Origin of the sequence: Trichococcus alkaliphilus, assembly GCF_003008695.1 — a bacterium.
Taxonomy (GTDB): Bacteria; Bacillota; Bacilli; order Lactobacillales; family Aerococcaceae; genus Trichococcus; species Trichococcus alkaliphilus.
The window spans coordinates 1-57,671 of the sequence record NZ_PXZT01000016.1 but is presented as its reverse complement, the minus strand read 5'-3'; the positions used below and the strand labels follow the sequence as shown (position 1 = coordinate 57,671).

The following is a 57,671-nucleotide window of genomic DNA, read 5'->3' as shown; positions in this document are numbered from 1 at the left end:
CAAACCTTCCGCCAAATAGATCGTGATCTTTTCATCCAAATAAGCCGGTGTCGGATAAAAAACCGTCAATTCGGACCAATGCTCCGCACGGTAATCCGTCTCTTCCTCGAGCTCACGGATTGCTGCCAGCAAAGGTTCCGCATCGGATGTCTCCAATTTGCCTGCCGGGATTTCGACAACTGTCCGATCCAAAGGTTTCCGAAACTGTCTGACCATGACCATTTTCCCGTCCGAAGTGAATGGTATCATCGCTACAGCGCCCGGATGCCTGATCATCTCTCTGACTGAAGTTTTCCCGTTCGGCAGCAGCACTTCTTCCCTAACCAAATGCAGCAAGACACCGTCGAATATTTTTTCACTTTTCAATGTTTTTTCTTCAAATTCCATTTTATGTTCCTCCCAATCTTCTATCCTGATCATGTATTATCATAACCTATCTTTTCGGCTATTTACAAGAGCCGCGACAGAATCGGCCCAAACGGGAGTTGGCGATGAAAATCATCCTTTCGGCCGATAGGTGTCCCTAATGCTTTTATGCTAGAATAATAGCATAAGCACAGACAAAGTGAACAGCATGTTATCAAAGGAGGAAAAATTTATGTGGAGCAACATCAAAGATATATTGAAATACACGTTTTCCAGCGTCATCAGCCTGATTGCATTAGTGGTATTCTTTTTCATCTTCGAGTTCGATTTCTGGACTTCGATCGGCTTGACCATCGGCTTGGGCGCCTTCTTATACTACGTCCAATCCGGCGGAAGGATGCAATGGTCACCTAAGTCAAAAAAACAAAGAGGCGCACTGGGAAAAGTCAGCACCGAAAAAGAAGCTTTCTACCATTCAAAAGGGATGACCAAGGAACAGATTGCCTATTTTCGCAACACTATGGATCAAGCTAAAAATACGATCCAAGACATCGAATCGAATCTGCAGCAGCGCTCAAAATTAAAAGCTATCGCGGCACGCAACGATACGGTGGACATACTGAAGGATTTCTTCAAAAATATCGTCAATCAGCCTAACCGACTGCACGAAGTCGATAAATTCCTATACACCAATCTCCCCAACCTGAAAGAGCTGACGGAAAAATACATCGCAATCGATGGCCACGTTTCCAAGACGAAAGAAACCTACACAGCCTTGGATAACTGCTCCAAAACAATCGATGATATGTGTCGTCTGATCGCTGAAGACTACGTGCGCTTCATGTCCAATGATATCGAGGATATGGATATCGAGTTGGAACTTGCAAAGCAAGTTTTGAAAAGGGATAATGAAGGAAAGAGCAACGAAAATGCTTTAGACGAAGAGCTATAGGGGGAATACTGATGGACCAATTTGATGCTACCGGACAAAATAAACAAACTGACAGCAAGGATGTCAATCAAGAATTGGACGATTTACTGGCTAATCCTTTTTCGGATCCGTTTGCTCAACCGGCAGTGGTGGCTGATAAAACCACAGTCGCCAACGAGGTGATCAACCCGGATCGGCTGATCGACCGGTTGCCGGAAGAAAGACAAAAACAAGCATTGGCATTAGCCGGCCAAATCGATGAAAACAACATGCAAGCCATCATCAGTTATGGCGCTGCGGCTCAAAAACAATTGGGGGAATTCTCCCATTCGATGCTGGACCATGTTCAGAACCAGGACACCGGCGAAATCGGCGATTCCCTGAACGATCTGATGTATCGCCTCAACGAAGCCAAACCGGAAGACTTGCGGGCAGAAGACAACAATGTCTTCCGCAAAATCTTCGGCAAGGTAAAACAATCCGCCTATGAAATGACGGCAAAATACCAGAAGATCGGCGCCCAAATCGATAAGATCGCGATCAAATTGGATAAAGAAAAGAATGGCCTGCTCAACGACAACGTCACGCTGGAACAGCTTTACCAAAAAAACAAGGATTATTTTGAGGCCTTGAACATCTACATCGCTGCCGGTGAAGTGAAGATGGAGGACCTTCAGAAAAATGCGATCCCGAAAGCGATCCAGACCGCTGAGGTTTCCCAAAGCCAAATGGATGTGCAGATCGTCAACGATCTGAAACAGTTCCTTGACCGTCTCGAAAAACGCACCCATGATTTGCGCTTGACCAGACAGATGACGATCCAACAGGCGCCTCAGATCCGCTTGATCCAAAACACGAACCAGGCATTGGCTGAAAAAATCCAATCCTCGATCCACACCGCCATTCCCTTATGGAAAAACCAAGTGGCCATCGCCCTTACCCTTCTGCGCCAGAAGGATGCAGTAACGGCGCAAAGGCAAGTATCTCAGACCACGAATGATCTGATGCGCAAGAATTCGGAAATGTTGAAAATATCAGCCATCGAAACCGCTAAAGAAAATGAACGGGGTGTGATCGATATCGAAACGCTCAAACAGACGCAACAGGATCTGATCGAAACATTGGAAGAGACACTGAAGATTCAGCAAGAAGGCCGAATCAAACGCAGAGAAGCCGAAAAGGAATTATCTCTGATGGAGAACGATCTCAAAGTTAAACTATTGAATATCCACCAACAAGAACAGCAACTCCATTAATAGCACAGGGCTGCCTCATTTCGGGGCAGCCTTTGATTTTGCCCACTTATCCGATTATTGTTCGTTCCAAAAGAACGCGCTTTTCGCGAATGAGAATGATGATTTTTTTCCGTCGTTTTCAGAAAACCTCTCATCTCGAGGGCATATTATTTGTAATGTGACTCATTTTATATATAATAAGAGTATAGTTAATTGGAAATAACTATATTGTTACCGCACTTGTAATCAGAAAGAGGAGGAAAAGAAATGGGCTTAATTTGGTCTTTAATTGTTGGTGGTATCCTAGGCGCATTAGCAGGATCGTTCATGGGTAAAGATATTCCTGGTGGTATTATCGGAAATATCGTTGCTGGTTTCATCGGTTCATGGTTAGGAACAACTTTATTTGGAGCATGGGGTCCTGAAATCGGAGGATTCTATATCGTTCCTGCATTGGTCGGAGCGGTCATTCTGATTTTCATCGTATCCTTTGCAATGAGAAGCATGAAAAAGTAACCTCTCCATACCGAACATAAGCAGACATCTGTCTGCTTTCTTATAAAAGCGTTGTTTTGTGATCCTGAATAGGATTGCCGAAACAACGCTTTTTTTTGCATGTAAAAAGCGCCGCAGAGAAACTCTGGGCGCTTTGAATTCGCTAATGTTAAAAAGAATAGGATTATAATTTTACAACGTTAGCTGCTTGAGGACCACGGTTGCCGTCAACGATTTCGAATTCAACCTCTTGGCCTTCTTCTAAAGATTTGAAACCTTCGCCTTGGATAGCTGAGAAATGTACGAATACATCGTCTTTTCCGTCAACTTCGATAAATCCAAAACCTTTTTCGCCATTAAACCATTTTACTTTGCCTTGTTCCATAATCGTGTAATACCTCCAAAAATTTCATTTGTAAAATGCTAATACAAATATTTGATATCATATTAGTACAAGTTACTAATATAATTATAACGAATATCTTATCCAAATTCAAGAGAAAGTTATGCGCTTTCTTTGGAAAATTAATCAACAACTGATAAAACCTGCCCTTTCAGCCTGAAATCAACAGAAGCACGCAAGAATGACGTCAGAAACCGTCCTCTTGCGTGCTCTTAACTTATTGTTTACATAATTTTAACGATTTTATTCAAGGCGGGATGGGTTATGCTTCTTCCTGCACGAGTGCTTCCGGATATTCAGATCTGACAATATCTGCACAGCGTTCGCATAAGGATGTTGCATCCTCGATTGATCCGACCTCTTCTTTGATGGCACGGCATCTTTCGCAAGTTTCCCCATGTGCGTGTTCCACCAGGATCGCAAGATTATCGAACTGCATCGCTTCAGCTGGAGCAGCCGTCAATTCTTTGATGTCAAGCTGGGAAACGATGAATAATTGTTCCAGGTTTGCATCAAGGGACGAGAACAATGCTTTTGTATCTTCATCAACAAACAAGGACAGATGCGCTTCGAAAGATTTTCCGATCGTCTTTTCATTACGCGCAACTTCCAATGCTTTCAAAGCCGCATCGCGGATGTCCAAGAATTTTTCCCATTGGCCTAAAATCTCTGCTTGGTCTTCACGGACGCTGCTTTCCGGCAATTCAGCCAGTTGGGCGTATTGTTCCTCTTCCTTCAGGTAACTCCAGATTTCTTCTGTTGTGTGCGGGATGATCGGCGTCAAAAGTTTAGCCAATTTAACCAATACTTCGTAAAATACGGTCTGCATAGCGCGTCTCTCTAGGTTATCCTCTTTTTCGATATAGACAACATCTTTCGCAAAATCAAGATAGAATGCCGACAAATCAACTGTACAGAAGTTCATGATCGTTTGGTAGATGGTCGAGAACTCGTACTCCTTATAGGCTGTCACACAGGTTTCGACGACTTGATCCAAGCGCGCCATCATGTATTGATCGACACTGCGCAGCTCATCGTATGCCACTGTATGTTCTTTCGGTTGGAAATCTTCCGTATTCCCGATCAGGAAACGCATGGTATTGCGGATCTTGCGGTACGTTTCGGAAACTTGTTTCAGGATGTCATCGCTGATTCTGACGTCGGATTCGTAGTCGACACTGGACACCCATAGACGGACGATGTCTGCGCCCATGTTCTTGACGACTTTTTCCGGCAGGACAGTATTGCCCAATGATTTGCTCATTTTGCGGCCTTCTCCATCCAAAACAAAACCTTGGGAAAGGACTGTTTTGTATGGTGCTACTCCGTTGATCGCAACACTGGTCGTAATGCTTGAATTGAACCAACCGCGGTATTGATCGGAGCCTTCCAAATACATATCAGCAGGGAAAGTCAAATCTTCCCTTGCACGAAGAACCGCTTCATGCGAAGAACCTGAATCGAACCATACGTCCATGATGTCCATTTCCTTCGTAAATGTACCGTTCGGGCTACCAGGATGCGTGAACCCTTCAGGCAGTAGGTCTTTCGCTTCTCTTTCGAACCAGACGTTCGATCCGAATTCGCCGATCAATTTTGCAGCATGGTCGATCGTTTCCGGTGTGATGACAGGTTCTCCATTTTCCGCATAGAAGATCGGCAACGGAACGCCCCACACACGTTGACGGGAAATGACCCAATCGCCACGGTCGCGGATCATGTTGAACAAGCGGACTTTTCCGGATGGATGCAGCCACTCAACATTTTCGATTTCGTCCAGGATGTCTTGACGGAATTTATCGATGGAAGCGAACCATTGCGGTGTTGCGCGATAGATGACCGGTTTCTTTGTGCGCCAGTCATGCGGATAGCTGTGGACGAAGAAATCCAATTTCAGCAAAGCGCCTTTTTCAGCCAACAATTCGGTGATCATTTTATTGGCTTTGTCGTAGAACACGCCTTCGAAACCTGGCGCTTCAGCCGTGTAGCAACCTTTGTTGTCGATCGGTGATAATACTTCCAGACCATATTTTTTGCTGACCAGGTAGTCATCTTCACCGTGTCCAGGAGCGGTATGGACTAAACCGGTACCTGCTTCAAGCGTTACGTGCTCGCCTACCATGATCAGTGATTCGCGATCATAGAACGGATGCTGGACAGTCATGTACTCCAACTCCGAGCCTTTCAGTTCTTGCAGGATTTCCACAGATTTCCATCCGATGGCTTCCTTGACTGTGCCTAGCAATTCTTTTGCGACAACAAATTTTCTTCCGTCAGCGGAAACAACCACATATTCGAAATCAGCATTAGCGGAAATGCCTAAGTTTGCCGGCAAAGTCCACGGCGTAGTCGTCCAGATGACGAGTGCAGTATCATTATCCAACAAGCCTTTGCCGTCTTTGACCTGGAAAGCCACGTAGATGGAAGCAGACTTCACATCTTTATATTCGATTTCGGCTTCCGCCAGCGAAGATTCACTTGAAGGCGACCAATAGATCGGCTTCAGGCCTTTATAGATGTAACCTTTTTCAGCCATTTTTCCGAACACACGGATTTCGGCTTCTTCATATTTCGGCAACAAAGTCACGTATGGATTTTCCCAGTCGCCTGCGATGCCCAACCGTTTGAAGACGGTTCTTTGTCCGTCGATCTGATTCCAAGCATAATCTTCACACAATTTACGGAAATCGGCCAAGCTCATCGCTTTGCGGTTCACGCCTGTGTTCGTTAAGGCTTGTTCAATCGGCAGACCATGCGTATCCCAACCGGGGACAAAAGGGGATCGGAAGCCGGACATGGATTTCGAGCGGACGATGATGTCCTTGCTGATCTTGTTCAAGGCATGGCCCATGTGGACAGCGCCGTTGGCATATGGAGGGCCATCGTGTAGGACAAATGTCGGTTTATCCGCATTTTTTTCTTGTCGTTTGGCATAAATATCTTTATCTTCCCAATCCTTTTGCCATTCCAATTCACGGACAGGCAGGTTGGCTTTCATAGGAAAAGCCGTTTTCCCTAGGTGCAGCGTTTCTTTCATTTTCATTGTCGGAAGCTCCCTTATCATTAATTTTTTCTACAAAAAAAGACCCGTCTCCAAAAGGGACGAAGTCTTCGTGGTACCACCCAAATTTAAAGCGACAACGGCCGGAACAGGCTGTCATGCTTCCTCATTCAAACCGTTAACGCTGTTCAGGCGACCTTTTTTACTTATGTTTGTTCAAAAAGATTCTCATGGAGGATCCTTAAAATAGAGGGACTTATTGGCCTTTCACCATTCGCCAATTCGCTGGAAGTTTCTTTTTTTTGGGTGTTCCATTCTTCAATATCTAGATTTTACTTGTTTTCTTCCGGAATTTCAATAGCTTCCACAGCAGCTTCCGCAAGTTTCTCTTCAGCTCTGGCTTCTTCGGCCAATCTTCCGCCGATTTCGAATTCAGCCGCATCTTCAGAGTTGGCGACCAATTCGTCGATGATGCGTGTGCGGTTGGATAACACTTCATTCAAAGTAGGAGTCGAAACTTGACCTTCCGGCGAAGCGTTCAACAAGTTATTCCATTCATCATTCATGATGAGGTTCAACTGGGATTCAACCAAAAGTTGCAGCTTCTGTTTGAAGTTGCGGCTTTCCTTGCGGACACCGTCAGTCTCTTCATTGATTTTTGTTGCTTTACCGGCAGCTTCATGCAATAAGCGGTCCGCGCTCTTTTCGGCCTCGAATAAAATGATTTCAGCTTCTTTGCGCGCATTTTCTTTCAGTCTGTCGGCAGCATCCTGCGCCACTACGATCGACTTATTCAAAGCATCCTGCAGGTTGCTGAAATACTGAAGTTTTTCTTCGGCAAATTTCAGTTGCTTTTGCAGGTCTTTGTTTTGCTTGATGACTTCTTCAAATTCTTTTGTGACATTATCCAAAAAGTCATTGACTTGTTCTTTATCGTACCCTTTTATTTTGACAGGGAATTCCTTGTGTTGAATATCTAATGGAGTCAAGCTCATCTTATACACACCTTTCGTTCTTGTCATTCTTATTTGTACAATACGCCGAATTCGACGCGCCATTTGTCTTTCTTGGACTTTCCTTCTATAGCCTTAATCTGGATCCGTCCATAACCACGGATGGAAACGATGTCCAACAGGCCCAATTCGAAGTCGGGACGTTCAAATGCGGCCCAGTTCAACTTCACTTTTCCACTGGTCACCAATTCTTTTGCGCGTTGTCTCGATATGTTGTAGATGGCAGCAATCACTGTGTCCAACCGCAGCGAGCTGACAGTGTCATGCACAATCGTCCAATCATCAATAGGTATGATCAAATCAGTATAGGACCGGCTCTCTAGGCGAACACTGACCTTGCCTATCTTAGTGACCTGCGAATGCACATAGCTTGCTATATTCGACGCCAACAGAAACTGCCAGCGTGTGCCATCAGACAGGATATCGCCGAAAAGTTCCCTTTTCATGCCGGTTCCGATCAGCGTCCCCAGTATTTTCCCATGGGTCAGACTGGCGAATTTCGATGGGTACACTACTTCAGTAAGCTCCATTTCAAAATCGCTTTGCGTCGGACTGAAATACTCAGGGCAAATGATTGCCCGCTTGCGTTCAGCCGCTTCGTAGCCCCCATAGAATTGGACATGGATTTCACCTTTTTTCCCGACCATCATCTCAAGGATGTATTGTTGTCTCGGATCCAAGAAATCCGTCAAATACGGTGAATAGGTTTCCTCCGCTTGCGTAATCCAAGATTGGGCACTGTCAATGAATGGCTGCTCTTCCTTGCGGAAATGTTGATAAACTTCTTGCATACGAATCCCTCACTTTTTCGTTTGATGAAAAAATGTCCGTCAATTCAGCAATCTGATCAGGAACAGGATAACGACCTGCGCTCCATACTCCACCAAATTCAGGAACAGGATGCCCGCCACTACACTGAAGCTCATCATGCCTACAGATGGGATCAATCTTCTGAATATATCCAGGTAAGGCTCCACAATGCTGGAGATAAAATAGCCGAATTTGGAACTTCTTGCACCCGGCAACCAACTCATCAATGCGTATACCAGCAGGACTGTTGAATAGGCCGATATGCCCCAACGGATAATCTGTAAAAGCCAAATCAATATTTGTGTCATTTTGTTTCCTTTCTAGTAGAACGAACGCTCTTCCTCCAGTGTTTCGTCCAGTGCGCCTTCGACTCCGACTGAAGCGGGGGTGCATAAAAAGATTTCATCGCCAACGCGTTGGATTTCTCCCCCGATCGCATATACCGTTCCTGTCAGAAAATCCACGATCCGTTTTGCTTGTTCCGCGTCTATCCTTTTGAAATTAAGGAGGACTGCTTGATTCTTCAGCAGATTATCGGCAATCTTCTCCACTTCGGAATAGACTCTCGGCTCCACGACATGGATGCTGGCTTTTTCGGTCATTGCTTGTTGATTCATAGGAATTACCTTTGCTTTCGTCGATCTTTTTTGGGTGCTCCGATAAGACGGAGCCCCTTCTTCATTGCGCTCGGACCTGCGGACTGGAACGACAGTCGATGGTTCATCGACTTCCTCAAATCCGTCTTCCTCGTCTTCAATGACAAAGTACTTTCGGAATAAATCTTTCAGACCCATAAGACCCCTCACTTCTTCTTCGTCTATGCTTCTGTTTCAGCAAAGAACGCCGATCCGACACGTACGAAGGTCGCACCTTCGGCAATCGCTACCGGATAATCTTGGCTCATGCCCATGCTCGTCTCCGTACATGGAGCATAAGGCAAGTTCAACGCCGCTACTTGCTCTTGCATTATTTTCAGATCTTTAAAGCATTGACGCAACTCCACGTCTGTCGCATCAATGGGTGCCATCGTCATCAATCCGACAACGATGATATTCGGAAAACTTTCCAGACTCTGGATGAAAGGCACTGCTTCGGATGCGGAAAGCCCATGTTTTGAACTTTCACCTGTAACGTTGACCTGCACGAAGCAAGAAACAGGCTTCTCCGCCCGCTCATTGATTTCTTTTGCCAATGACGGACGATCCAGTGCGTGGAAGTAGGCGATGCGATTGATCACCTGCTTCACTTTCCTAGTCTGTAAGGTGCCGATGTAATGCCAGCTGATATCTTCTTGCGGAAGAGCTTCTTGCTTTTCGAGCAGACCTTCGAGGCGATTTTCTGCAAAGTGGCGGTAGCCCAAGCGGTACAATTCCTCCACTTGCTCTGCAGGTTTCGTCTTCGTGACGGCTATGACCGTCACATCTTCGCGTTTGCGTCCGGCTTTCAAGCAGGCTGCTTCCACAGTTGACTCCACTTTCCGGCAATTTTGCTCAATATTCATTCTTACCTGCGTCTCTTGCGGAAGAAAGGTGGTGTATCCAATGAATCCTCTCCACCGTTTTTATCTTCTTTATTTTCGTGATAACGTGGATAATTATTTTCTGTTTGTTTGACAGGGTATTCTTCTGGCTCAGGTTGGACCGGAAGGGGCGCCTGTTCTCTTACGTTTGTGTCTCTGCGGATATCCCAGTCGCCGAACAGGTCTTTGGCTGGTTTTTCTTCTGCTCTTTCAGTCGGAAGTTGTTTCTCCGGGTACGAAACAGGTGCGTTCCCTACTTCTTTACGCCCCTTAAAAGCACTGCCTCCGCGATTAGCGGTTTTTTTTTCATCTTTTTTTTTGTCGTCGATCCCTGTAGCGATTACTGTAACGATAACTTCGTCGCCCAAGTTTTCATTGATTGAAGTACCGAAGATGATGTTCACTTCGGATGATGAAGCTTGTGCTACGATATCACTTGCATCTTGTGCTTCGAACAACGTCAAGTCTGAACCACCCGTGATGTTCAACAAGATCTGCTCTGCACCATCGATGGAAACTTCCAACAATGGGGAAGAAATAGCTTTTTTAGTTGCTTCTGCAGTACGGTTTTCGCCTGAAGCGATACCGATACCCATCAAAGCAGAACCTTGATCTTTCATGACGGTCTTCACATCAGCAAAGTCCAAGTTGACATATCCTGGAGCAGTGATCAAGTCTGAGATCCCTTGAACGCCTTGACGCAATACATTATCGGCTTCACGGAAGGCTTCCAGCATAGGCGTCTTTTTGTCGACGATTTCCAACAGACGGTTATTTGAGATGATGACCAACGTATCAACGTTTGCTTTTAAATCAGCGATACCTTCTGCAGCATAACGGCCTCTTTTAGGCCCTTCAAAAGTGAACGGACGTGTCACAACACCGACAGTCAACGCGCCAAGATCTTTAGCGATTCTGGCTACGATAGGGGCTGCACCAGTACCGGTACCGCCGCCCATTCCGCATGTGACAAAGATCATGTCTGCTCCAGCCAAGGCTTCAGAGATTTGTTGTTCGCTCTCTTCTGCAGCTTTGCGGCCTACTTCAGGAACTGAGCCTGCGCCCAATCCTTTCGTCAATTTAGGCCCGAGTTGGATTCTTGTTTCCGCACTTGACGCATTCAAGGCTTGTGTGTCCGTATTGGCCACGATGAATTCAACACCTTTAACGCCTTCTTCGATCATACGGTTAACGGCATTGCTTCCTGCCCCACCGACACCGATAACTTTAATTTTTGCTCCATCACTCATGCTTGAATCGAATTCCAATTCCATTTCATTTCCTCCTATTTCATACCATTCTTTTTATGTTCAGCGTGATTATTCAAACAGATTATTGAACCAACGTTTTAATTTCCCGACTAAGCTTTCTTCGTAATGATCCTCATCGGCATAAGTCTCATTTTCATAGACAGGTTCTTCGATGACTGTCGGTTGTTTCGCAGCTTTCGATTGCAAAGGGATCACTTTGCCTGTCGCCTGTACTTTTCCTTTGGCAACACGGTAAATGTCATCCAGACCCGCAACATACTTGATCAGGCCGATGCTCGTTGCATAGATCGGATTGCGCATCCCCATCTGCTCCGGAATATACAGCTTGACGTTGATTTCGAAGATTTCTTTTGCCAAATCGACGACGCCCGGCAATGCCGCTGCACCCCCTGTCAGAACGATACCGCCGGGTAGGTCGCGGGCTTCCACTTTATCCAAGGCACGTTTGATGTTTTCGAAGATCTGCACAAGGCGCGCTTCGATGATTTCGGCCAGATATTTCTCATCCACTTTCACTGGTTCTTCTTTCCCGATCGTTTCGACAGGGAAAAATTCTTCAGCGGACGTGTCTTCGGAAATGGCATAACCATATTCGCGTTTTACGCGCTCCGCATTTTCCAATGTCGTGTTCAAGATGATGGAGATGTCCTTGGTCACAAGATCGCCGCCCTCGGGATCAACAAATGAAAATTTCAATTGATCGTCGTGCATGACAGAGGCGCTTGTTTGGCCGCCACCCATGTCGATAAGGATGGTCCCGAAATCCCGCTCGCCCTTATTCATGGCTACGCTTGAGATGGCCAATGGCTGTACAACCATATCTTCGATTTGAAGACCTGCTTTTTCTACACAACGTTTGATGTTATGGATGATTGTTTTCGGACCAGTGATCATGCTTGCGTACAATTCAAGACGTACGCCGATCATGCCTCTAGGGTCCCTGATGCCGTCGAACCCATCTACGATGAACTCTTCAGGGATAACGGAAATGATTTCTCTTTCTGGTGGAACGGAACGGACTTTTGCGGCAGCAAAGACGTTTTGCACATCCTTGTCTGTGATTTCCTTGTTTTCGCTTGCGACTGCATACATCCCGTGGCAAGGTTCGATACTGATTTGATTGCTTGGTATGCCTACGATGACGTTTGATATCTGAATATTCGCTTTTCTTTCAGCTTGACTGACTGCACTGCGGATTGACTCGACCGTTTCATCGATATCAACGATGACGCCACGGCTAAGACCTTTGGAAATTTCATTACCGACTCCAATAATGTTCATTTGATCTTTCACATATTCTGCGACTACAACTTTTATTGAAGTGGTTCCAATATCTAGACTGACGTATATTCCTGAATTCTTCATGGTTTTATTGAAACCTCCGTTTGACATAATGGCTTGTGTAAACATCCGCATTGTTCCGAAAAAAATTGTCGGTTACTGATACGTGATGCCAGAAAGCTATACCTTATCATTTTATCATAATAATTCTTCATTTACGAAGATTTTTACAAATAATTCTATCAGAAGGAAGTCTGACAAAAGTTCTTCAATCCCTCAACAATGATCGGAATCATTGTTCAAGGATTGACTGCAAGTCAATCCTAATCTCTTTCAGCTCATTCGGCTGGAGTGGCGGAATCTGCCGAAGCGGACGCTTCCTCTTCCGTTGTTTGCGCAAATGGCGTAAAGTAGACACCCACCTCAAGATCGATGGTCCCTTTCGTCTCGCCCAATTGGCTCGCGATGTCAGGGTAGTATAAGATCTTTTCGGCAAAGGATGGCAAGATCGCCTTCACTTCATTCCCATCGTTCATATAGACCGTGATTGCATATGGATTTTCTTCCGTTCCGGTATATTTGATTTCAGAGATGCTGTTCTGGACACTGTCCGTCAATTGCATGTATTGTTCGAGCAGGTCCTCCAGATTCTGGTTCATTTCAAAGCTTGTGATGATCGGGTTATTCCCGATCGGAACCTTCAATTCAGTGTCTGCCACGGTGCCGTTTTCCAGAACATTATAATAGCTGCCACCCGAATAAACATAGGCAATGGTTTCGTGTTCCGTCACATGGATCGTGACATCGTTCATGCCGCGCAACGTCACTTCCGCTGTTTTGACTTGGGGCAAAGTATTAGTGATGTAAGCATCGATCTTTTCGTCATTCCAGACGACTCCCAAGGCGGTCAGTTTCCCGGTGATGTGGCTGGCATCGATGATGCTTTGTTCCGGAACATCTTCGGCCCCTTCCACATAGATGTCCTTGACTTTACCGTAAGGGGAAATCAGAAAACTGCTGCCGATGGCCCCAACCAAGAAAATGCTGTACCAGCCAAGGTACCCTTGTCGTTTGCCGATTTTCGCGGTTTCGGAAAGGTTTTCCCTTGGTTTCAACTTTGCTTTTTTCTCTTCCAACAAACGATGCATGCGGCCGTTTATTGTGACCTTCTGCTTTATCTTCGTCTTTTTTTGCCTTTCCGATTCAGCAGTCGCGCGCTGCCAGGGAGTCCCTTCCGACGAACTCTTACTGTTCAGCTTCTGCCGGATTTTTCCGAAAACCATCTGGCCTCCCTCCCTTTCTCACTTTTTCAAAGCCAGGATGACATCGATGATCCGGTCTGATGCATCCGTTATGCCCATCTGTTTGGCTTGGAAAGCCATTTCTTTGCGTCCCGTTTCATCGGTCATCAGCTTGTCGATGGCCTCAAACAAGGATTGTGCCTGCAGATCCTTCTCGAGAATCATTTCTGCTGCCCCGTTCTTCACTAGGCTTTCCGCATTTTTTTGCTGATGGTTGTTCGTGACATACGGACTCGGGATCAGGATACTCGGCAAGCCCAAAGCCATCACTTCCGTCAATGTGGTCGCACCGCTGCGCGATACAATCAAGTCGGTACGCTTGAACAATTTCGGCATGTCGTGGATGTACGGCACAACACGGACGTTATCCAAACGGTCCGTCAGCGCACTGATTTCTTGCTCCACCGCATTGAAGTGGACATCGCCTGTAGCCAACAGCACTTGATACGGCTTATTTTTGAAGAGCGGATAGGCGGCTACGAAAGATTCATTCAGTTTCCTGGCTCCGCGGCTGCCGCCAAAAATCAAAACGGTCGGCACTTCATCCTTCAATCCGTATTCCTTCAGGTCGGCACTTTCCTTCAAGGAAGCTACTTCCTGCGCTCGGGGATTCCCGGTGAAAACAATCTTCTCTGGATAGGCGGAGAAATCACTGCGGGCATCCTCAAAACAAATGCAGATGCGGTCCACAACTCTGCTCAAAAATTTATTGGTGACGCCTGCGACTGAATTTTGCTCATGGATAATAGTCGGCACACCCAGTTTGGAGGCGGCATACAGGACGGGGGCGCAAACATAGCCACCCGTCCCGATCACGACATCCGGCTGGAATGCCTTGATGATTTTTTTCGAGTCCGAAATGCTCTTGATCATCAGATAGACCGTCTTCAGGTTCTGAAGCGATAAACTCCGGCGCAGCCCTTGGATTTTGACGGATTTGAAGGCCACACCAGCCTTCGGTACGATTGTGCTTTCCAAACCGCGGTCCGTTCCCACGTAAAGGAATTCGCTGTCCGGATACTTTTCTTTGATTCGGTTCATCAGGGCCAACGCCGGGTAGATATGCCCGCCTGTTCCCCCACCGGATAATACTATTTTCATAAGCACATAGGTTCTCTAGAAAGAACCTTCCTCCTCACTCGTGGCTTTGACCAAGGAATGGACAGCATCCGTGAATGTTTTGCCGCGCACTTCAAAATTTTTGTACTGATCCCAACTCGCGCAGGCCGGTGACAACAGGATCGTGTCTCCTTCTTCGCTGTATTGGTAACTGATCGGAACCGCACTGGCGACATGATCCGTCACGACGATTTCTTTGATGCCGGCTTGCTCGCCTGCATCCTTCAATTTTTCGGCAGTTTCCCCGAAGACGATCAACGTCTTCACATTTCCAAGAAAGGGAACGAGCTCTTCAAAGGTATTCCCACGGTCCAATCCACCCGCCAACAGGATGATCGGCGTCCGGAAGCTGCTCAGAGCTGTTTTGGTTGCGAGAATATTCGTTGCTTTCGAGTCATTGTAGAATTTTCTTCCGTTGAGCTCGGCTACGAATTGGATCCGGTGCTCGACGCCATAAAAGAGATGGAAGGCTGATACGATAGCCTCATTCCCTACACCGGAAAGTTTCGCTACAGCGATCGCAGCCAGTGCATTTTCGATGTTGTGTTCGCCAGGAACCCTCAAATCGGAAATAGCCATCACTTTTTCGCCCTTGAAATACAGCGAACCATCTGATGCATAGGCGCCATCTTCCAGAACCTGCGTGCGTGAAAAAGGAACAATTTGCGCTTTTGAAAGCTGCGACATTTTACGCAATTCCTCTTGATCCCAATTCAAAACAAGATAATCATCCGCGGTTTGATTCTCGGTTATGCGCCACTTCGCTTTGACGTATTCCTTGCGGTCCCCATGATAATCCAGATGGGCTTCCGTGATGTTCGTGATGACGGCGATGGCAGGCCGCATCGCTTCGATACCCATCAATTGGAAGCTGGACAACTCCATCACGACATCGTCATCCTCTGTCGCCACACGCGCCACTGCAGATGCTGGCACGCCGATGTTGCCGGCTTTATAGGCTTTCCCTATTTTTCTGCCCGCATTCAACAGGTCCGTGATCATCGTCGTGGTCGTTGTCTTTCCGTTCGTGCCTGTCACACCGATCAGTCGGCCTTCGAGGATTTCCGCCGCCAACTCGACCTCTGTCAATACGGGGATTCCCAATTCAAGGGCACGTTTGACCATCGGATTGTTGTACGGAATGCCCGGGTTCTTGACCATGAACGAGAAAGATTCATCCAACAGCTCGATCGGATGAGATCCAGCGATCACTTTGATGCCGGATGAAATCAACTCCTTTGCATCCGGATTGTCGTTCAATTCCTTTGCATCATTGACTGTGACCATTGCGCCGAGTTCCAGGAGCAGTTTGGCCGCATTCATCCCGCTGAGCGCCAAGCCCAACACCAATACTTTTTTGTTTTCGAATCGATTATTTGTTTTCATGTCTTTTTCTCCTTTCGCTTAGACAAGCAGCCACAAGGCTAAGATTGCAGAAACCAGACCGACAGCCCAGAAAGTCAGGACGACGCGCCATTCGCTCCATCCGCTCATTTCGAAATGATGATGGATCGGCGACATCTTGAAGATGCGTTTGCCGCGCAATTTGAAGGACCCTACCTGCAGCATGACACTGGCTGTTTCGATGACGAAAACAAGGCCGATCAGCAACAAGGACCATTCCAGATGCAACGCCAGCGAAACGACAGCGAGTCCTGCACCCAATGCCAACGAGCCGACGTCGCCCATAAAGATCTTAGCTGGTTTTTTATTGAAAAAGAAGAAACCGATCAGGCCGCCCACGATCGCAATACAAAACAGCAATACTTCCAATTGTCCTTGGCGGTATGCCAATATGCCGTACGCGGTATAGGCGATGCCTGCTGTTCCGGCAACCAATCCGTCCAATCCATCGGTCAGATTCACCGCGTTTGAAAAACCTGTGATCCAGATGATCGTAAATACAGCGAACACCAACCAGTTGTGGATCTGTCCAAAGAATGGGATCGTGACCAAAGGATCCGAACCCGACAAGAAGAATAGTGCGACGAAGACGAAGGACCCCACCAATTGCGAAATGAACTTCTGCTTGGAAGTCAGCCCTTCGTTTTGTTTTTTGAATATTTTCAGGAAATCATCCAAAAAGCCGATTGCTGCAAAAAACAAGAGCACGAACAGCAACATAGCCAGTTTTACGGTGAGGACATCCTTCCAGATCGCTGTCCCGATAACGGTAAGGATCGCAGCGATGATGAAGACGACCCCTCCCATCGTCGGTGTGCCGCTTTTGACTTGATGCCATTTTGGGCCTTCTTCCCTTGTGATCTGTCCGAATTGTTTCACTTTAAAATAGCCGATGAAAATTGGCATCATGCTGATTGTAATGGCAAAGCTGATCGATAAAGGCAACAGCATTTCTGTCCAATGCATATGATTTCCTCCTAATAGGTGTTTAACATTTTTTGATTGATTGATTTTATGAGTGTTGCTTCTGAACGCTTACTCCAGAATAATCTGGACTTCCGTGGCCGCGTTCAGGATGGAGCCCGTCTCCAGACTCTGGAACACGACATAGCCTTCGCCTTCAAAAGTGAAGTTTATGCCTGCGATTTCTGATACTTTCAGCACATCGTCTTTTGACCAGCCGTAAACATCAGGCATCGTCATCGCACCTTCCGTCATGAGGATCGCCTTCTGGTTTGTGATTGTTTGTGTTCCGGCGTATGGGTATTGCTGGACGATCCGGCTGCCGCTGCCGATGATCGCTGTATCATTATAGCCGACAGCAGTCAGTGCCGCCAAAGCCTCATCCTTGGATAAAGTTGTCACTTCAGGCATCGAGGCCTGATTAACATCCCCGGTCACTTCCGTATTCAGATTGTCATACTCGATTGCCCTTGTCATGAATGGATTGAATATTTCAGACAGATACTTGGAACCATTCAGACTGTCCAAGTTGGCGGGCCGTTTCATGGTCAAATACAGGATATAGCTGGGATCATCCGCCGGCGCGAATCCGACTACCGAGTAAAGATAATTTGAATAGCCAGTGTAATATGCGCCTGTTGTGGAATTCACCACTTCCGCCGTACCCGTTTTGGCAGCGATCTCTGTCCCTTCGATCTTGTAAGCCTGTCCGGATCCATTCTCGTTGTAGACGACTTCTTTCAGGTAGGTCAGGACCGTCTGGGCGGTTTCCGCCGTGACCGGGGATCCGACTTCTTCCGGTTCGTTAACGGTGACCTCGCCCGTATTCGGATCTTCTGTGCGATCCAGATAGTTCAGCTTCATCATGGTGCCATCATTTGCGATTGCCGTAAATGCTTGCATCAATTGGAAAGGCGTAACGGTTACCCCTTGTCCGAATGCCGTATTCGCCTTTTCCAGCGGATACGTATAGCTGTAATTCCCAGTTGCTTCATTTTCCAGTCCTGAATCGGTTGATTGGCCGATTCCGAAAGCTTTCATATAGGACTCCCAAACGTCGTAGCCCATCGTTTGCACCAGTTTCACGAAGGCCACGTTGCTTGAACGGGCCAATCCCTCGAGATAGGTGATATTTCCCCAACCGTCTTTATTGTAGTCACGGATGGTTCCGCCTTCCACTTCCACACTGCCGGAAGTATATGTCGCAAACGGGCTGAATACTCCCTCGTTCACGGCTGCCGCCAAGGTCAAAATTTTGAAAGTGGAACCCGGTTCGTAGGTATCCTCCACCAACAGATTCTGCCATTGCGAATCGATGCCATCTTTGGTCGTGGCGTTGAAGGTGGGCCGTTGGGAAGCCGCAAGGATCGCACCTGTGTCCGGATCGACCAACATAGCTGTCATCGATTCCGGTTCGGCCTCTGCATAAACTTGCGACATCAAGCTTTCGAGATAGATCTGCAGGCGACTGTCGAGTGTCAGATAAAGATTATCGCCTTCCACAGGCTCTTTCTCCTGAATCTGCGTTCCTGGAATCAGGTAGCCATTGGAATCTTCTTGATAGGTGACTTCACCATCGCTGCCATCCAGCTCATTATCATACAGGGATTCTATCCCCATCATGCCGACCAATTTCTTTTCTTCGTTTGTGTCTGCTTCTTCTTCGCTGGCTGAACTTTGCGCAAAGCCGACAAGATGGGAAGCAAAAATCCCGTTCGGATAAAGCCTGGAAGGTGTTTCCTCGAACGTGATACCCGGAAGTTCTTCCGCTTCAATGCTGGATTTCGTCGCATAATTCAGGTTCGTTCCTGCGCTTCCGAATTCGACCTGCTTCAAGTCCTCTTGGTTCAGGATGGTCAGAATCTCTTCTTTGCTCATGCTGATGTATTGTGCCAGTGCTTCCGCTGTTTTTTCCTTGTCGACGATATGATTTGGATTTTCTGTATCTTCACTCCATTCATCGGTCAAAACGGCCACCAACGAATAAGAAGTAGCATCCAAGGCAATGGGATTACCACCTATGTCATAGATGGTACCTCTTTTTGCGGCAAGGATACTACTTCTGGTATATAAGTTATTAACATGCTCGCTTAGATTCTCGCCATTTACCTTCTTGGTGATCATGATCATAGAAAAACGAAAAATAAATACAAGAAATAGTAAACCTGTCAAACCAACCATGATACGAGTCATTTTTTTTCGGTTTTTCTGAGGATTAGCTGTTTTTTTCATCGCGTAACATTCCTAACGTTTGCTTCATTCATTTCCAGACCAAGTTCTTTTGCTATCTCGATGATGCGGTCGTATCTTGAAAGTTCTTGGACTTCCTGCTCCAAGTTTTGATTTTCTAAACCGATCGCAACGCTATCATTTTGTAAGTCCTGCAACGCTCTGTTCTGATTGGAGAGGGTCACTTGTGTAGCCAACGATAACAGCAATACTACCAATGCACTTAACAGAATGATGGTGATGGCAAATTTTTCAACTTTTACATATTTATCTCTAACGGCCTTGTAGCCTTTCGGTTCAGGCTGGCCTTTTTTAGTTTCCGTCAGTTGTTTCGGCAGCGTCGGTTCTGCTATCGCCGCCCTATATTCAGGTAATGCCACTTAATCCTCTCCTCCCCCGCAATAAATTGTGCAGCTCAGGCACAATTTATTGGTTCCGACTGATGATCTTTAGTTACAGAGCTGCTGTGCTCCTGTTATTTCTTGACTCTTTCGATGACACGCAATTTTGCGCTTTGAGAACGCGAATTTTCACTTAATTCCGCCTCGTTGGGCATAATTGGTTTTCGGCTGATCAACTTGTAGTCCGCTTCATATTCCTCGGGAAGAATAGGCAACAGCGGCAAGGTTTCTTCTTTCGAGCTGGCTTCTTTGAATAGAACTTTAACGATTCGGTCCTCCAAGGATTGGAAGGAAATGACGCTCATGCGCCCTCCGACGTTCAGCATTTTCAAGCCATCTTCTATCGAATCTTCAATAGCGGATAATTCGTCATTGACGGCGATGCGCAAAGCTTGGAAAATGCGCTTAGCCGGATGTCCACCTTTTCTTCTGGCAGGTGCAGGGATGCAGTCTTTGATGATTTCGACCAATTCGCCAGTCGTCTCGATCGGTTGGGTTTCCCTGATTTTTTCGATTTTGCGGGCAATCTGTTTTGAAAATTTTTCTTCGCCATAACGATAAAAAATCTTCACTAATTCACCAAAAGGCCACTCATTCACAATGACGCGGGCCGTCAATTCCTGTTCTTGGTCCATGCGCATGTCGAGTGGTGCATCATAGCGGTAACTGAACCCTCTTTCTGCTTGATCCAATTGTGGGGAAGACACTCCCAAATCGTACAGGATGCCGTCTACGCCAAATACATCACGGTCTTCCAGTTCTTCTTTGATATTCCGAAAATTGGCCTTGATGAGTGTCACCATGCCTTTTTCGATATAAGTCGCCAATGTTGCTTCAGCATTTTCGATAGCGATACGGTCTTGGTCAAAGGCATACAGATGCCCATTTTCATTTAATTTTGATAAAATCACGCTGCTGTGTCCGGCACCACCTAAAGTGCAATCGACATAGATGCCATCTGGTTTGATGTTCAAACCATCGATGGACTCTTTTAACAACACGCTATAATGTTCAAATTTTTCCATTTTTACACCTACAATCCAAAGTCGATCATCGTTTCAGCAATATCTTCGAAGTTTTCGGCAGCCTCATCAGCAAATTCTTCCCACTTCTCGTTGCTCCATATTTCAATACGGTCGGCTACTCCGACAATACGACATTCTTTTTCAATTTTCGCATAATCCAATAATGTTTGAGGGATATTGATGCGTCCTTGTTTATCCAACTCAGCTTCAATAGCGGCTGAATAGAAGAAACGGGTAAAAGCACGCGCATCTTTTTTGGCAAGGGGCAGCTGTTTCAATTTCTCTTGGAGCAGCTCCCATTGGCTTAACGGATAGCCGAACAAACAGCCGTCCAATCCACGGGTGATGATGAACTTATCGCCTAATTCCTCACGAAATTTTGCGGGCATGATCAATCTGCCTTTAGCATCTATATTGTGTTTGAATTCGCCCATCAACATAAAGACACTCGCCCCCACCTTCAAATATGTTTTCAGTCTACCACATCCCCCCACTTTCTACCACATTTTCCCGAACAATTCATAAAAAAAACAAATTGATTTCGACAAATAATCGAAATCAATTTGTTTTCAGTTATCATCTATCATTTTGCGTGGCGCAAGGATGGGACATCACAAGCGCCCCGCGGATAATGCATAGTCAGGACCAATCGTTTTCGACAAATTTATCGAAAGTGGGGATTTTTCCCACAAAAAATCATTTTGTTTGCGGGACCGAGATTTTGCTTTTATCGGACTTATTCAACTGGATGGCAGTTTCGTAAGCACTCCTCAATTCCGAACCGATGTAGCTGAGGTCCTTCTGGCGTATATGATCCTGGCTTGCAGCCTTCAAAGAAGGCAGGTCACCTTCCAGAATGCCGCTGATCAACCTTCGGAAATCGTCATTCGTTTTGCCTTTGTAGACGTGCTCGCCATCGATCAGATCATCTTCATAGATCGGTATATCCCGGATCAGAATCTCCTGTCCCATGGCAAGAGCCTCCAGAAGGACGATTCCTTCCGTTTCTTCGTAGGTTGGGAAGAAAAACAGATCAGCACCGCAGTATGCGTTCCGGAGCTCATCAGGAGCCACATAACCGGCAAATTGCAGATTGGGCAATTTTGTCTCCACCGCTTCACGGATTTCCCGCGGAACTTGATGGAGGTTCAAGTACCCGAACCAGATGAATTGGTAAGCAGGCATCGCTTTGGCTAAGGCGACAAAATCAAGGATCCCTTTCCGTTTGATGTAAAGTCCGACAGACATGACGACCTTGTCTGTCGCTTTATACCCATATTCCTGGCGGAAGGATGCACCCATTTCCGCAGTCGCTTGGTAAAACGACAAATCGATTCCGTTCGAAATCGGTATGATCGGTTGTTGCAACCCCGCCCGTTGCAGCAATTGTTTGGAATAAGGGGTTGGCGTCAAAACCACATCCCCATGGCTGTAGCAGTGCAGAATCCACTTACTGAAAAGCGGTGCAGCCGCATTGGAGAAGATAAAAGAATTCTGGAAGTCCTCCTTTGTGGAGTGGGCATGATAAACGATCGGTTTCCCCTGCTTTTTGACTTTATGCAGCAGACGATAAGATTGCCCGAAGTAGGTATTGATGTGCATCAGATCAAAATCATCTCTGTAATCTGTCGTAAAAGATATCCCTTCCAGTGTGAGAGCTTTTTTCTGGTGCTCGATGGCTCTGCCTAAACCGGATTTCCCGATGTATTTCATGCCTTCAGAATACAATAATACTTTCATGTTTACGTGCCACCTCATTCTTCAATTTTCGGACTATCCCCTTACAAGGAAATAAATGCGCAACAGCACCAGCATGTAATAAGAAAGCAGTGCCATCAAAAACAGTATTTTTATGAAATAACGATAGAACCGCTTCGGCTGATGGATTTTTTTGCGTTTGTCGAAATACAGCGTCTGCAGAAGACCGATGACGCAAGCCGCCAGCAGAAAGTGCGGCAAGAGTGAATAAGTCAAACTGTAGACACTCAGCAGATGGATGCCTACGAACAAAAACGGCAACACAACATCCGCAACCGTCACTTGGATAATTTGTTTGTACCTGAGATATGGCCTAAAAAATTTATTGATCAGAATGATTTCTAAAATCGGAAAAACATACAACAGAATTTCAAAATAGTGGAAGTTTTGCATCCCAACGCTCCTTAACAAAAATATGGCGTATATGCCCGCATACATACATTTTACATCATTCCGGAAAATTATGCCTCCTTGAAAAATGAGAACAAAAAAAGCCAGCAGAAAATTCATTCTGCTGACTGGAATTGCGGATGGCATTTCAGGATTAGCTTTGTTTTTCGATAACTACTTCTCCGTCATAGTGACCGCATGATGCACAAACGTGGTGGCTCTTTTTCAATTCGCCACAGTTAGGGCATGCGTTCAAGCCTGGAATTGATAACTTGAAGTGCGTACGTCTTTTTGCTTTTCTTGCTTTAGATGTTCTTCTTTTAGGTACTGCCATTTCCTTACACCTCCCTGTACTAATCGCTGTATTTAGTTAAAAATCAGCGTCAAAAATTTCACTCTGTTTTTTCTTCGTCTTCTAACAGGGCCTTCAGACCAGCTAATCGCGGATCGATCTGGTCGTTTTTTTCCTCTTGTCTCTTTCTTGCGAAAGATTCTTCGGAAACAACTTCCCATTCAGCGCCACTAGGCATGTCCTCGGACTCCATCTCTTCCGGCGTGAACACTTGTAGAGGCAGATTCAGCAGAATGTTGTCCTCGATAGCGGAGACCAGATTCACTTCATCACCTTCAAGCGGCAACACGACTTCCGCAGGATTGTCCTGCTCGAGGTAGAGCGATTCACTCTCAGTGTACACTTCTTCGATTGCTAATTGCAAGGGTACCTCAACTAATTCCAACGACCTTGACGAAGGCAGGGTAATCGTTAAATCGATTCGGAAATTGGCAAGCACAGAATGATTTTCGTATAATAAGAAACCTTCCGCCTTAATCGGCGACACTGCTTTGATTTCATTATTTCTTTGCATCAATGAACTTTCCCGGTCTATCATCCGAGAGAAATAGTACGGTTCACCACGATGTTCTTGTAATTCTTTTAATGGCCACTTCATTTCCATCACCCCTAAAATAACAAATTGAATTATACTAGTGAAAAAAAACTTTGTCAATGTATTTTCCTTTACATCAAAAAAGGAAAACGTTTTTTTTACGCTTTTAATTCTTTGGCCAACGCGATTGTTTTGTCCAAAAGCACCTTTTCCGCGTCGACGATCGGATAGCGTTGTTCCTCATCTTCGCTGTTCATCAAGGAAACTTCCGTGCAACCCAACAACACAATGTCCGCACCGCAATTTTTGAAGTCTTCCAAAATTTCGTAATACAAAGGGAAAAATAAATGCGATCTCTCTTTGATATAATAATAAATCATTTTATTGATCTTGTCTTGTAATTCTCTGTCCGGCAATACCACTTGGTAACCTTTCTCAACAAGCCGATTTTCGTAGATGCGGCTCTGATGCGTTCCCTCTGTGGCAAATAATCCGACTTTTTTTGCGCCCTCATAGTGTTCCGCAATATAGTCGACCGTAAGATCGATCATATTCAGAATCGGAATATCCGTTTCTTTTTGAATATCATCGAAGAAATAGTGGATAGTATTGCAGGGCATGATGATGAATTCCGGCTGAAGAAGATTCAACATATGAACATCTTCTATCACTGCTTCCACCGGATTCGGTTTGGTCGGATCCAAAATATATTCCGTACGATCGGGAATATCAGCGTGATTCATCAGAATGTAATTGAAATAATCCTGGTCGTTTTCGGGGAAATGACGCTTGTTCATTTCAACGAGAAAATTAGTCGTCGCCAGCGTTCCCATTCCTCCAAGAATACCAAAAAATTTTTTCATACTTTCTCATCCCTCATTTCCCGTTTGTTTCTTTTTTCAGCTCATTCCTCTGGCGGATGCTCTCTGAATTTTTTGTAATAATTGAATTTGGAAGCCAGCACATAGAATTTCCTTTTCGGGCTGACTTCAAAAGGCGCATCCAAAGGGTGCACTACTTTCCCATCTTTGTACAGCTCTTTTACTTTTTTCCGCAACACATCGGACTTGACATACTTCAGCAAAAGATTTTTTGGTGTCATAGTGAACAAGGCTTCATTCGTGTTGATCGTGACCCCAAGTTTTTTCTTGGCTATGTAATCTTCAATATAGTATTTCGCAACATTATTCCCGCTGGCGGTAACATAATAGTTGCTGACGCCCAGACGCCCGTTCAATTCAAAGAAAACATAGTCATCTTTGCGCTCATCGTACTTCACGTCAAAATTAGAGAAACCATAAAACTCGGTTTCCGCAATCAGTTTTTGAACGGAAGCAACAATCTTCTGCTCTTCCCTTGCCCAAATCGTCAGGTGATTTCCGATGGCGGATGGCGTATGGTCTTCCAAGAGGATATGGCCGAAGGAAATCAGCTTGATTTCCTTGTCCCTTGGCGAGGTGTAGACCGTCACGACACCAAGATAGGTGTCATCGCCGGGCACGTACTCCTGCAGGATCAGGTTGTCTGTGTAGCCGTTGTCGCGCACTAAATGATAGATTCGTTCAAGATCCTTTTCATCCCGTCCGATGAAGACTTTTTCTTTGCCTTCAAAATGCAGGCCCTGGTACAGGATGGCGTTCGAAGGCTTGATGATGATCGGAAATTCAAACGGCAATTCCAATGAAAATGCATCCATGACTACAGTCTTCGGATAAGGAACACCTACCTTTTCACAGATGGCGTAAAAACTTTCCTTATTGGTCGCCCGCAGGAATACATCTTCATCCACATACGGAATGATCCAATCATCACTGAAGCGGTCCTTCGTTCGGATCAACAGTTCTGCATAGCGATCGTCTGCCCCAAAGATGATTTTTTTCATATTCGGATAATCACGGCCGATTTGTTGAATGGTCTCAAAAAAATGATCCAGGTCATCGATTCCCGGTTGGATGTAATGCTTGATGATGCGGGAATTGCCGATAGGGCCTATGATCATCGGGCTGATGAGGTTCGTTTTAACTTGATACGCTTCATAGAAAGCTCTCGCCAAACTATAGGCTCCTCTGTTTCCCCCTACGATTACGGGAACGAAACTGACGGAGTTGGCTTCTTCGCTCATTTGATTGTCCTCCTTAGTGCCTAGAACCGAACATTAAAGGCTCTAGCATCTATTAACCTATCCATTATATTTCTTTGGTTGTGGCCAGTCAAACGCTTCTTGCGATTTTTCATTAAAGTTTTCATTAATTTTTTAAAAAAACTCAGTCCTGATTCCTCGACTCGTTGCGGATGTAAATGGGCGACCGGGTGAAATTTTGTTCCTCCAAAACCGTAAGGCCTCCCAAACGATAGATGCGGTCGCTCCTGATTTCCAGTTGCAAGTCCGCTGTATATGGCTCACGCAATTTCGTGATGATAGGGGTCTCCGTGTTTTTTTTCAAGGTGTTCAGATAGCGTCTTCCGGCCTCCGTAAATCCGAGCAACCGGATAGTATCTTCTTTTTCCTGGAATGTAGTCGCTTCTGCTTTGGTTATCCCCAACAAAATATAGGAGCAGACCCGTTGCAGCCGGGCCCACGTCCAACGCTTGTTCTTCATGCGCCGAATGAAGGCCATAAAATCAGCTGCATCCTCAGCCTCTTTTTTCAGCCTGTATTCGATGCCTTCTTCCACTTGATAGATGTTCCGGAGTTCCGCATGCGAAAGCAGCATGAGCTGATATTGCAGCATCGCCCAGTATGGAGCCCAATCAAGTAGAGGACGCCTCTCAAGCGCTTCTAACGTCGCTTGCGGCACAAACCTGCCCATGTCCTTCTTTTCGGTTTCTTTTCCGTGGTGGAGTGACCATTCGCGAATGGCGGTCCCACTTGCAAATTCTTGTCCGAAAGCATGACTGTCGTTGTGTCCGGCACCGCGCCTAAGCACGATGGCCGTTTCCATCGGTTCGGGGAATTGTTCATTTTCTTTGACATACGCCAATCCGAGCTGATTATTGGGCGTTGAAAAGGAAATAGCAGAACCTTGTGGGCGCAAGACTTCGGCAATGGCCGTTTCCAGTTGCGCAGCATAGGTTCTGCCATCATTTCGGTAAGTTTGAAAAATCCGATTGATTTCCGATTCGTGTTCGCGCAAGAAGCGGCTGTGCGAAACGAAATCTTCCGCCGCTCCTTCTTCAGCACCGAACGCAAAGGCATCGCACTGCATCGCCTGCAATAAGCGGATGCCTGCTCTTGCGAACAGATCCGCGGACTGCACACTCCCCAAAACCGGCATTTCCACGACGATGTCGGCACCGTTCCGCAACGCGATTTCCGCGCGCGTCCATTTATCCAACAAAGCGGGCGCGCCCCTTTGGACAAAATTGCCGCTCATTGCGACAACCATGACATCGCTCTGGGTCATCCGCCTGGCTTCCGACAGTTGGTAGCGGTGACCGTTATGGAAAGGATTGTATTCTGCGATTACACCACAAGCTTTCATCGAAGCGCCCCCTTTGGTTTCATTGTATGGTTGCTTAAGCTTTTTTGCAGGCAAAAAACCAGCGCGGACTGTCATCGCGCACATCAGCTTCACCAAATTCGGCTGTAGCCGTCACATCGGTGAATCCGGCTTCTTCAAGGAGCCGCTTGTAGACTTCCAGCGGATACGTGCGTTCGCGATGGTATTCCGAATGGCGTTCAAACAATTCCGGATTACTCTGGGATCCCACGAAGAAAGTCAAATCATGCTCGACACTGTTCGCAGCATCGCCGGCAAAACTTTCCCAGAGGAAGGCTCCCGCTTCATCCTGATAGATGTATTGATATCCCGGAAAAACGTCATTCACTTGATGCATCGAGTGGACGTCGAACAAAAAAACACCGCCAGGTCCGAGATTCCGGATGACACTTTGAAAGACTTCCGCCACTTCAGCTTCATCAGACATGTAGCAAAGCGAATCGGAGAAGCACGTCACGACGTCAAAATCCCCCATCGGCTCCAGTGAACGCATGTCCCCCACTGCCAACGAAAGCGTAACGCCTTCTTCCTGCATCCGGTTGTATGCAAGCGAAAGCATTTCGTCGGAGAGATCGACCCCTGTTACCCGATGGCCTTTTTTCGCCAATTCCACTGCAATCTTCCCTGTCCCGCATGCCAATTCCATGATGTCCAGACCGGATTTCCCGGCTGTGTATTTTTCAACATAAAGAAGCCAGCTGTCGTAGACAGACTGGTCCATTATTTCATCATAGTAATGGGCAAAGATGTCGTAACTCATTGCTCAGTGACCATCCCCGAGATGTCGACCATAGGCGCATCACTCCATAATTTTTCGATGTTGTAATAGCCGCGTTCCTCATGGTTGAATACATGCACGATGACGTCGTTCAAATCGATCAATGTCCATTTCCCTGAATCTTTGCCTTCGACATTTTTGACTTCGCCTTTGTTTTTGTGCACGTTCTCCACGATTGCTTCCACGATTGCAGCGACTTGCTTTTCATTACGGCCGTTCATGACGACAAAGTAATCTCCGATCGATGTCAAACCGCGTACATCCAATGCCATGATATCCTGAGCCAATTTGTCATCTGCTGCTTTAACCACTAATTCCAATAATTCTTCACTTGTTAATTTCATTATGATTTCCCCACTTTTCTTTGGATCCAACTGTTGTAGACATAGATTGTGCCGGGATAAATCGGCAGTTCTTTCTTCACCAGATGGATGATTGTTTTTTCTATTTTAAAATAAGCTGCCTCATCCAGGCTGTCCTCAGCCAGTCTTCTGGCTTCGTCAACGCCCTTGAATGCGCGCCCCGATTCGATGTAATCGGCGATGAAGAGGACTTTCCCGATTAGGGTCATCGTCTCGCCACCGATTGTATGCTGGCGGATCGCGTCAAGGATAGCCTCATCCTTAATTCCGAATACCGTTTCGGCATAATAAGCGCCGACAGGTCCATGCATGATTTCGCTGCCGTAACCGGTCATTTCGCTTTCCATCCCTTCGGACAGGACGATTTCCTTCATGCTTTCCACAGCATGTTCTTTCGCGTAGTCGTGCAACAGTGCGGCCAACGAACAAGCTTCCACGGATGCGCCGTATTTTTCCGCCAATTGGATGGAGCAGGCTTCAACCCGCAGCACATGCTGGAAACGCGATGGCTTCATCTGTTTTTCCACTTCAGCCAAAATGGCTTCCCGTGTCCAATCCGTATAGATTCCTGTATATGCAAGCTCAGTCTTCGTCATCGAGGTAGAGTCCTTCTTTCAAAATGTAATCTTTGACGTCCTCTTTCACCAAATAACGGATCGAGCGGCCGGTTTTGACCATCTTGCGGATTTCCGTCGAACTGATGTCGATCAACGGCGCATCAACCCAAATGATCGGGTAGATGCTTTCCCTTCCGTATCCTGGCCTGGCGACGCCGACGAACTGCACAAGTTGCACCAATTCATCGATGCGTTCCCACTTCGGCAAGTATTCCACCATGTCCCCGCCGATGATGAAATAATAATCGGTGTCCGGATGCATGGAAGTCAATAATTTCATCGTATCGATCGTGAAGCTCTTACCGCCCCGCTCCAACTCGATCGTTTCGATATCGAACAGCGGATTGCCCGCAATGGACAACCGCACCATCGACTCGCGATGCTTCGCCGGGATCGATTCTTTTTCGTCGACATGAGGGGGCTCGGCATCGGGCATGAAATAGATCTTATCCAAGCCGAGTTGTTCCCCAACCTGCTGCGCGACGATCAGGTGGCCTAAATGGGGCGGACTGAAAGTCCCACCCATAATGCCGATGCGTTTCCGGTCCTGGAAAGCAATCTGCGTCTCGACCTCGGTTTCTTCGATGATCATATAATCCGTTTGTCCGATCAAATTTAAAGTTGTGATCAATTTTTTCTCACCTCAATAAAATAGGGATTGGCCTGCCTTTAGATTTTTTCAACGACTGTCGAATAACGACGGTTCTTTTCTTTGGTTGATGGTTTGAACAACACAAGCGTGCGCCCGATCTGTTGGACAACTTTCGCTTGCAGTTTTTCTTCGATCACTGCAGCGACATCTTCCGTTTCCTCATCCGTGTTCTGCAGAAGAGCTATCTTCAGCAATTCCCTTTTTTCCAACGCTTCCCCGATTTGGTAAAGCATCTCTTCGTTCAATCCACCTTTACCCACTTGGAAGAGCGGATTCATATGGTGCGCTTCTTTTTTCAAATATTGTTTTTGTTTGCCTCTTAATTCCATTTGACACCTCAGTCTATTTTATTAAATGATCGGTTTGCGCATTACTGTGTCCACGCCTTGCGGGACCCATGCTGCGACTTTGCCTGGTTTGCGGACAGTTATCCATCCCAAACCGGAAAATACGATATCGGAAGGTACTTTGACATTGAATTCACGTCTGACCAACGGCGGGAAATTTTCCGCGTCTTCCGCAGACGGCGGCTGAAGAAGGGTCCCCAGGTGTTTCGCATAGAATTCATCCGCTTTTTCCAATTTGGTGCGGTGGATTTTCAAGTCATTCGAGAAATAGCAAGTGAAGGATGATTTTTCCCCACTGATGAAATCAAAACGCGATGCGCCGCCCAAGAACAGCGTCTGTTCCGGGTTCAATTGATAAGTGATCGGTTTGATTTCGTGTTGCGGCGCTACGAGCTTCAATTCTTTCGGGCTCAGCACATGCGCCATTTGGTGGTGATGGATGATCCCCGGCGTATCGATGAGGAAATGCCCATCGTCCAAAGGAATACGGATCTGATCCAACGTCGTGCCAGGGAATTGGGAAGTCGTGATGACATCTTCCTTGTTGCCTGTAGCCGCACGGATGATCTGGTTCATGACAGTGGATTTACCTACGTTCGTAACGCCCACGACATAAACATCTTTGCCATCCCGATGTTCTTCGATGGTTTCCAACAGATCATCGATGGACGTCGCTTTCTTGCCGCTTACCAGCATGACATCGACCGGGCGCAAGCCTACTGACTGCACCTGCTCCGTCAACCATTGCTTCACACGGGACAGTTTGACCGACTTCGGCAAAACATCCACTTTATTTCCGACAACCAACACTTTATTATTGCCCGCAAAGCGATGCAAGCCGGGGATCATGCTGCCGTACACATCGAACAGATCGATGACGTTGACGATCAAGGCATCTTCCATCGAGATGGTGTTCAGCATCGCCAAAAATTCATCATCCGTGACGGAAACTTTTTCCATCTGATTGTAGTGGCGCAATCTGAAACAGCGTTGGCAGTATAATTGCCCGGAATCCAATCCCTTTTGCAGAGCGGCCGCCGGGGTATACCCTCGTTCGGTCGGATCATCGGTCTGGATTTTCGCTCCACAGCCGATGCAATAGAGATCTTCTGTTAATTCTTCTTTAGTCAAGTGATTTCCTCCATATCATTCCTGGATCATTTTTCAACAAACGTTTCAGCAGTTTTCTTTCAAAGAATCGGTTTATGCGCGTATTCCATCCGTCCGAATTGATGATCGGCATTACCCACACACTCTTGACTCCCGCTCGACTTGCGCCAAAAACATCCGTAAGCAATTGGTCCCCAACCATCAGGCATTGATCTAACGGAATCTGCAGCTGTTCTGCTGCCTTGATGTAGCCGCGGCGGGAAGGCTTCATGGATCTTGGCACATAGGACAATTGCAGCTTATCCGCAATTATCTTGATGCGCTTATCGCTGTTGTTGGAAATGATGACGACAGGTATCGCATTTTCTTTCATCAAAGCGATCCAATCCTTCAATTCCTGTGTCCCTTCCGGATTATTCCAGGCGATCAAAGTATTGTCCAGATCGGTCAGTACACCTTTGATGTTGTTCTTTTCAAGTTGTTCCGGAGTGATGTGATAGATGGACTCCACCATCCATGTCGGTTTGAATTTATTTAACATAATGTCTCCTCATCAAAAAAATAAGAGGACGGGAAAAAGCAACAACGTCACTTTTCAAGCAGACCCCGAGAGAACCCCCCCAAGTCGCGCCCCAAAACCAAAAAACTGCACGGCACACAATCCGAAAAAAACATCCTGTACCCCACAAAAAAGTTTTGACCCAGCCTCACTACTATCCAATTGTATATTATAACCCCATTCCAGTAACATTATAAAGCATAAACAAAAAAATACAAGAGCGCGATGCTATGCGGGAGAGTGTGATGAATCCCGGGTAGAAATCGAGCACTAAGAGGACTAACACTAAACGGACGCTTTTTGTCCGTGTGTGGTAGTCAGCTTAGGCGCAGATTTCTGGGATTCAGAACACGTTTGATATGGCGCGATGCCCATCAGCAGCTTGAGAGCACTAAGCGGAATCCCCTGCAGGCCAGAGCGCGTCTAGGATGAGCGCGATGATTCGCGCTCAGACATCCGGACGCTTGCGTTCGGATGTCTGGAAAGATGGATAACTTTCCGTTATTCATCTTTTCTGCTCGCTCTCGGTCCTCACTTTGCGGGCACTAACCAAAAAAACAAAAGACCCGAGGATTTTACTTCTCGGGCCCACAATTATTTGATTACTTGCACACCATTTTTTTCAACATGCAGCAACTTGACTTCACTGTCTTTGACAGCGGCTCTAGCCGCAGCTACGAATGCTGCTGCCTTTTCAGGATGGATCATCGTAAGGATCGTCGTGCCGGCACCACTCAGATAAGTACCGTACGCGCCCATCTCATGCCCCAATTCCCGGACTTGACTCAATTCCGGAACCAAGACACCGCGATAAGGCTCATGGAAGACATCCTGCTCCATCAATGCGCCCGCTTTTTCGATGTCACCCGAGAAAACAGCCGCCACCAGCACATTCGAGATGCTGCTGCCTTTGATTGCTTCCTTGAACGGAAGCGAATCCGGCAAAACAGCCCTGCTCTCTTTCGTCAACAATTCCTTTTCCGGAATCGTCACTACCAAAGCAGTTTCAGGGAAACTCGCTTTCGTCCAGTATACTTTGGAATCCAAAACGGCTCCGACCGTAAAATCTCCCGTGATGGCAGGTGTCACATTGTCAGGATGGCCTTCGATGCGTGTCGCGATTTGAATTTTATCGTCAATGCTCAATTGCAGATCTGCGCATTGATTAGCCAACTCAATCCCCGCAACGATGGCAGCTGAACTGCTGCCCAAACCTCTGGCAGCAGGTACTTCACTCGTCATCGTAATTTTCCTTGGTGCCATGTTCGGCGCTAAAGACAATGCGGTTTCAATAATCAGATTCGTTTTATCAGTCGGAATCCCCGCTCCCAAATCATGGAGGATTTCCCACTCGTCGGCCTCTTCTTTTACAGTCAAGGTCAAATATAATGATACAGCCAATCCAAGGGAATCAAAGCCTGGTCCCAAATTGGCGGAAGTTGCCGGTACACGGATATCAAACATCCTACTAATCAATCCTTTCCAAAAGAACGATGGTCCATCATTTCTTAATCTTTAGTGTGTTCGAAATACGAAAGAAATCCGATCAGTGTTCCAAAACTTTGAAATGGACTTTCAATTTCATATCATCATTATCTTCCATCGCTTGGATGATTTCATTTTCTTGCGCTTTCGACATCGGATGTGTCACGATGACAATGATCGCTTTACCGTTTGCCAATGGCTCTTGGATGATCTTATCAAAGCTGACTTCTGCAGTGGCGAATATTTTTGCCAATTCCAAAAATTGGCCTGCACGATCGGTAACTTCCAAACGCATGAATACAGGATTGATGACCTGCTCAGGCTTCGCGATCAGGGTCTCTACCTCATACTCGTTGAAGATGTTACCAGTTGTTCCCATAAGGATATTTTTAGCGATATTCATCACATCACTGACTACGGCTGTCGCGGTAGGCAACTCGCCAGCTCCGGCACCGTAGAACATCGTTTCCCCTAAAGCTTCCCCTGCCACAAATACAGCATTCATTTCATTGTTGACGCTGGCCAAAGGATGCGATTCCGGAACAAATACCGGTCCGACTTCCACATTGACGCTGTCGTCGATTTTTTCGGCAGTACCGATCAACTTGATTTTGTAGCCCAAACGATTCGCCAACTTGATGTCGTTGATGGAAACATTGCGGATACCCGTCACTGCTACATCATCCAAAGTCACATCATTCGTTCCGAAGGCAAGACGAGCCAAAATGACCATTTTGCGCGCTGCATCCAATCCATCGACATCGCTTGTCGGATTTTTTTCGGCAAAGCCCAATTCCTGTGCCAATGCCAAGGCTTCGTCGTAAGAGTAGCCTTCTTTGTCCATTTTCGTCATCATGAAGTTGGTCGTACCGTTCACGATCCCCATGACTTTTTGGATGTTGTCGGAAGCGAAACTTTCCGTGATCGCACGCAGGATCGGAACACCGCCAGCAACAGCTGCTTCATACAAGAAATCGCATTTGTTCGCTTTCGCCAGCGTGACCAATTCTTTCCCATGCAAAGCCACAAGATCTTTGTTTGCTGAAACGACATGCTTTCCAGCCGCCAATGCTTTGGAGATGTAATCTTTTGCAACCGGAACATATCCGATCAATTCTACGATGATCGAAATTTCTTCGTCATTCAAAATCTCATCAAAATTATCTGTGCAATGAACAGACTCGCCAAAGAAAGTTTTGCATTTTTCAATATCGCGGTCCAGAACCGTTTTGATGACTACTTCCTGTCCAACTACTTGATTGATTTTATTTTGGTGGCCGCCGATGATGCGGGCAACGCCAGTCCCTATCGTTCCTAGTCCTAATAAACCTACGTAAATCTTGTTTGCCATTATTCCACCTCTTCAATTATTTCCTTATTACACAGTATACTGAATGTTGCGGAATTACTCTACATAAAAATTAAAAAATTTTAATGATTGCCACTTTATTCCCATGAAAATGGAAAAGACAAAAAAAGGCAGCGGGAAAATGAGCCGACTCATTTTCCCGCTGCCTTAGTTCATGCAAGGATGGATGAATTAATCTTGTAATAATTCGTAAATTTCGATGGCAACTAAATCAAGATCATCAAATTGATAAGTTTGGTTTGAATCGTGTTCTTCCAATTCAAAACTTTCCGTATCGCGGTTGTATTTAACGACGCAACGTTCTACGCCTGCTTTTTCAAAACGACGGATTTCGACATCACCATTGTCTTCCATCATTACTTCTAGGCGACGAAGGATCGCTGAGAGCTGTGAAGGTTTCATGATATTTCCCCTTTCAAGACTAACTTCTTATTTATTCTAGCATTTTTTTTCTGACTGCGCATCAATTTACTGTAATTTACCCAAGAAAATCAATATTTGAGCAGTGCGCCTTATTCGCCCCACCAAAGCTTCACCAGTGCTTGCGTACCATCATCAGCGAAACCTTTGCCCGCTAATTGTTCGTAAAGGAGTGCTGCTTGTTTTGTAGCCGGCAAATCGATGCCCATCTTCTCCGCTTCATCCAGCGCGATCTTAAGGTCTTTCACAAAATGTTTGACGAAGAACCCTGCTGTGTAATCTTGCTTCAGGATCCGAGGGCCATAGTTCGTCAAAGACCAGTTCGCGGCACTGCCGGAACCGACTTGTTCGATTACGCGTTCCAAATCCAATCCGGCGGCTTTCGAATAAATCAGCAATTCGGTCATACCGGTCATCGTGCCGGCCACCATGATCTGGTTGGCCATTTTTGTGTGCTGGCCGCTACCGGCTGGCCCTTGCAGCATCACCTTACTGGAAAATACGGACAGAACTTCTTTTGCGGCATCGAATGTTTCTTGATCTCCGCCGACCATCGTTGTGAGCGTTCCGTTCTGCGCACCCTTGTCTCCCCCTGATACCGGGGCATCCAGAGTAGCAATGCCTTTTTCTTTTCCGAAAGCATATATTTTTTCCGCCAGAGTCGGCGTACTCGTTGTCATATCAATGAGGATATGGTGGTCATCCGCTTGCGAGAAGATTCCGGCCTCGCCAAAATAGGTCTCTTCAACGTCTGTCGGGTAGCCTACTATAGTGATGACGATATCTGCTTGCGCCGTCACATCGGCAGGCGTATCGCACCATTTTGCACCCTCACCGATGACTGCATCCGCTCTGCTCTTCGTTCGATTATAGACATGGACAGGATAGCCCGCATTCAAAAGATGTCTGATCATGGATGAGCCCATGACACCCGTTCCGATAAAGCCAATTTTTTCCATTTATACAACCGCCCCTTCCAAAAGCTATGTTAACAGTATACCTTACGCCTAGCTCAGATAAAAACAAAAAAGCGCCGGAAAACAGATTATCCAAGTAATCTGCTTCCCGGCGTTCGGGTTCAACGTTTGATTTTTTCCAGGAGATTCACTCTTAATTTCAATTCTTCGCGCGGCTGCGATTCATAAATGTCGATACTTGTTTGATAATAGCTCAATACGGCATCCGCAAATGCTTTTGAAGAAATTTCCTGCATCAGTTCATCCCATACTTCTTGGTTGATCGCAACATCGGAACTGTGAAAAAAGTCCGCATATGCGATGATGGCCTTGCCGATTTTGTCATCCTCTTCGAACAACATCCCTAAGCTGTCCTCTGTTATCAGACCGGATAAATAGTCATTCCGTTTAGCGATGACCGGACACCCATTTACAATCGATTCCAAGTAGGTCAAGCCTTGCGTCTCTGATTCTGAAGCATTGATATAAATATCCGCCATCTGATAATATTCGCTCACATCTTCATTTCTGACTTCGCCGACGAAGATCACATTACGGGTCAAATCCATTCCCGCCACCAGCGTCTCCAAATCATGGCGCATCGGCCCGTCACCGACGAACACAAGCTTTGCGGACGGGTAGGCTTCCACAACCTCAGGAAAGGCATGAACAAGCTTATCCAGATTTTTTTCTGAAGACAACCTGCTGAGGGAGAGCAGCACCAATTCGGAATCCGAAATGCCCAACTCTTCGCGCTTGCGGGATTTGATGCCGACAATCTGTTCGGGTATCCTGACACCTGTTGGAATGACGCGAATTTCCTTGTAGATATTGTAGGATGCCAATTTCTCCTTCATTTGCTCGCTTGGAGCAATGATGCCCATCGTACTGTTGCAGAAATAACGGGAGGCTATCTTGACCGCACGGGGTTTCACAACTTTCCCTTTAGCGATGTAGTGCAGATATTTTTCGTACATGGTGTGATAGGTATGCACCGTCGGGATCTCCAGCATGTACCCGACGAATTTACCCGTCAAGCCCAAGCTGAACTCCGTATGCGTGTGCACGATATCAATCTTCTGTTTCTTCGCTTCCTTCAACGCTTTGTTCATCCCTTTGACCGCAACCCTACGATCTTTGAAAGACAAGAACGGGATGCTGGTCAAACGGATTATATTTTTTTCAGCTTCGTCAGCTTTCGGGTCGGTTGTGGTAAAAATGACGACCTCATGACCTTCTGCCTCCAATTCCTCTTTCAAGGTGCGGATTGAAGTGGAAACCCCGCTCACTTGAGGAAAATACGAATCTGTAAACATGCCTATTCTCATGATTTCACCTCGAAAAAATCCCATCAAATTTATAATGACTCAATATATTCAGTATATAGAACATTTCGATATTTGTCACTCATCCCGCAGACCTACTTTTCAAAATATATCCACCCGAAATGGGATGCGCAAATAACAGGGACTGTATATCCGTGATCGGTTTGGAATCGTAGGCACACAAAAAGGCCAGGCATGCAAGCATGCCCGGCCTTTTTAACCTGAATCGGCTTAGTCTACTAATTTAGCTTTCATTTCTTCAACCAATGCAATGACTTCTTCAACAGTCGTACATTCATTGATCGCTTTGTCCGCTAATGTTTCCATTTCTTTGGAATCCAAGCGTTTCATCAAGCTGCGTGTTTTCAGGACGCTGGATGCGCTCATTGAGAACTCATCCAAACCAAGACCTACCAACAACGGAACCGCTGTTTGGTCGCCGGCCATCTCGCCACACATACCAGTCCATTTGCCTTCAGCATGAGAAGCATCGATAACATGCTTGATCAGCGTAAGGATAGCTGGGTTGTAAGGTTGATACAAGTAAGAAACTTGTTGGTTCATGCGGTCTGCTGCCATTGTGTATTGGATCAAGTCATTTGTTCCGATACTGAAGAAATCTACTTCTTTAGCGAATTGATGAGCTAAAACAGCAGCTGCTGGGATTTCGATCATGATACCTACTTGGATATCATCAGCGACTTCTACGCCATCGGCCAATAGATTCGCTTTTTCTTCATCCAACATCGCTTTTGCTGCTCTGAATTCGTTCAGAGTTGAAATCATCGGGAACATGATGCGTAATTTACCGTAAACGGAAGCACGCAACAATGCACGCAATTGTGTACGGAACATTTCTGGCTCAGCCAAACAAATACGGATTGCACGGTAACCCAAGAATGGATTCATTTCTTTCGGCAATTCCAAATAAGGCAATTCTTTGTCCCCACCGATGTCCATTGTACGAACAACGACAGGTTTTCCTTCCATGCCTTCCAAAACAGCTTTATAAGCATCGAATTGCTCATCTTCTGTCGGGAAGTCCGAAGAGTCCATATACAGGAATTCAGTACGGTATAGACCGATCGCTTCAGCGCCGTTAGCGATAACGCCGTCCAAATCTTTAGGCGTTCCGATATTGGCTGCCAATTCGATATGTTTACCGTCTGCTGTCACTGTATCTGCATTCTTCAGTTTGTGCCATTCAGCTTGCATCGCAGAAAACTCTTCAGCTTTCTTCTTGTATGCAGCTAATGTTTCTTCATCAGGATTGATGAAGACGTCGCCGTCCAAACCATCCAAAATGATGATATCGCCATCTTTGACGATTTGTGTGATCTCTTTTGAACCTACGATTGCAGGGATTTCCAAAGAACGGGCCATGATTGCGCTGTGGGAAGTGCGTCCACCGATGTCGGTAACGAATCCTTTAACATAATCACGGTTCAATTGAGCAGTATCACTAGGAGTCAAATCTTTGGCAACGACGATCACTTCTTCAGTGATTGTCGATGGGTTAGGGATTTTAACACCCAATAAGTGGCTCAATACACGCTCAGTAACGTCGCGGATATCCGCTGCACGTTCTTGCATGTATGGATTGTCTTCCATCGCTTCGAACATACCGATGAACATGCCGGCAACATCAGAAAGTGCTGATTCAGCATTGACACCGTTGTCGCGGATGTTTGAATTCATTGATCCAATCATTTCTGGATCGGATAATACCATTAAATGTGCATCAAAAACTTGTGCTTCTTCTTCGCCAAGTGACACTGCCGCTTTGTCTCTGATTGCACTTACCTCTGATTTAGCGGTTTCAAAGCTTTGCAAAAGGCGAGCAATTTCGCCTTCTGAATCTTCCACTTTACGCTTCTCAAAGGATAGATCCGGTTCGGTAAGCAAATATGCTTTCGCGATTGCAATACCGTCACTAGCTGCTATTCCTTGTAAGTGGTTTTTCATATTACTCTGCTAGCCCTTCTTTTACCATTGTTTCAGTGATTCCAGCCATAGCGTCTGCTTCGTCCGGACCTTCTGCAGTGATGACAACATCAGCGCCTTGGCCTACGCCTAATGACATTACACCCATAATGGATTTTAAGTTAACTGATTTACCTTTGTATTCTAAATTGATATCTGAATTAAATTTGCTTGCAGTTTGCACCAATAAAGTTGCTGGACGTGCGTGAATCCCTGTTTCTGCGATTACGTGATATTCTTTTCTTTCCATGTCATAAACCCCTTTTGAGATGTATTTATTTAAGGTACTTTTAATACGTTTCCATTATAACAGAAAAATGGGAAACCGGATTAAAAATAACCCTTTCATTGAATAAGATTACCATCTTTCGCTTTATACTACAACTGTTTTAACCAGATTCGTTCAAATTTTTGTCATATTTGCCGAAATGCCACTAATTTAATACAACCTTCCCATTTGGCTGGCTGCCGTCCCGCGAAGAAATTTTTGCTTCATCACAAGGCAAACCACTTGAAAGTCAAAATAGGTCAATGTATAATGGACACATAAGGTCAGAGTTGGTCAGGATACCTTCTCACGAGAATTCCTTAGCCGTTACTACTATAATATACATGTAGCTATGATCCATATAGAAAGGAAGATTGCCATGCTTTGTCAAAATTGCGAAAAAAACCAAGCTTCCATTCATCTGTATGCCAGCGTGAATGGACAAAGACGCCAAATCGACTTATGCCAGAGTTGCTATCAAGAATTCAAAGCCGCTCAATCGCAGCAAAACAATCCGAATCCAAGATCCCAAGGCCCCGTAGACCCTTTTTCTTTCGGTAATCTTGATTCCTTCTTCAAGAAAATGCAGCAAAACCAAGAACAGAATTTCCAACAGCCTCCTGCCCCTGAAGCTGCCCGTGGAGGAAAAGGCGGCGGCAAAGGCGGCTTGCTTGACGAATACGGCATCAACCTGACGCAATTGGCCCGCGATGGCGGCATCGACCCTGTCATCGGAAGAGACAGTGAAATCGCACGCGTCATCGAAATCCTGAATCGCCGCACGAAAAACAACCCGGTACTCACAGGGGAAGCCGGTGTCGGCAAAACTGCCGTAGTGGAAGGCCTTGCCCAAAAAATCGTGGACGGTGATGTTCCTCAGAAATTGCTGGACAAAGAAGTGATCCGCTTGGATGTCGTCTCGCTCGTCCAAGGAACCGGCATCCGCGGCCAATTCGAAGAACGGATGCAGAAGCTGATGGATGAAATCCGCGCGAACAAACAAATCATCCTCTTCATCGATGAAATCCATGAAATCGTCGGCGCAGGAAACGCTGAGGGCAGTATGGATGCAGGCAATATCCTGAAGCCCGCCCTTGCGAGAGGCGAACTGCAATTGGTCGGCGCCACAACGCTGAATGAGTACCGCAGAATCGAAAAAGACGCTGCATTGGAACGCCGATTCCAGCCCGTCCGCGTGAATGAACCGACGCCTGAACAGACGTTGATCATTCTCCAAGGCATCCGTCCGAAATACGAAGATTATCATCACGTCAAATATTCGGATAAGGCACTGGAAGCGGCTGTCAAATTATCGCACCGCTATATCCAGGATCGCTTCCTTCCGGACAAAGCCATCGACTTGCTCGATGAGTCCGGATCCAAAAAGAACCTGACCATTAAGCCCATCGATCCGCAACAGATCGAGGAACGCATCGAAACCGCGGAACGGGAAAAACAAGCAGCCCTGCATGCAGAAGATTACGAAAAAGCTGCCTATTATCGCGATCAGATCACAAATCTGAATAAGATGAAACAAAATCCGACGCCAGCCGATGGTGATCCCGTCGTCACAGAACAGGATATCCAAAAGATCATTGAGATCAAAACAAATATCCCGGTCGGTGAGTTGCTTGAAAAAGAACAAACGCAATTGAGGAATCTTGATGCCGATCTGAAGAAAAATGTCATCGGCCAGGACGAAGCCATCGACAAAGTATCCAAAGCGATCCGCAGAAACCGGATCGGATTGAGCCGCAAAAACCGCCCGATCGGCTCCTTCTTGTTTGTGGGACCTACAGGTGTCGGCAAGACCGAATTGGCCAAACAGTTGGCGATCGAAATGTTCGGGACAGAAGATGCGATCATCCGCTTCGACATGAGTGAATACATGGAAAAACATGCCGTCTCCAAATTGATCGGTTCGCCTCCCGGGTACATCGGCTATGACGAAGCCGGCCAACTGACCGAGCGTGTCCGCCGCAGTCCCTACAGCATTCTGCTTCTGGATGAAGTCGAAAAAGCCCATCCGGATGTGATGCATCTCTTCCTGCAGATCCTTGACGACGGCCGCCTGACGGATTCGCAAGGCAGAACCGTCAGCTTCAAAGACACCATCATCATCATGACCAGCAATGCCGGCACGGGCGTCCAGGAAGCAAGTGTAGGATTTGGCGCAGCCATGAAAGGCAAGACGCATTCCATCCTGAATCGCTTGAGCGATTACTTCAAGCCTGAATTCATCAACCGCTTCGATGCGATCGTCGAGTTCAACCAGTTGTCCAAAGAGAATTTGAGCAGCATCGTCACGCTTATGTTGGATGACGTCAACGAATTGTTGAAGGATAAGGAAATCAGCGTTACCGTCTCGCAGAAAGCAAAAGATCGCCTTATCGATCTTGGATATGACCCAAGCATGGGTGCACGCCCGCTGCGCCGCGTCATCCAGGATCAGATCGAGGACCAGGTAGCTGAATTCTACTTGGATAACCCGAAAATCAAAAATTTGTTTGTCGATGCAGATGAAGAAGGCAATCTGATGGTCGTCAGCAAAGTAGAACGCACAGAAACAACTTCATCTGAATAAGATACGCTTTCGCAAAAGGCAAGAGTTCATGAATTGGCTCTTGCCTTTTTCTTTTGAAAGGCTATGAAAATTATTCATTTATTTCTTTACCCTTTAAATAAATCAACAGTTGTTATATAATTATTCTATAAACAGCCAACCTAAGTTAGGGGTGTTCGTCCATGAAATTGATCGATGTTACAAATAGCCACGCTGATCTTGTACGTGAGCAATTGGCCAACACCGATGCTCAATTTGTCAAAGTTTATTCTTTGGGACAAACTACAGTCATCTTTACCGGTGCCGTAACACATGAGGATGTCATTATCCTCAACAAAAATCGTCGCGTAAAACAAAGTGAAATCGACTTTGTGCTGACGAAATTGTTGCACCTTACCGTTGATGATGTGGAAGTTATGCCTGGTCATAACTTCGTGGAGCTATCTCATCTGAAATGATTGACATTTTCTGCACTCGAAAAAAAACTCTTCTTAACGCAAAACGCACACTGCTTTTCAGCAATGTGCGTTTTTTGTTTTGTTTTTTTTGATGGTTCAAATCAAAGCAAAGCTGTCAATTTGACTTCCGGATACTTATCCTCAAACCAGCGCATAGCAAATTGGTTTTCAAAAAGGAATACCGGGTTGCCGAAACGGTCGCGGCACAATAAGTTACGGCTTGAGGACATGTTCGGATCCAGATCTTCCGAATCGATCCATCGGGCAATTTTCGAGCCCATCGGCGTCATTTCGACCTCTGCGTTGTATTCATGCAGCAAACGGTACTGGAACACTTCAAACTGCAATTGTCCGACCGCACCCAGAATGTAATCTTCTGTATGGTAGGTTTTGTACAATTGGATGGCCCCTTCTTGAACCAACTGTTGTACACCTTTATGGAAAGATTTCTGCTTCATGACATTTTTCGGAGTGACTTTCATGAACAGTTCCGGTGTAAATTGCGGCAACGCTTCGAACTGAAGGCCTTTTTTGCCTTCATAGATTGTATCGCCGATTTGGAAGTTACCGGTGTCGTACAGTCCGATGATGTCGCCAGCTACAGCCGTTTGGACTTGCTCACGGGAATCGGCCATGAACTGCGTCGTATGCGCCAGTTTGATTTTTTTGCCGGTACGGTGAACATAAACGTCCATTCCGGGTTTGAATTCACCGGAGCAGACCCGCACGAAGGCAATCCTGTCTCGGTGAGCTGGATTCATATTTGCTTGGATCTTGAAGATGAAGCCGGTAAAGTTTTCGTCAGTAGGTTCAACAATCTCTTCCGCTACGGTCACATGCTCACTTGGGCTCGGAGCAAAATCCACAAAGGCATCGAGGAATGTCTGGACGCCGAAGCCAGTCAAAGCTGATCCGAAGAAGACAGGCGTCAGTTTCCCGGCTGCGATCGCTTCTTCCGAAAAGTCGTTGCCCGCCTCTTTCAGTAACTGTACATCTTCAACCGCTTGGGTATAGATGGTTGATTGCATCACTTGATAATCGCCTTCGATTTCGCCATCTTCATTCAGCGGCAGGAAATCGTTGTCTTCATTCTCTTCGGGATGAGTCAATTCCACGCGATTGTTGTAGATGTCATACAGACCCAACAAATTTTTTCCCATGCCCATCGGCCAGTTCATCGGATAGGCATCGATCCCCAAAACTTCTTCCAACTCCGCAATCAGATCCATCGGCTCACGGCCATCACGGTCCAATTTATTGATGAAGGTAAAGATCGGAATCCCTCTCATGCTGCAGACTTTGAATAATTTCTTTGTCTGGGGCTCAATACCCTTCCCGCTGTCGATTACCATCACTGCGCTGTCCACAGCCATCAGCGTCCGGTACGTATCTTCCGAGAAATCCTCATGCCCGGGTGTATCCAAAATATTGATCTGTTTTCCGTCATAATCAACCTGCATGACCGAACTGGTTACCGAAATACCCCTTTGTTTTTCGATATCCATCCAATCCGATTTGGCGAATCTGCCTGATTTTTTCCCTTTTACCGTCCCTGCTTGGCGGATTGCGCCCCCGAACAACAACAACTGCTCCGTGATGGTCGTTTTACCGGCATCCGGATGGGAAATGATGGCAAAAGTTCTTCTTGCTTTTACTTTATCTGCTAATGTTTGAGTCATATTGTTCTCCTTTTTCGAATATCTCCATCGTGAACGTAAGAAAAGCGGAACGGGTTCGTTCAGCCCTGAATGAATTTTAGGAAATCGTGCCGACTGAGCATCGAAGAGCGCAATAGGTACGATTTATCTAAATTCCGAAGGGCTTACCCGTGAAGCTAGCCATCTATATTGGATGCATGAAACATTTTGAAAAACCATGAAGCACCTGTGGTGATGCACTTTTGTTTTCAAAATATTATCTACTTTCCATTACACAAAAAGATAGCATGAGCAATATGCACACGCTAACCCACGATAATACCTTTGTTATTATACAAGAAATCCGAGCATTCTACAAGATTGTCGTTGCATCAGCATGCTGCCCCCAATTACGGGTCGCTATCTGTGTGCATGCCAAGCCCGATTGCAAAAAAAGCAGCCTCGCCCTGACCGATTTTTATCGATCCGGGCAAAACTGCTCAGCATTCATTCTGTTTCTCTCGTTTCATCGGCGGCTTCTTCAGCTTCTGCCTCTGCCTCGTCTTCTTTGAAACGTTCTTTTGCGGGCCGATCATTTTCGTTCATGTAAGATACTCCGACTTTCAGCAGACGGCGATTGTCGAACTCCAACGTTTTGATGACCAATCCATTCTCTTCGATGGATGCTTCCTCATTTTCTTCCGGAAACTCACCCAACTCAGTCAAAAGATAACCAGCAATCGTATCGACATCCGCTGATTCAAGTTGCGTGCCAAAATAATCATTGAAGCGATGCAATGGCGTAGCCCCATCGGCTTCGTATACATTATCGCTGATCCGCGCGATCAGCACATAGCTTTCATCGTATTCATCCTCGATATCGCCAACGATTTCTTCCAGAATGTCCTCCAAGGTCACAATCCCGACCATGCCGCCATATTCGTCATGGAGCAAAGCCAGTTGGTTATGGCTTTTCTTCAGGTAGGACATCAATTCATCCGTCATGATCGTTTCCGGAACAAACAGCGGCTCATTCATGATTGTTCGCAGATCAATCTGATTTATAGGGGTATTCTTGGATTCCTTCAACAAATTCTTCAGATGCAACACCCCAATGATATTGTCCTTGTCATCTTCATAAATCGGTATGCGGGTATACGGGGAATCCAAGGCTGCTTCTATGTTCGCCTCGACATCATCGTTCACATTCAGCATGAAAGTATCCGTCCGCGGCACCATAACCTCCCGGGCCATTTTATTGTCCATGGAAAGCACCCCTTTCAGCATGTTGAATTCCATCCGTTCGATGGTCCCTTCATCGCTGCTCTTTTCCAACAGCTCCCGCACTTCTTCACGCGAAAACATATCGTTGCCGCTCGAGAACGTAATCGGCGTCATTTTTTCCAGCACACTGGTGGAAAAGGACAAAAACCAAACGAAAGGTTTCATCAGCTTTTGGACGACAGTGATGAAGCCCGCACCTGCCCGCGCCACTTCTTCAGGACGTTGCAATCCCAGCTGTTTCGGATACAGTTCACCGAAGACCAACGAAATGTAGGAGAGCGCTAATGTCACGATCAGAATGGCAGCCTGTTCTGCGCCAGGTATATTGCTCAGGTAGGGATCGAGTCTGGCTGCGAAAGTATTGGCAGCCGAAGCACTGGAAAGGAAGCCCGCGAAAGTAATGGCAACTTGGATAGTCGCCAAAAAATCATCGGAATGGTCCAAAAGCGCCAAAATTTTGCGCGCTTTTTCATCCCCTTTGATGGCTTGATTCGCCACCCTATTTTTGTTCAGTGAAACAAATGCGATTTCGGATGCCGCAAAAAATGCGTTCACCAATGTCAATACCGCAATCAGCAGCAGTTGCCAAAGCAAGGTCTGATTACTGGGGTCTGTGGTCATAGATTGTTTCTCCTTCGTTTTTATATCTCTTTGAAAGTTCATTGTTACCTTTCATTATCTAATGACCCGGCAAAAAAAACAAGTGTTTTATCCGGAAACACCGTCCATCCCACAAAGAACCCCTCCGTTAATCAACGGAGCGATTAACGGAGGGGTTCCAAAAGATGGAATTGAATTATTTAGCAGCTAACTCTGCTTCTTGTTCCAAAGCTTTTTGAGCCAACAAGTTCAAATAGTTCCAAGGACGGTCAAAATGAGGTTGGAAGAAGAAGTCGACCAGAGCCAGATCTTCGATCGTCATTTTGTTTTGGATAGCCAATGATAAAGTATTGGCTGATTGTGTGATGTCATACTTGGACATCAGCTGTCCACCGACGATGCGGTTCGTGCCTACTTCATAGACAAGTTTCATCAACAATTTTTCATTTGATGGCATGAATTCCGGACGGTAGAAGTCTTCCAGAACTACTGAGCGTGTTTCAAGTCCGAAAGCTTCTGCGCTCGCATCGTTCACACCGGTAGACCCGATAGTGAAGCCATTAAGGTACAATCCGGAAGTGGATTGGGTTCCGCGGTATTTCATTTTAGGTCCGTTGATGTTTTTACCGACCAACCATCCCATACGTACAGCATTTGTTGCTAATGGAATATATGCATGTCCGCCGTTCGGGTTGTAGTTCACAGCACAACTGTCTCCTGCTGCGTAAACGTCAGGTAAGCTTGTTTGCATGTAGTCATTCACGATGATCGCACCGTTCTTCATCATATCCACTTGACCTTTGACAAGTTCCGTATTCGGTCTGAAACCGACGCATAAGATGACCATTTCGGCTTCGTATTCTCCACCTGTCGTAACGACCGTTGTGATGTCTCCAGCTTCATTATCTTTGAACCCTTTAACCATTTCGTTCAATTGTACTTTTACGCCATGTGCGCGCAAATCATCTTCAAGGATATCCGTGAATTCGGAATCCAAATATTTATTCAGAATACGATCCAAACCATCGACCAAGGTTACATCTTTTCCATCGTTGGCAAATGCTTCTACCAACTCGATACCGATGTAGCCGCCGCCGACAACGACGATTTTCTTTTTATCGTTTTTGCATGCGATGATTTCTTTTGCTTGGTTATAGTTTTTGCTCAGCAAAACATTTTTGCTGTGGATGCCTTCGATTGGCGGGATGATTGGCCATGAGCCGACCGTTAAAACTAACTTGTCATATGTGTCTTGGAATTCTTCGCCGGTAACTAAGTTTTTCACAGAAACAGTTTTAGCAGCTGTATCAATGTTTGTTACATCATGTTGCATGTTTACGTTTGCGCCTAGTGAAGCAAGCTCCTCAGGGTTAGAGTAGAATAATCCTTGTGGATCTTTCACGACACCGCCGACGTAAAGCGCAATCCCGCATGACAAGAATGAAACGTTGTCGTTTCTTTCATATACTGTTAATTCAGTACCTGGATTCTCCTTCAAAATTGTCTTCACTGCTGACGTTCCGGCATGTGTACATCCCACTACGATTACTTTCATTGTACTTCCTCCTAAAATTTCCGTATTAATATATTTTGCACAAACCAATTGCCGCCATTCTCATAATTCATAATAAAAACTGCACAAATTGATTCGTTATGCCCTTAACACTTTTTACATAATAAAGGATTCCAAAGGTAAAAAGCAATCAATAACCCTTGGAATCCACATTAATTTTTATTATTCTTTATATAACACTTTTTTCTTTCTGTTTTTGACGTAACGGTGGACATATTGGACAATGGTTTTCACGACTGCATACGTGGGAATCGCCAATATCATGCCCAGGACGCCGGATATTTTGCCCACAGCCAATAGCAGAAACAGAATCGTCAGCGGATGCATATCCAGCGTTTTTCCCAAAACATTCGGGGAAATGATGTTGGATTCCACTTGCTGTACCACCAACACGACGACACAGACCAACAGTGCTTTTGTCGGGGAGACTGTCAATCCAATTATCGCTGCCGGAATCAAGCCGATGTATGGTCCAAGGTAAGGAATGATGTTCGTGATGGCTGCTGTGACCCCAAGTAGGAAGGCATACGGCAGTCCGATCAGCAGATACCCGATAAAGGTGAATGTCCCGACGAATAGACATACAAGCGCCTGCCCGCTGATGTATTTGGCGATCGTTTTGTTGATTTCCTTGAACAGGGCCAGTACATCAGCGGAATATTCATGCGGCAGCAATTGGGCGACCGCTTCAGGAAACTTATGCCCATCCTTCAGCATGTAGAAAAAAATCAACGGAATGATGATGACAAGCAACGCGATATTAGCTACGGCCGAGAGCACGGAACCGATGCTGCCCGTCAAGCCATTCAGGAAGGCGCTGATGCTGCTTTGGATATTTCCGCTCAACTGAGACAATTGGGTCGGGATATCCAGTCGCTGAACCCATTCCTGTTCAATCACTTGTTGATAGAGTTTATTCAAGGAACGGACTACGTTAGGCAAATTCGTCAACAGCTCTCCGATTTGGCTTACGAGATTCGGAATGAGCCCCAGAAAAGAGAAAATGACGATGCCGATCAACAGAACCATGACGATGAGGATGCCTATCGGCCGTTTGATGTTCAGCCTGTTCTCGAGCATTTCGATGAACGGAGTGAAAATATAATACAGAAAGCCCGCCACAAGCACTGGCGTGAAGATCGTCGAGATGAAGGCGCCGATCGGATAAAAAATAAAATCGATTTTGGTTGACACCCAAATCAGGCACGCCATCACCAAAAGCCAAACACTCCAGTAGAGCAGATTCGTTTTCCTTAATTGTTCCATTCAATATCCCCTAGTTCCCAAGGCTGTTTGCCGATCATCGGAGCGGACAGATACGCTTCCAGCAGTTTGGAGCAGGCTTCCAAGGACTTCCGATGGGTACGTTCATAGGCATGGCTTGCATCGATTCCCGGCCCGATCAAAGCGTGGCGGACGTCCCAACCCGCTTTCATGGCTGCAGAAGCATCACTGCCGTAAAACGGATAGATATCCAGCTTGTAAGGAATTTCCTGTGATTCGCATAATCCGACCAACTGTTGCCGAAGTCCGAAGTGATAAGGACCCGATCCATCCTTCACGCAGATGGACACGGTATACTCGTCAGTCTGCTGGTCGTCGCCCATCGCTCCCATATCGACAGCCAAATATTCCACTGTGTTCGGTGGCATATTCGAGTTGCCACCGTAGCCGATTTCTTCATTGTTCGAAAAAAAGAAACAAGTCGTGTAAGGCAGCGTCAATTTTTCGTCCGCGATGCGGTGCAGGAACTGCAGCAGGATAGCCGCGCTGGCTTTATCGTCCAGATGCCTTGATTTTATGTAACCGGACGGGGTAATTTCTGTCCGAGGCGCAAAGCTGATGAAATCCCCTACGCCGATGCCAAGCGCAGAAACATCTTTGGCGTTGTGCACTTCTGCATCCAGCCGGATTTCCATATTGTCCTGGTTTCGTTCAGCCGTGCGCGCATCCTTATAGACATGGACGCTCGTTTGGTGCAACAATATCGTTCCCGTCCAATCTTTTCCTGTGGCTGCACTATGGACCGTACAATATTCCCCATCGATCGAATGATAAGTGAATCCGCCGATCAGGTCGATTTTCAGTCTTCCATCCGGTTTGATTGCGCGCACCATTGCCCCCAGCGTATCGATATGCGCCGTCACGAATCGCCTGCTTTGATATTCGGTGCCTTTAACCGTCACCATCAGACTGCCTTTATGATTTTTTTCAGGTTTGTACCCCTTCTGTTTCAAATTTTCATCCAAAAAATCGATGATTTCCGCCGTATAGCCTGTCGGCGACGGGATGTTTGTCAAATTTTGAATCGTTTCCATTATATTTTGCATCTTCTTCACTCCTCTTGCTGATGTTATAAGTATAGCAAAAGAACCCAACAAAATGAGGCAAAAGCAATTAATTCAGACAAAAAATGCCGATTCAGGTAAAATAAGAAAAGAGGTTCCAGCGAACCCAACAAATTTCGAAAGCGAGGAATACGCATTGTTGCATTTTGAATGGACACAAAACTTAAAATCCAAAACCTACCTGGATGCCTTGGCCATCCGCAAAGAAGTATTCGTGGAGGAGCAGCTGGTGCCGGTCTCCATAGAAATTGATGACTTGGAAGATAAAACCTTACATCTCGTCGGATATGAAGAATCCGTTCCGGTTGCCACCGCCCGCATCTATCCGATGGCAAAAGGCAAATACAAGGTGCAGCGTGTCGCCATCCGCAAAACCGTAAGGGAAAAAAAATACGGCAGCATCCTGATGCAGGAAATCGAAAGGCACGTCCGCGAGCTCGGCGGCAAACGCCTGTTCCTCGGAGCCCAGAACCATGCCATCGGTTTTTACGAAAAAGTCGGCTATACAATCTGCGGCGAAGAATACGAAGAAGCCGGCATACAGCACCATGATATGGATAAAATACTATAGCACTGAGCCAAAAAACAGTCAATGGACACACAGCCAAAGCGGCTGCTTGTCCATTGACTGTTTTTTTGCACCTACATGAGTGTGCTGATAAAATGTTTCGCGATGTTGAAATAGATCAAAACGGAAGTCAAATCGCTGAATGTTGAGATGAACGGTCCGCTTGCGACGGCTGGATCAAAGCCAAGACGATCCATCAATACCGGAATCAAGCTACCGGCCAGATTAGCCACGGTAATGGCAACCAACATGGAAATGCCGATGATCCCACCTAAGATGAAGTTCTGTTTCCAAACACCGATGACAAGCGCAATCGTGACACCAGTAACCAACCCGGAGATCAAACCGGTCGCCAACTCGGATAAAATGGTACGGAACAAATTTTTCTCTTCATCATCCTGCATGCCGATCTTCCGTACTGCGACGGCAAGCGATTGTGTCCCCGCATTACCGGATGTTCCGGTGATCAAGGTGACAAACACGGAAAGGATCGATGCATCCGAAATCAAACCCTCATATTGGCTGATCAAAGTGGACGTACCCATACCCAAGAATAATAGCGTAATCAACCACGGCAACCGCTTGGATGCAGCCACAAATGGGTTTTCTGATTGCTCCTCAACGTCGACCCCGGCCAAACCGGAGAAGTCACTGACGGCTTCCTCATCGATGACGTCGATGATGTCATCGACGGTGATGATACCCAGTAATACATTGTTTTCGTCGACTACCGGCACCGCCAGGAAGTCATAGTCTCTGATTTTATGGGCAACATCTTCTTGCCCTTCTTTTACATTCACCGATACGATCCGCTCACTCATGATATCGCTGATCATCATATCTTCATCATTCACGATCAGATCCCTCAAGGAAATGACCCCGACCAGCACATTATCTACATTGACGACGTAGATATAGTAGATCGTTTCCGCATCAGGCGCTTTGCTTTTAAGGATAGCCATCGCGGATCGGACCGTCTGGTTGGCTACGATAGAGACGAATTCCGGCGTCATGATGGCCCCGGCAGTCTCGTCCTCATAACTCAATAAGGCACGGATCTCTTTCGCCGCCTCTATAGGCATCAAACGCAGATAAAGCCAAATCCGTTCATCTTTCAGTTGCTTCAGCATATCCACCGCATTATCGGCATACATGTTTGCCAACATATCGGCGGCGTATTGATTATTCATCTCCAAAAGATACTCTTCGATCGACTCGACATCTTCTTCGATGATTTCGAACATGTCTGCCATTTCATTCGCGGAGAGATAATTGTACACCGTTATGCGCTCTTCAGGGGACAGCGCCAGATAAATTTGGGCCTGATCGTAGAGGTGATAGTCCAAAAAATCGGAACGGAATCTTTCGATATCCTCGCCCTGGAGCGATTCGCGGATTTTCGCCAACGCTTCGTCTAGTTCAAATTCATATTGTGGTTCCAACACGGATATCAGCCTCCTTGTCCCTCTGTCTGCTTTCCCATTTGATGAAATCATCCGGCAATGGTGCTTCTATCTTTAAAGGTTCCCCACTGATTGGATGCACAAATGCCAATGACTCGCAATGCAGGGCTTGCCGCAACATGTCTGGGTCAGCTTTCCCTCCATAAAGGTCATCCCCAAGCAAAGGCGCACCGATTGAGGTGAAGTGCACCCGAATTTGATGGGTCCTGCCCGTATGCAACTTGATTTTCACAGTCTGTCCGTCCGGATAGGACTTGTCCAACCAGTATTCCGTCAGCGCTTGTTTCCCGTCTTCCCGGACCATTCGCGTTATGATTGAATCCTCTGTCCTGCCGATGGGGGCATCGATGAATCCATGCGTTTCTGTCAGCACTGGTTCGGATAAGACAGCCCTGTACGTTTTGTCGACTTCCTTGTTGCGCAACAGCGTATCCATCAGAGCATGCGCGTATCCATGCCTTGCAAAAAGCATGACGCCGGTCGTATCACGATCCAGACGCGTGACAATATGGATAACTTGGTCCACATAGCCCTGCTGTTGATAGTAGCCTTTCACGCGATTCGCCATGGAAAGACGCGGGTGCACCTTCGATGGGATGGAAGCAGCGCCAAACGGTTTGTTCACAACCAAAAAGTGCTCGTCCTCAAACAAAATGTCCAATGGCATGTCCACCCCGACAGTCGTTTCATGTTCCCCTTCATCCGGTATGCGGATCATCACTTTATCGCCTTTTTCCAAGGTCGCCAATACCGTTCTTTCCTTGCCGTTCAGCCAGATACAGCCTCCATCGAATTTGATGGTGGCCAACAGACTTTTTGATACGCCCTTGGAACGTAAAAAAGTCTTCATCAGTGTCGTCTCTTCTTTTTCATATATCCAGCTAAAAATCACTTTACACTACCCCTACTCTATACCGAATCTCTGTGTGCGGGCCCACCGCCTTAGTTTGTTCCAAGCTATTTCAAACTTGGAACAGGTTACCCAGCAAATCCAACAGCCCTGAAACTTTCAGGATTTCGCTCGGCAACATACATTCCTATTCTAACCAAAACGACGGCATTCCACAACTCATCCCCGTCATCATGCAAAAAATATTGGCCCACAAAAAGAGCTGCACCATCTGACTCGCTGGTGCAGCCCTGCTTTATTTGTTAATATTTTTTTTCAAAATCGATCAGGTTGCGGCTTGGTTTGCCGTCTTTCCTGTAACTCTCTGCATTTTCCAGGACAACTTCAAACAGATTGTCCCGGAAATGCTCAACTACCCCGGAAAAATGCGGCGTAACCAGTACCTTTTCATGATTCCACAAAGGGCTGGCGGCAGGCAATGGTTCCTCATCGAACACATCCAAAGCCGCATAAGCCACTGTCCCATTGTCCAGAGCCTTGATGAGGCTATCGGTATCCACAGTGACGCCTCGTCCCACATTCACAAAGAGAACGCCTTTTTTCATGCGCGAGAAAAGAGCATCGTCAAAAACGCGGTAGGTTTCATCCGTTTGGGGGAGGATGTCCACGATAACATCCGCAAAATCGATGACAGTACCGATGTTATCCATTTTGACCGTGACATCCAAACCGGGTATCTCCTTGCCGCTGCGATTGACAGCGATGACCTTCATGCCGAAGGCTTTAGCCAATTCTCCCAAGCGATTACCGATGTGGCCTGCCCCTACGATCATCATCGTCTTGCCTTTCAGCTCCTGGAGCTCCGTGGTCTGTTCCCATTTCCGTTGCGGCTGATTCAGGATTGCAGTCCGCAATCCGCGCATATGCGAAAGCAGTACACCGATTACGTATTCAGCTATCGGTTCGCTGTGGATGCCGCTCGCATTCGTCAAATAGATTCCCTTTCTTTCAAAGGTTGCTAAGGGAAGACTGTTCACGCCCGCCGAAATCGCTTGGACCCATTTCAACGAAGGCAACTGCCCTTCCTCCAACAGGTTGGTCAATTTGTCGTTCCAGCCGACAGTCCACTCGACTGCACTGAACGCTTCTGTTTCCGCGCCATCGATAATCATCTCGTAATCCGGGTAGAGTTCCTTCAGCGTTTCGATGTGCTGTTCCTTCAAATGCGTCTTCAGCAGCCACTTTTTAGTCGCCATATTTACCGCTCCTTTGTCCGTTCGTTCCTGTCGTTTTTCTTTACGCCGATGAATGCATCTTCGACCCGATCCCAGAAATGCGTATGACGATAACGCGCAAAATGCACACGCTCCTGGGCAATCCGATAAACCAGTCGTTCGATGCTTCTTTTCTTAAATGTCAAATGATCTACAGACAAAATCAAGCGATCTTCCTTGTGCGGATAGATGACAATCCATTCGTCTTTCGCGATGATCATGGGCGAGCTCAGCGTCCGATAGATGCGGTTATTCACTGAGGCCATCTCCGTCAGCTGGATAGCTTCCGTTCGGGGATGGATAACAGCTCCGCCAAGCGACTTGCTGAAACCAGTCGAACCTGTAGGCGTGGAAACACAAAGACCATCGCCACGGAATGTCTCGAACAGCTCATCCTTCACATAGATATCGCAAACCATCGTCCCGTCCATTTTCTTCAGACTCGCTTCATTCAAAGCGATGTAGCGGGTTTTTTCCTCCTCATCCGCATACTTGACGCGGACATCGAGCAAGGGATAGCTGACACTTTCCCCTTTATCATGCTTAAGGCTTTCGATAAGCTCCGGCAGTTCGTAGGTTCGCCAATCTGTATAAAATCCCAGGTGCCCGGTATGGATCCCCACAAAACGCACTTGGCTCAATTGGTCTTCGTACCTATGGAAAGCTGACAGCAAGGTGCCGTCGCCCCCGATCGACACCACGAGATCCGGATGGTCCGTGACAATTTCGATTTTTTCAGAGAGGCACATCTCTTTGAATTTCGCCGCGACTGATAAAGTCTCTGGCGTCTGGTTATGGACCAGTGCAATTTTCATATTTGAACTCCTCTCGATCAACCTTGTCATCTTATTCTTTTTTATCGGAAAAATAGCGCTGTGCATCCTTGATTTCTTCGCGTATTTCCGACATTTCTTCGTCAAGTCGGAAGGCTGCTTCTGCCGCGCGTATCAGGCGGTCATGCAGTTCTTCCGGATATTCGCCCCGATATTTGTAGTTCAACGAATGTTCGATTGTTGCCCAAAAATTCATGGCCAGTGTCCTGATCTGAATTTCGACAAGTATTTTCTTCTCTTCGAAAATGCGTTGGACCGGATATTCGATCACCATATGGTATGAGCGATAACCGCTCTCTTTTTTATGTGTAACATAATCCCGTTCTATGATGATCTTAAAGTCTTTTCTTGCCCGCAAAAGGCGCACAACTTCGTGTATGTCCTCTACAAATTGGCACATGATCCGCAGGCCGGCAATATCCTGCACGTCCTCTTCCAGTCTGGTCAGGTCAATGTCCCGGACTTCAGCCTTTTCCAATATGCTTTCCTTCGTTTTGACGCGGCCAGTGATGAATTCAATGGGCGCGTGCGCATTCTCATCGCGGTATTGCTTACGGATTCCCTTCAGCTTAACTTTTAATTCCTCCACCGCTTGTTCGTACGGCGCTAAAAATGAATCCCAGTTTTCAACTTCCTTATTTTCCATAGAACGACACCCTATCATATAGTATATGCTACTTTATTTTATCACAATTATTTATGATTCTATACAATTCTTGTCGAAAAGGACCGAATTCATTTTCCCTTCAAATATACACGGTACTCTATGTGCGCCAGCACCTCTAAATAATCAACTCCACATAACTTATGATACAATAAGAATAAGATTTCGCATCGCCTGCTGGTCTATACGCTGGTGAACTGACTGCAACGAAGGTTCGAATTTTTGAACAGCTGTCGCGACCTAAACGAACCTCATAACCGAAAGGAAGTAATCACGATGAGCCAAAATATTGAAAAAGAATTCAAAAACCTATTGAATAAAGAAGAATATGAAGCGTTGCTTGCTGCCTTCAACCTTGATGAAACAGACCCTATCAAACAAACCAACGTCTATTTCGATACACCTGATTATAAACTCAAGGGCCTGAACAGCGGACTGCGCATCCGTATGTATGAAGATAAAAGTGAAATCACACTAAAAACGCCGATTCAGGAAAATGAAAAATTGGAAACAAACGACGATCTGCCGCTTGAAGAAGCAAAAGCTTTGGTCGACTCCCACCGAATGAAGGCATCGGGAAATGTGGCCGATAAACTGAAGGAGATAGGCATAGCAATAGAAGATCTTGTGATCATCGGGCAGCTCTCAACCATCCGCTACGAATTTCCCGGGGACAAAGGGACCTACTTCTTGGATAAAAGCTTCTACCAAGATCAAATGGATTACGAATTGGAATTCGAGTCCGAGTCTTTGGAAGAAGGGGCTCTCGCGTTCCAAAGTTTCCTGAAACTTCACGACATCAAAGTCCGAAAAGCGAAACAAAAAATTGAACGCATGCTGGCCTATCCCAATTCGACGACACACCAATAGTCGGTAGCCGACAACGGTTCTAACAGATGGACCCATTCTCCGGAAATCCAAGCGGAGAATGGGTCTTTTTGCTTAGTTCATTGCGCTAAAACAGACAAAAACGTGAAATCCTTCTATTTAAATCGGATTCTAGGCCATACAAGATAAAAAAAATCAGTCGATTTAGTTGCAAAATAGGTAATTGTCTCGTAAAATACACCTTGACAATAAAACAAGTGATACTGAACAAGAAAAAATGAAGGTCGCAAGGAAGAACTATGGCCAGTCTTCAAAAGGCAGCTCTTCGAAAAGCCTTATTGCTACTTGTTTAGGCTTTTTTTTGGTAAACTTAAAGTAAGCAAAATAGGAAAGAGGGAGGGATAAAATGTATAGGTCAAAACAGAATACAACTGATTCTATCTCTTCTCCTCAACAGATTTTTGAGCTTTATCTATTTGTGAACCCGATCGGCTACAAATGCTACCGTACGGAACAAGAAGTCCTGAAATTCATGAGTTCGTTGGATGGACCTAAAGTCCACTTCCGTTTCATAACGTTCCATAATTTCAATACCGTCACTCAGTATATGAAGCGATTAAATTTACCGGAAAAAGATTTAACCTTACGCAACCAAATATACAGTTCAATCTATGATGCCTCATTGGCATACAAGGCCGCCTTGATGCAAGGCAAAAAACGCGGCCGCAACTTTTTGCTCCATCTGCAGAAATCACTTGCGGACGGCAAAACCACTTACTCAAATGAATTACTGGCGGAAGTGGCAGCCAAAGCCAAACTGGATGTCGACATGTTCTTTGAGGACAAAGAATCTCCTTTCGTAAAAAGCAGCTACGAAGCAGATCAGCATATCGCACAAGAGATGAACATCAAAACGAATCCGTCGCTTGTCATCTTTGATAATCTGAATTATCAATACGGCCTTTTGTTGGAGGACAACATTACTGCAGAGGTACTTCATGAAGTGATCAAAGATTGCTCGGTTGCATGCGAACAGAAGAGTGCCAACATGAAAAAAACGAATATTACGACAATCGGAAAAAACTACCTACGCATCACACACTGATGCTAAAAAGCTTCGTGGTCCTCAATGGACAACGAAGCTTTTTTTGGTTCTATAATAAATGGTGTTGATGAAGTAAATTTCATCAACGCC

57 protein-coding genes (1 of these 57 running past the window's edge) are annotated in these 57,671 nt (G+C 46.1%); 8 read left to right on the top strand and 49 right to left on the bottom strand.

The window, feature by feature from the left end; all coding sequences use genetic code 11:
- Positions 1-387, bottom strand: the 5' portion of a protein-coding gene (locus C7R73_RS11880) for an NUDIX domain-containing protein (RefSeq protein ID WP_086628320.1). It extends 174 nt beyond the left edge of the window; the window shows 387 of its 561 coding nt (coding positions 1-387); its start codon is at positions 385-387; its stop codon lies beyond the left edge, outside the window.
- 211 nt (positions 388-598) lie between these two features.
- Here C7R73_RS11880 and C7R73_RS11875 point away from each other — a divergent pair, with 211 nt between their 5' ends.
- The 3 genes from C7R73_RS11875 (at position 599) to C7R73_RS11865 (ending at position 3,048) form a co-directional block, all read left to right on the top strand.
- Positions 599-1,318, top strand: coding sequence for a 5-bromo-4-chloroindolyl phosphate hydrolysis family protein (locus C7R73_RS11875; protein ID WP_106450709.1), 720 nt, complete (start codon positions 599-601; stop codon positions 1,316-1,318).
- A gap of 11 nt (positions 1,319-1,329) precedes the next feature.
- Positions 1,330-2,553 (top strand): toxic anion resistance protein, encoded by a 1,224-nt coding sequence (locus C7R73_RS11870; RefSeq protein WP_106450708.1) that lies wholly within the window; start codon positions 1,330-1,332, stop codon positions 2,551-2,553.
- Between the two features lie 246 nt (positions 2,554-2,799).
- Positions 2,800-3,048: a GlsB/YeaQ/YmgE family stress response membrane protein gene (locus tag C7R73_RS11865; protein WP_086985414.1), complete on the top strand. Its 249-nt coding sequence runs from the start codon at positions 2,800-2,802 to the stop codon at positions 3,046-3,048.
- A 163-nt stretch (positions 3,049-3,211) separates the two neighbouring features.
- Here the strand turns inward: C7R73_RS11865 and cspD are convergent, their stop codons facing one another.
- The 38 genes from cspD to C7R73_RS11675 all read right to left on the bottom strand — a co-directional run bounded on the left by cspD (position 3,212) and on the right by C7R73_RS11675 (position 39,515).
- Positions 3,212-3,412 carry a cold-shock protein CspD gene (gene cspD, locus C7R73_RS11860; protein WP_086628324.1) on the bottom strand — a complete coding sequence of 67 codons (201 nt, stop codon included), beginning with the start codon at positions 3,410-3,412 and terminating at the stop codon, positions 3,212-3,214.
- Between the two features lie 280 nt (positions 3,413-3,692).
- The gene (ileS, locus tag C7R73_RS11855; protein WP_106450707.1) at positions 3,693-6,473 is read right to left on the bottom strand and encodes an isoleucine--tRNA ligase; all 2,781 of its coding nucleotides are present in this window, start codon (positions 6,471-6,473) and stop codon (positions 3,693-3,695) included.
- 290 nt (positions 6,474-6,763) lie between these two features.
- Positions 6,764-7,426 (bottom strand): DivIVA domain-containing protein, encoded by a 663-nt coding sequence (locus tag C7R73_RS11850; RefSeq protein WP_106450706.1) that lies wholly within the window; start codon positions 7,424-7,426, stop codon positions 6,764-6,766.
- A gap of 29 nt (positions 7,427-7,455) precedes the next feature.
- Positions 7,456-8,235 (bottom strand): YlmH family RNA-binding protein, encoded by a 780-nt coding sequence (locus C7R73_RS11845; protein ID WP_106450705.1) that lies wholly within the window; start codon positions 8,233-8,235, stop codon positions 7,456-7,458.
- 39 nt (positions 8,236-8,274) lie between these two features.
- Positions 8,275-8,562, bottom strand: a complete 288-nt coding sequence (locus tag C7R73_RS11840; protein ID WP_086628328.1) for a YggT family protein — start codon at positions 8,560-8,562, stop codon at positions 8,275-8,277.
- A gap of 12 nt (positions 8,563-8,574) precedes the next feature.
- Positions 8,575-9,048 carry a cell division protein SepF gene (locus C7R73_RS11835; protein WP_106450704.1) on the bottom strand — a complete coding sequence of 158 codons (474 nt, stop codon included), beginning with the start codon at positions 9,046-9,048 and terminating at the stop codon, positions 8,575-8,577.
- 23 nt (positions 9,049-9,071) lie between these two features.
- Entirely contained in the window at positions 9,072-9,755 is a 684-nt protein-coding gene (locus C7R73_RS11830; protein ID WP_106450703.1) for a YggS family pyridoxal phosphate-dependent enzyme, read from the bottom strand.
- Between the two features lie 2 nt (positions 9,756-9,757).
- A complete protein-coding gene (gene ftsZ, locus C7R73_RS11825; RefSeq protein ID WP_106450702.1) occupies positions 9,758-11,047 on the bottom strand; it encodes a cell division protein FtsZ in 1,290 nt (429 codons plus the stop codon).
- A 45-nt stretch (positions 11,048-11,092) separates the two neighbouring features.
- Positions 11,093-12,409 (bottom strand): cell division protein FtsA, encoded by a 1,317-nt coding sequence (gene ftsA / locus C7R73_RS11820; protein WP_106450701.1) that lies wholly within the window; start codon positions 12,407-12,409, stop codon positions 11,093-11,095.
- Between the two features lie 254 nt (positions 12,410-12,663).
- Positions 12,664-13,608 carry a cell division protein FtsQ/DivIB gene (locus C7R73_RS11815; RefSeq protein WP_106450700.1) on the bottom strand — a complete coding sequence of 315 codons (945 nt, stop codon included), beginning with the start codon at positions 13,606-13,608 and terminating at the stop codon, positions 12,664-12,666.
- An 18-nt stretch (positions 13,609-13,626) separates the two neighbouring features.
- Entirely contained in the window at positions 13,627-14,727 is a 1,101-nt protein-coding gene (murG, locus tag C7R73_RS11810) for an undecaprenyldiphospho-muramoylpentapeptide beta-N-acetylglucosaminyltransferase (RefSeq protein WP_106450699.1), read from the bottom strand.
- Positions 14,728-14,742: 15 nt separating this feature from the next.
- Positions 14,743-16,131 (bottom strand): UDP-N-acetylmuramoyl-L-alanine--D-glutamate ligase, encoded by a 1,389-nt coding sequence (murD, locus tag C7R73_RS11805; protein WP_106450698.1) that lies wholly within the window; start codon positions 16,129-16,131, stop codon positions 14,743-14,745.
- Between the two features lie 18 nt (positions 16,132-16,149).
- Entirely contained in the window at positions 16,150-17,115 is a 966-nt protein-coding gene (gene mraY / locus C7R73_RS11800) for a phospho-N-acetylmuramoyl-pentapeptide-transferase (RefSeq protein WP_106450697.1), read from the bottom strand.
- A gap of 69 nt (positions 17,116-17,184) precedes the next feature.
- A complete protein-coding gene (locus C7R73_RS11795) occupies positions 17,185-19,344 on the bottom strand; it encodes a penicillin-binding protein (RefSeq protein ID WP_106450696.1) in 2,160 nt (719 codons plus the stop codon).
- Positions 19,341-19,721, bottom strand: a complete 381-nt coding sequence (gene ftsL, locus C7R73_RS11790) for a cell division protein FtsL (protein ID WP_106450695.1) — start codon at positions 19,719-19,721, stop codon at positions 19,341-19,343. Before ftsL ends, C7R73_RS11795 begins: the two co-directional genes overlap by 4 nt.
- 95 nt (positions 19,722-19,816) lie before the next feature.
- Entirely contained in the window at positions 19,817-20,767 is a 951-nt protein-coding gene (gene rsmH / locus C7R73_RS11785; RefSeq protein ID WP_106450694.1) for a 16S rRNA (cytosine(1402)-N(4))-methyltransferase RsmH, read from the bottom strand.
- Positions 20,768-20,775: 8 nt separating this feature from the next.
- On the bottom strand, positions 20,776-21,207 hold the full coding sequence (gene mraZ / locus C7R73_RS11780) for a division/cell wall cluster transcriptional repressor MraZ (protein WP_106450693.1): 432 nt from the start codon (positions 21,205-21,207) through the stop codon (positions 20,776-20,778).
- 256 nt (positions 21,208-21,463) lie between these two features.
- Entirely contained in the window at positions 21,464-22,507 is a 1,044-nt protein-coding gene (locus C7R73_RS11775) for an LTA glycolipid anchor biosynthesis glycosyltransferase, IagA/BgsA family (RefSeq protein ID WP_106450692.1), read from the bottom strand.
- Between the two features lie 33 nt (positions 22,508-22,540).
- Positions 22,541-22,918, bottom strand: a complete 378-nt coding sequence (locus C7R73_RS11770) for a DUF3397 family protein (RefSeq protein WP_161525938.1) — start codon at positions 22,916-22,918, stop codon at positions 22,541-22,543.
- A gap of 151 nt (positions 22,919-23,069) precedes the next feature.
- Positions 23,070-23,249 carry a 50S ribosomal protein L32 gene (rpmF, locus tag C7R73_RS11765; protein WP_086628343.1) on the bottom strand — a complete coding sequence of 60 codons (180 nt, stop codon included), beginning with the start codon at positions 23,247-23,249 and terminating at the stop codon, positions 23,070-23,072.
- Between the two features lie 58 nt (positions 23,250-23,307).
- On the bottom strand, positions 23,308-23,865 hold the full coding sequence (locus C7R73_RS11760) for a YceD family protein (RefSeq protein ID WP_161525937.1): 558 nt from the start codon (positions 23,863-23,865) through the stop codon (positions 23,308-23,310).
- 95 nt (positions 23,866-23,960) lie between these two features.
- The gene (locus C7R73_RS11755) at positions 23,961-24,665 is read right to left on the bottom strand and encodes an aspartate/glutamate racemase family protein (protein WP_106450689.1); all 705 of its coding nucleotides are present in this window, start codon (positions 24,663-24,665) and stop codon (positions 23,961-23,963) included.
- 41 nt (positions 24,666-24,706) lie between these two features.
- On the bottom strand, positions 24,707-25,924 hold the full coding sequence (locus tag C7R73_RS11750) for a carboxylate--amine ligase (RefSeq protein WP_106450688.1): 1,218 nt from the start codon (positions 25,922-25,924) through the stop codon (positions 24,707-24,709).
- A 142-nt stretch (positions 25,925-26,066) separates the two neighbouring features.
- Positions 26,067-27,284: a nucleotidyltransferase gene (locus C7R73_RS11745; protein WP_161525936.1), complete on the bottom strand. Its 1,218-nt coding sequence runs from the start codon at positions 27,282-27,284 to the stop codon at positions 26,067-26,069.
- Between the two features lie 34 nt (positions 27,285-27,318).
- Positions 27,319-28,062, bottom strand: a complete 744-nt coding sequence (locus C7R73_RS11740; protein ID WP_106450686.1) for a class I SAM-dependent DNA methyltransferase — start codon at positions 28,060-28,062, stop codon at positions 27,319-27,321.
- On the bottom strand, positions 28,059-28,424 hold the full coding sequence (gene rsfS, locus C7R73_RS11735; protein WP_106450685.1) for a ribosome silencing factor: 366 nt from the start codon (positions 28,422-28,424) through the stop codon (positions 28,059-28,061). The genes C7R73_RS11740 and rsfS overlap by 4 nt, the downstream gene beginning before the upstream one ends.
- A complete protein-coding gene (yqeK, locus tag C7R73_RS11730) occupies positions 28,424-29,038 on the bottom strand; it encodes a bis(5'-nucleosyl)-tetraphosphatase (symmetrical) YqeK (RefSeq protein WP_106450684.1) in 615 nt (204 codons plus the stop codon). The genes rsfS and yqeK overlap by 1 nt, the downstream gene beginning before the upstream one ends.
- Positions 29,025-29,651, bottom strand: a complete 627-nt coding sequence (locus C7R73_RS11725; protein WP_106450714.1) for a nicotinate-nucleotide adenylyltransferase — start codon at positions 29,649-29,651, stop codon at positions 29,025-29,027. Before C7R73_RS11725 ends, yqeK begins: the two co-directional genes overlap by 14 nt.
- A gap of 77 nt (positions 29,652-29,728) precedes the next feature.
- A complete protein-coding gene (gene yhbY / locus C7R73_RS11720; protein ID WP_086628351.1) occupies positions 29,729-30,040 on the bottom strand; it encodes a ribosome assembly RNA-binding protein YhbY in 312 nt (103 codons plus the stop codon).
- Positions 30,041-30,061: 21 nt separating this feature from the next.
- Positions 30,062-31,189, bottom strand: coding sequence for a ribosome biogenesis GTPase YqeH (gene yqeH, locus C7R73_RS11715; protein WP_086985441.1), 1,128 nt, complete (start codon positions 31,187-31,189; stop codon positions 30,062-30,064).
- Positions 31,182-31,709, bottom strand: coding sequence for a YqeG family HAD IIIA-type phosphatase (locus C7R73_RS11710; RefSeq protein WP_106450683.1), 528 nt, complete (start codon positions 31,707-31,709; stop codon positions 31,182-31,184). Before C7R73_RS11710 ends, yqeH begins: the two co-directional genes overlap by 8 nt.
- Positions 31,710-32,321: 612 nt before the next feature.
- The gene (gene thrB, locus C7R73_RS11705; protein ID WP_106450682.1) at positions 32,322-33,191 is read right to left on the bottom strand and encodes a homoserine kinase; all 870 of its coding nucleotides are present in this window, start codon (positions 33,189-33,191) and stop codon (positions 32,322-32,324) included.
- 82 nt (positions 33,192-33,273) lie between these two features.
- Positions 33,274-34,563: a homoserine dehydrogenase gene (locus tag C7R73_RS11700; RefSeq protein WP_106450681.1), complete on the bottom strand. Its 1,290-nt coding sequence runs from the start codon at positions 34,561-34,563 to the stop codon at positions 33,274-33,276.
- Positions 34,564-34,752: 189 nt separating this feature from the next.
- Positions 34,753-34,983, bottom strand: a complete 231-nt coding sequence (locus C7R73_RS11695) for a YkuJ family protein (RefSeq protein WP_086628356.1) — start codon at positions 34,981-34,983, stop codon at positions 34,753-34,755.
- Between the two features lie 110 nt (positions 34,984-35,093).
- Positions 35,094-35,960: an NAD(P)-dependent oxidoreductase gene (locus C7R73_RS11690; RefSeq protein ID WP_106450680.1), complete on the bottom strand. Its 867-nt coding sequence runs from the start codon at positions 35,958-35,960 to the stop codon at positions 35,094-35,096.
- A 119-nt stretch (positions 35,961-36,079) separates the two neighbouring features.
- The gene (locus tag C7R73_RS11685; RefSeq protein WP_106450679.1) at positions 36,080-37,285 is read right to left on the bottom strand and encodes a glycosyltransferase; all 1,206 of its coding nucleotides are present in this window, start codon (positions 37,283-37,285) and stop codon (positions 36,080-36,082) included.
- Between the two features lie 228 nt (positions 37,286-37,513).
- Positions 37,514-39,247, bottom strand: coding sequence for a phosphoenolpyruvate--protein phosphotransferase (gene ptsP / locus C7R73_RS11680; RefSeq protein ID WP_106450678.1), 1,734 nt, complete (start codon positions 39,245-39,247; stop codon positions 37,514-37,516).
- 1 nt (position 39,248) lies between these two features.
- Positions 39,249-39,515 (bottom strand): phosphocarrier protein HPr, encoded by a 267-nt coding sequence (locus C7R73_RS11675; protein ID WP_068559983.1) that lies wholly within the window; start codon positions 39,513-39,515, stop codon positions 39,249-39,251.
- A gap of 397 nt (positions 39,516-39,912) precedes the next feature.
- Here C7R73_RS11675 and C7R73_RS11670 point away from each other — a divergent pair, with 397 nt between their 5' ends.
- Together C7R73_RS11670 and C7R73_RS11665 are read left to right on the top strand one after the other, a co-directional pair.
- Entirely contained in the window at positions 39,913-42,117 is a 2,205-nt protein-coding gene (locus C7R73_RS11670; protein WP_106450677.1) for an ATP-dependent Clp protease ATP-binding subunit, read from the top strand.
- Positions 42,118-42,278: 161 nt separating this feature from the next.
- Positions 42,279-42,554 (top strand): DUF1827 family protein, encoded by a 276-nt coding sequence (locus C7R73_RS11665; RefSeq protein ID WP_086985450.1) that lies wholly within the window; start codon positions 42,279-42,281, stop codon positions 42,552-42,554.
- Positions 42,555-42,655: 101 nt separating this feature from the next.
- Here the strand turns inward: C7R73_RS11665 and C7R73_RS11660 are convergent, their stop codons facing one another.
- The 5 genes from C7R73_RS11660 to C7R73_RS11640 all read right to left on the bottom strand — a co-directional run bounded on the left by C7R73_RS11660 (position 42,656) and on the right by C7R73_RS11640 (position 49,978).
- Positions 42,656-44,233: a peptide chain release factor 3 gene (locus tag C7R73_RS11660; RefSeq protein ID WP_106450676.1), complete on the bottom strand. Its 1,578-nt coding sequence runs from the start codon at positions 44,231-44,233 to the stop codon at positions 42,656-42,658.
- A gap of 465 nt (positions 44,234-44,698) precedes the next feature.
- A complete protein-coding gene (locus tag C7R73_RS11655; protein ID WP_106450675.1) occupies positions 44,699-46,096 on the bottom strand; it encodes a hemolysin family protein in 1,398 nt (465 codons plus the stop codon).
- 175 nt (positions 46,097-46,271) lie between these two features.
- Entirely contained in the window at positions 46,272-47,630 is a 1,359-nt protein-coding gene (locus C7R73_RS11650) for an FAD-dependent oxidoreductase (protein WP_106450674.1), read from the bottom strand.
- 180 nt (positions 47,631-47,810) lie between these two features.
- Entirely contained in the window at positions 47,811-48,914 is a 1,104-nt protein-coding gene (locus tag C7R73_RS11645; RefSeq protein WP_106450673.1) for an AI-2E family transporter, read from the bottom strand.
- Positions 48,902-49,978 carry a M42 family metallopeptidase gene (locus C7R73_RS11640; protein WP_106450672.1) on the bottom strand — a complete coding sequence of 359 codons (1,077 nt, stop codon included), beginning with the start codon at positions 49,976-49,978 and terminating at the stop codon, positions 48,902-48,904. The genes C7R73_RS11645 and C7R73_RS11640 overlap by 13 nt, the downstream gene beginning before the upstream one ends.
- Before the next feature lie 52 nt (positions 49,979-50,030).
- On the opposite strand from C7R73_RS11640, the gene C7R73_RS11635 reads away from it, so the two are divergent.
- Positions 50,031-50,567 (top strand): GNAT family N-acetyltransferase, encoded by a 537-nt coding sequence (locus C7R73_RS11635; protein ID WP_239992632.1) that lies wholly within the window; start codon positions 50,031-50,033, stop codon positions 50,565-50,567.
- Positions 50,568-50,638: 71 nt separating this feature from the next.
- On the opposite strand, the gene mgtE is transcribed toward C7R73_RS11635, so the two are convergent.
- The 5 genes from mgtE to yjbM all read right to left on the bottom strand — a co-directional run bounded on the left by mgtE (position 50,639) and on the right by yjbM (position 55,630).
- Positions 50,639-52,009 (bottom strand): magnesium transporter, encoded by a 1,371-nt coding sequence (mgtE, locus tag C7R73_RS11630; RefSeq protein ID WP_239992631.1) that lies wholly within the window; start codon positions 52,007-52,009, stop codon positions 50,639-50,641.
- Positions 51,990-52,919, bottom strand: a complete 930-nt coding sequence (locus C7R73_RS11625; RefSeq protein ID WP_106450670.1) for an RluA family pseudouridine synthase — start codon at positions 52,917-52,919, stop codon at positions 51,990-51,992. Before C7R73_RS11625 ends, mgtE begins: the two co-directional genes overlap by 20 nt.
- 260 nt (positions 52,920-53,179) lie before the next feature.
- A complete protein-coding gene (locus tag C7R73_RS11620; protein ID WP_106450669.1) occupies positions 53,180-54,133 on the bottom strand; it encodes an NAD(P)-dependent oxidoreductase in 954 nt (317 codons plus the stop codon).
- A gap of 2 nt (positions 54,134-54,135) precedes the next feature.
- Positions 54,136-54,966, bottom strand: a complete 831-nt coding sequence (locus C7R73_RS11615; protein ID WP_338064723.1) for an NAD kinase — start codon at positions 54,964-54,966, stop codon at positions 54,136-54,138.
- 31 nt (positions 54,967-54,997) lie between these two features.
- The gene (yjbM, locus tag C7R73_RS11610) at positions 54,998-55,630 is read right to left on the bottom strand and encodes a GTP diphosphokinase (protein WP_106450667.1); all 633 of its coding nucleotides are present in this window, start codon (positions 55,628-55,630) and stop codon (positions 54,998-55,000) included.
- 294 nt (positions 55,631-55,924) lie between these two features.
- On the opposite strand from yjbM, the gene C7R73_RS11605 reads away from it, so the two are divergent.
- Both C7R73_RS11605 and C7R73_RS11600 read left to right on the top strand, forming a co-directional pair.
- Entirely contained in the window at positions 55,925-56,518 is a 594-nt protein-coding gene (locus C7R73_RS11605; protein WP_106450666.1) for a CYTH domain-containing protein, read from the top strand.
- Between the two features lie 364 nt (positions 56,519-56,882).
- Positions 56,883-57,581: a DsbA family protein gene (locus C7R73_RS11600; protein ID WP_106450665.1), complete on the top strand. Its 699-nt coding sequence runs from the start codon at positions 56,883-56,885 to the stop codon at positions 57,579-57,581.
- Positions 57,582-57,671: the final 90 nt, after the last annotated feature.

Coding starts and splice junctions, on each gene's coding strand:
- C7R73_RS11875 (WP_106450709.1), top strand. CDS start 599: ATGTGGAGCAACATCAAAGATATATTGAAATACACGTTTTCCAGCGTC.
- C7R73_RS11870 (WP_106450708.1), top strand. CDS start 1,330: ATGGACCAATTTGATGCTACCGGACAAAATAAACAAACTGACAGCAAG.
- C7R73_RS11865 (WP_086985414.1), top strand. CDS start 2,800: ATGGGCTTAATTTGGTCTTTAATTGTTGGTGGTATCCTAGGCGCATTA.
- cspD (WP_086628324.1), bottom strand. CDS start 3,412: ATGGAACAAGGCAAAGTAAAATGGTTTAATGGCGAAAAAGGTTTTGGA.
- ileS (WP_106450707.1), bottom strand. CDS start 6,473: ATGAAAATGAAAGAAACGCTGCACCTAGGGAAAACGGCTTTTCCTATG.
- C7R73_RS11850 (WP_106450706.1), bottom strand. CDS start 7,426: ATGAGCTTGACTCCATTAGATATTCAACACAAGGAATTCCCTGTCAAA.
- C7R73_RS11845 (WP_106450705.1), bottom strand. CDS start 8,235: ATGCAAGAAGTTTATCAACATTTCCGCAAGGAAGAGCAGCCATTCATT.
- C7R73_RS11840 (WP_086628328.1), bottom strand. CDS start 8,562: ATGACACAAATATTGATTTGGCTTTTACAGATTATCCGTTGGGGCATA.
- C7R73_RS11835 (WP_106450704.1), bottom strand. CDS start 9,048: ATGGGTCTGAAAGATTTATTCCGAAAGTACTTTGTCATTGAAGACGAG.
- C7R73_RS11830 (WP_106450703.1), bottom strand. CDS start 9,755: ATGAATATTGAGCAAAATTGCCGGAAAGTGGAGTCAACTGTGGAAGCA.
- ftsZ (WP_106450702.1), bottom strand. CDS start 11,047: ATGGAATTGGAATTCGATTCAAGCATGAGTGATGGAGCAAAAATTAAA.
- ftsA (WP_106450701.1), bottom strand. CDS start 12,409: ATGAAGAATTCAGGAATATACGTCAGTCTAGATATTGGAACCACTTCA.
- C7R73_RS11815 (WP_106450700.1), bottom strand. CDS start 13,608: ATGGTTTTCGGAAAAATCCGGCAGAAGCTGAACAGTAAGAGTTCGTCG.
- murG (WP_106450699.1), bottom strand. CDS start 14,727: ATGAAAATAGTATTATCCGGTGGGGGAACAGGCGGGCATATCTACCCG.
- murD (WP_106450698.1), bottom strand. CDS start 16,131: ATGAAAACAAATAATCGATTCGAAAACAAAAAAGTATTGGTGTTGGGC.
- mraY (WP_106450697.1), bottom strand. CDS start 17,115: ATGCATTGGACAGAAATGCTGTTGCCTTTATCGATCAGCTTTGCCATT.
- C7R73_RS11795 (WP_106450696.1), bottom strand. CDS start 19,344: ATGAAAAAAACAGCTAATCCTCAGAAAAACCGAAAAAAAATGACTCGT.
- rsmH (WP_106450694.1), bottom strand. CDS start 20,767: ATGGAAAAATTTGAACATTATAGCGTGTTGTTAAAAGAGTCCATCGAT.
- mraZ (WP_106450693.1), bottom strand. CDS start 21,207: ATGTTGATGGGCGAATTCAAACACAATATAGATGCTAAAGGCAGATTG.
- C7R73_RS11775 (WP_106450692.1), bottom strand. CDS start 22,507: ATGAAAGTATTATTGTATTCTGAAGGCATGAAATACATCGGGAAATCC.
- C7R73_RS11770 (WP_161525938.1), bottom strand. CDS start 22,918: ATGCAAAACTTCCACTATTTTGAAATTCTGTTGTATGTTTTTCCGATT.
- rpmF (WP_086628343.1), bottom strand. CDS start 23,249: ATGGCAGTACCTAAAAGAAGAACATCTAAAGCAAGAAAAGCAAAAAGA.
- C7R73_RS11760 (WP_161525937.1), bottom strand. CDS start 23,865: ATGAAGTGGCCATTAAAAGAATTACAAGAACATCGTGGTGAACCGTAC.
- C7R73_RS11755 (WP_106450689.1), bottom strand. CDS start 24,665: ATGAAAAAATTTTTTGGTATTCTTGGAGGAATGGGAACGCTGGCGACG.
- C7R73_RS11750 (WP_106450688.1), bottom strand. CDS start 25,924: ATGAGCGAAGAAGCCAACTCCGTCAGTTTCGTTCCCGTAATCGTAGGG.
- C7R73_RS11745 (WP_161525936.1), bottom strand. CDS start 27,284: ATGAAAGCTTGTGGTGTAATCGCAGAATACAATCCTTTCCATAACGGT.
- C7R73_RS11740 (WP_106450686.1), bottom strand. CDS start 28,062: ATGAGTTACGACATCTTTGCCCATTACTATGATGAAATAATGGACCAG.
- rsfS (WP_106450685.1), bottom strand. CDS start 28,424: ATGAAATTAACAAGTGAAGAATTATTGGAATTAGTGGTTAAAGCAGCA.
- yqeK (WP_106450684.1), bottom strand. CDS start 29,038: ATGACGAAGACTGAGCTTGCATATACAGGAATCTATACGGATTGGACA.
- C7R73_RS11725 (WP_106450714.1), bottom strand. CDS start 29,651: ATGATCATCGAAGAAACCGAGGTCGAGACGCAGATTGCTTTCCAGGAC.
- yhbY (WP_086628351.1), bottom strand. CDS start 30,040: ATGGAATTAAGAGGCAAACAAAAACAATATTTGAAAAAAGAAGCGCAC.
- C7R73_RS11710 (WP_106450683.1), bottom strand. CDS start 31,709: ATGTTAAATAAATTCAAACCGACATGGATGGTGGAGTCCATCTATCAC.
- thrB (WP_106450682.1), bottom strand. CDS start 33,191: ATGTTTGATATCCGTGTACCGGCAACTTCCGCCAATTTGGGACCAGGC.
- C7R73_RS11700 (WP_106450681.1), bottom strand. CDS start 34,563: ATGGCAAACAAGATTTACGTAGGTTTATTAGGACTAGGAACGATAGGG.
- C7R73_RS11695 (WP_086628356.1), bottom strand. CDS start 34,983: ATGAAACCTTCACAGCTCTCAGCGATCCTTCGTCGCCTAGAAGTAATG.
- C7R73_RS11690 (WP_106450680.1), bottom strand. CDS start 35,960: ATGGAAAAAATTGGCTTTATCGGAACGGGTGTCATGGGCTCATCCATG.
- C7R73_RS11685 (WP_106450679.1), bottom strand. CDS start 37,285: ATGAGAATAGGCATGTTTACAGATTCGTATTTTCCTCAAGTGAGCGGG.
- ptsP (WP_106450678.1), bottom strand. CDS start 39,247: ATGAAAAACCACTTACAAGGAATAGCAGCTAGTGACGGTATTGCAATC.
- C7R73_RS11675 (WP_068559983.1), bottom strand. CDS start 39,515: ATGGAAAGAAAAGAATATCACGTAATCGCAGAAACAGGGATTCACGCA.
- C7R73_RS11670 (WP_106450677.1), top strand. CDS start 39,913: ATGCTTTGTCAAAATTGCGAAAAAAACCAAGCTTCCATTCATCTGTAT.
- C7R73_RS11665 (WP_086985450.1), top strand. CDS start 42,279: ATGAAATTGATCGATGTTACAAATAGCCACGCTGATCTTGTACGTGAG.
- C7R73_RS11660 (WP_106450676.1), bottom strand. CDS start 44,233: ATGACTCAAACATTAGCAGATAAAGTAAAAGCAAGAAGAACTTTTGCC.
- C7R73_RS11655 (WP_106450675.1), bottom strand. CDS start 46,096: ATGACCACAGACCCCAGTAATCAGACCTTGCTTTGGCAACTGCTGCTG.
- C7R73_RS11650 (WP_106450674.1), bottom strand. CDS start 47,630: ATGAAAGTAATCGTAGTGGGATGTACACATGCCGGAACGTCAGCAGTG.
- C7R73_RS11645 (WP_106450673.1), bottom strand. CDS start 48,914: ATGGAACAATTAAGGAAAACGAATCTGCTCTACTGGAGTGTTTGGCTT.
- C7R73_RS11640 (WP_106450672.1), bottom strand. CDS start 49,978: ATGCAAAATATAATGGAAACGATTCAAAATTTGACAAACATCCCGTCG.
- C7R73_RS11635 (WP_239992632.1), top strand. CDS start 50,031: ATGAGGCAAAAGCAATTAATTCAGACAAAAAATGCCGATTCAGGTAAA.
- C7R73_RS11620 (WP_106450669.1), bottom strand. CDS start 54,133: ATGGCGACTAAAAAGTGGCTGCTGAAGACGCATTTGAAGGAACAGCAC.
- C7R73_RS11615 (WP_338064723.1), bottom strand. CDS start 54,966: ATGAAAATTGCACTGGTCCATAACCAGACGCCAGAGACTTTATCAGTC.
- yjbM (WP_106450667.1), bottom strand. CDS start 55,630: ATGGAAAATAAGGAAGTTGAAAACTGGGATTCATTTTTAGCGCCGTAC.
- C7R73_RS11605 (WP_106450666.1), top strand. CDS start 55,925: ATGAGCCAAAATATTGAAAAAGAATTCAAAAACCTATTGAATAAAGAA.
- C7R73_RS11600 (WP_106450665.1), top strand. CDS start 56,883: ATGTATAGGTCAAAACAGAATACAACTGATTCTATCTCTTCTCCTCAA.